This is a genomic window from Xenorhabdus anantnagensis (assembly GCF_028598555.1).
Lineage (GTDB): Bacteria > Pseudomonadota > Gammaproteobacteria > Enterobacterales > Enterobacteriaceae > Xenorhabdus > Xenorhabdus anantnagensis.
Genome location: NZ_JAQRFN010000024.1, coordinates 1 through 53,093, shown reverse-complemented (window position 1 = coordinate 53,093; position 53,093 = coordinate 1). Strand labels below are relative to the sequence as shown.

At 43.3% G+C, this 53,093-nt stretch carries 40 protein-coding genes and 11 pseudogenes; 23 read left to right on the top strand and 28 right to left on the bottom strand.

Features of this window, described 5'->3' with window-relative positions:
* Nucleotides 1–30 precede the first annotated feature (30 nt).
* The gene (locus PSI14_RS15670; RefSeq protein ID WP_273576753.1) at nt 31–1,419 is read right to left on the bottom strand and encodes an amidohydrolase family protein; all 1,389 of its coding nucleotides are present in this window, start codon (nt 1,417–1,419) and stop codon (nt 31–33) included.
* 328 nt (nt 1,420–1,747) lie between these two features.
* Between PSI14_RS15670 and PSI14_RS15665 the strand changes: the two genes are divergently transcribed.
* From PSI14_RS15665 to PSI14_RS15655, 3 genes are all read left to right on the top strand, one after another.
* A complete protein-coding gene (locus PSI14_RS15665; RefSeq protein WP_273576752.1) occupies nt 1,748–2,686 on the top strand; it encodes an AraC family transcriptional regulator in 939 nt (312 codons plus the stop codon).
* Nucleotides 2,687–2,817: 131 nt separating this feature from the next.
* On the top strand, nt 2,818–3,396 hold the full coding sequence (locus PSI14_RS15660; RefSeq protein ID WP_273576751.1) for an NAD(P)H-dependent oxidoreductase: 579 nt from the start codon (nt 2,818–2,820) through the stop codon (nt 3,394–3,396).
* A gap of 556 nt (nt 3,397–3,952) precedes the next feature.
* Nucleotides 3,953–4,132, top strand: coding sequence for a hypothetical protein (locus PSI14_RS15655; protein ID WP_273576750.1), 180 nt, complete (start codon nt 3,953–3,955; stop codon nt 4,130–4,132).
* A 237-nt stretch (nt 4,133–4,369) separates the two neighbouring features.
* On the opposite strand, the gene PSI14_RS15650 is transcribed toward PSI14_RS15655, so the two are convergent.
* The 7 genes and pseudogenes from PSI14_RS15650 to PSI14_RS15620 all read right to left on the bottom strand — a co-directional run.
* On the bottom strand, nt 4,370–5,200 hold the full coding sequence (locus PSI14_RS15650) for an alpha/beta fold hydrolase (protein WP_273576749.1): 831 nt from the start codon (nt 5,198–5,200) through the stop codon (nt 4,370–4,372).
* Nucleotides 5,201–5,463: 263 nt separating this feature from the next.
* A complete protein-coding gene (locus PSI14_RS15645) occupies nt 5,464–6,834 on the bottom strand; it encodes a hypothetical protein (RefSeq protein WP_273576748.1) in 1,371 nt (456 codons plus the stop codon).
* A gap of 8 nt (nt 6,835–6,842) precedes the next feature.
* Entirely contained in the window at nt 6,843–13,142 is a 6,300-nt protein-coding gene (locus PSI14_RS15640) for an AAA domain-containing protein (RefSeq protein WP_273576747.1), read from the bottom strand.
* 24 nt (nt 13,143–13,166) lie between these two features.
* Entirely contained in the window at nt 13,167–13,796 is a 630-nt protein-coding gene (locus tag PSI14_RS15635; RefSeq protein WP_273576746.1) for a 4Fe-4S single cluster domain-containing protein, read from the bottom strand.
* Nucleotides 13,796–15,649 (bottom strand): AAA family ATPase, encoded by a 1,854-nt coding sequence (locus tag PSI14_RS15630; protein ID WP_273576745.1) that lies wholly within the window; start codon nt 15,647–15,649, stop codon nt 13,796–13,798. Before PSI14_RS15630 ends, PSI14_RS15635 begins: the two co-directional genes overlap by 1 nt.
* Before the next feature lie 639 nt (nt 15,650–16,288).
* Nucleotides 16,289–16,735 (bottom strand): hypothetical protein, encoded by a 447-nt coding sequence (locus tag PSI14_RS15625; protein ID WP_273576744.1) that lies wholly within the window; start codon nt 16,733–16,735, stop codon nt 16,289–16,291.
* A 239-nt stretch (nt 16,736–16,974) separates the two neighbouring features.
* A pseudogene (locus PSI14_RS15620) lies at nt 16,975–17,423 on the bottom strand (IS1 family transposase); the annotation flags it as partial.
* 620 nt (nt 17,424–18,043) lie between these two features.
* Between PSI14_RS15620 and PSI14_RS15615 the strand changes: the two are divergent.
* Nucleotides 18,044–19,042, top strand: a complete 999-nt coding sequence (locus PSI14_RS15615; RefSeq protein WP_273576743.1) for an MBL fold metallo-hydrolase — start codon at nt 18,044–18,046, stop codon at nt 19,040–19,042.
* A 131-nt stretch (nt 19,043–19,173) separates the two neighbouring features.
* Here the strand turns inward: PSI14_RS15615 and PSI14_RS15610 are convergent, their stop codons facing one another.
* Nucleotides 19,174–19,746, bottom strand: coding sequence for a TetR/AcrR family transcriptional regulator (locus tag PSI14_RS15610; RefSeq protein WP_273576742.1), 573 nt, complete (start codon nt 19,744–19,746; stop codon nt 19,174–19,176).
* Between PSI14_RS15610 and PSI14_RS15605 the strand changes: the two genes are divergently transcribed.
* The gene (locus PSI14_RS15605) at nt 19,659–20,378 is read left to right on the top strand and encodes a DsbA family oxidoreductase (RefSeq protein WP_306309316.1); all 720 of its coding nucleotides are present in this window, start codon (nt 19,659–19,661) and stop codon (nt 20,376–20,378) included. The two genes, PSI14_RS15610 and PSI14_RS15605, sit on opposite strands and share 88 nt — an antisense overlap.
* Before the next feature lie 60 nt (nt 20,379–20,438).
* Here the strand turns inward: PSI14_RS15605 and PSI14_RS15600 are convergent, their stop codons facing one another.
* Nucleotides 20,439–20,810, bottom strand: coding sequence for an ArsR/SmtB family transcription factor (locus PSI14_RS15600; protein WP_306309315.1), 372 nt, complete (start codon nt 20,808–20,810; stop codon nt 20,439–20,441).
* Between the two features lie 448 nt (nt 20,811–21,258).
* On the opposite strand from PSI14_RS15600, the gene rluF reads away from it, so the two are divergent.
* The 5 genes and pseudogenes from rluF (at nt 21,259) to PSI14_RS15565 (ending at nt 26,372) form a co-directional block, all read left to right on the top strand.
* On the top strand, nt 21,259–22,131 hold the full coding sequence (gene rluF / locus PSI14_RS15595) for a 23S rRNA pseudouridine(2604) synthase RluF (protein ID WP_273576741.1): 873 nt from the start codon (nt 21,259–21,261) through the stop codon (nt 22,129–22,131).
* 87 nt (nt 22,132–22,218) lie between these two features.
* A pseudogene (locus tag PSI14_RS20380) lies at nt 22,219–22,950 on the top strand (IS701 family transposase); the annotation flags it as partial.
* 984 nt (nt 22,951–23,934) lie between these two features.
* The gene (locus PSI14_RS15575) at nt 23,935–24,366 is read left to right on the top strand and encodes a GNAT family N-acetyltransferase (protein WP_273576737.1); all 432 of its coding nucleotides are present in this window, start codon (nt 23,935–23,937) and stop codon (nt 24,364–24,366) included.
* Between the two features lies 1 nt (nt 24,367).
* Entirely contained in the window at nt 24,368–25,057 is a 690-nt protein-coding gene (locus tag PSI14_RS15570) for a helix-turn-helix transcriptional regulator (protein ID WP_273576736.1), read from the top strand.
* Between the two features lie 34 nt (nt 25,058–25,091).
* A complete protein-coding gene (locus PSI14_RS15565; protein WP_273576735.1) occupies nt 25,092–26,372 on the top strand; it encodes a cytosine permease in 1,281 nt (426 codons plus the stop codon).
* 929 nt (nt 26,373–27,301) lie between these two features.
* On the opposite strand, the gene PSI14_RS15560 is transcribed toward PSI14_RS15565, so the two are convergent.
* From PSI14_RS15560 to PSI14_RS15535, 6 genes and pseudogenes are all read right to left on the bottom strand, one after another.
* Nucleotides 27,302–27,835 carry a contact-dependent growth inhibition system immunity protein gene (locus tag PSI14_RS15560; RefSeq protein ID WP_273576734.1) on the bottom strand — a complete coding sequence of 178 codons (534 nt, stop codon included), beginning with the start codon at nt 27,833–27,835 and terminating at the stop codon, nt 27,302–27,304.
* 1 nt (nt 27,836) lies between these two features.
* Nucleotides 27,837–33,533, bottom strand: a complete 5,697-nt coding sequence (locus PSI14_RS15555; protein WP_273576733.1) for a DUF637 domain-containing protein — start codon at nt 33,531–33,533, stop codon at nt 27,837–27,839.
* Nucleotides 33,534–33,559: 26 nt separating this feature from the next.
* Entirely contained in the window at nt 33,560–35,230 is a 1,671-nt protein-coding gene (locus tag PSI14_RS15550) for a ShlB/FhaC/HecB family hemolysin secretion/activation protein (protein WP_273576732.1), read from the bottom strand.
* 909 nt (nt 35,231–36,139) lie between these two features.
* Nucleotides 36,140–36,265 (bottom strand): helix-turn-helix domain-containing protein, encoded by a 126-nt coding sequence (locus PSI14_RS15545; protein WP_306309314.1) that lies wholly within the window; start codon nt 36,263–36,265, stop codon nt 36,140–36,142.
* Nucleotides 36,244–36,504 (bottom strand): hypothetical protein, encoded by a 261-nt coding sequence (locus tag PSI14_RS15540; RefSeq protein WP_273576731.1) that lies wholly within the window; start codon nt 36,502–36,504, stop codon nt 36,244–36,246. Before PSI14_RS15540 ends, PSI14_RS15545 begins: the two co-directional genes overlap by 22 nt.
* Before the next feature lie 469 nt (nt 36,505–36,973).
* Nucleotides 36,974–37,309: pseudogene (locus PSI14_RS15535) on the bottom strand (IS1 family transposase); the annotation flags it as partial.
* On the opposite strand from PSI14_RS15535, the pseudogene PSI14_RS15530 reads away from it, so the two are divergent.
* Nucleotides 37,310–37,483: pseudogene (locus PSI14_RS15530) on the top strand (IS110 family transposase); the annotation flags it as partial.
* Nucleotides 37,484–37,620: 137 nt separating this feature from the next.
* On the opposite strand, the pseudogene PSI14_RS15525 reads toward PSI14_RS15530, so the two are convergent.
* Nucleotides 37,621–37,828: pseudogene (locus tag PSI14_RS15525) on the bottom strand (type VI secretion system tip protein VgrG); the annotation flags it as partial.
* Between the two features lie 210 nt (nt 37,829–38,038).
* On the opposite strand from PSI14_RS15525, the pseudogene PSI14_RS15520 reads away from it, so the two are divergent.
* Together PSI14_RS15520 and PSI14_RS15515 are read left to right on the top strand one after the other, a co-directional pair.
* A pseudogene (locus PSI14_RS15520) lies at nt 38,039–38,218 on the top strand (aldehyde dehydrogenase family protein); the annotation flags it as partial.
* Between the two features lie 58 nt (nt 38,219–38,276).
* Complete coding sequence (locus PSI14_RS15515) at nt 38,277–39,521, top strand: aromatic amino acid transport family protein (RefSeq protein WP_273576730.1); 1,245 nt, start codon at nt 38,277–38,279, stop codon at nt 39,519–39,521.
* A 190-nt stretch (nt 39,522–39,711) separates the two neighbouring features.
* Here PSI14_RS15515 and PSI14_RS15510 read toward each other — a convergent pair whose 3' ends face one another.
* Entirely contained in the window at nt 39,712–40,032 is a 321-nt protein-coding gene (locus tag PSI14_RS15510) for a hypothetical protein (protein WP_273576729.1), read from the bottom strand.
* Between PSI14_RS15510 and PSI14_RS20270 the strand changes: the two genes are divergently transcribed.
* The 4 genes and pseudogenes from PSI14_RS20270 to PSI14_RS15490 form a co-directional block, all read left to right on the top strand.
* Nucleotides 40,019–40,333, top strand: coding sequence for a recombinase family protein (locus tag PSI14_RS20270; RefSeq protein WP_273576728.1), 315 nt, complete (start codon nt 40,019–40,021; stop codon nt 40,331–40,333). The two genes, PSI14_RS15510 and PSI14_RS20270, sit on opposite strands and share 14 nt — an antisense overlap.
* Entirely contained in the window at nt 40,330–40,428 is a 99-nt protein-coding gene (locus PSI14_RS15500) for a recombinase family protein (protein ID WP_273576727.1), read from the top strand. Before PSI14_RS20270 ends, PSI14_RS15500 begins: the two co-directional genes overlap by 4 nt.
* A gap of 87 nt (nt 40,429–40,515) precedes the next feature.
* Nucleotides 40,516–40,882: pseudogene (locus tag PSI14_RS15495) on the top strand (ISKra4 family transposase); the annotation flags it as partial.
* A gap of 304 nt (nt 40,883–41,186) precedes the next feature.
* Nucleotides 41,187–41,537: pseudogene (locus PSI14_RS15490) on the top strand (DDE-type integrase/transposase/recombinase); the annotation flags it as partial.
* 110 nt (nt 41,538–41,647) lie between these two features.
* Here the strand turns inward: PSI14_RS15490 and PSI14_RS15485 are convergent.
* From PSI14_RS15485 to PSI14_RS15465, 5 genes and pseudogenes are all read right to left on the bottom strand, one after another.
* The gene (locus PSI14_RS15485) at nt 41,648–42,592 is read right to left on the bottom strand and encodes a hypothetical protein (protein ID WP_273576726.1); all 945 of its coding nucleotides are present in this window, start codon (nt 42,590–42,592) and stop codon (nt 41,648–41,650) included.
* A 90-nt stretch (nt 42,593–42,682) separates the two neighbouring features.
* Nucleotides 42,683–42,985 (bottom strand): annotated as a pseudogene (locus tag PSI14_RS15480) (DDE-type integrase/transposase/recombinase); the annotation flags it as partial.
* A 103-nt stretch (nt 42,986–43,088) separates the two neighbouring features.
* Nucleotides 43,089–44,129, bottom strand: coding sequence for a hypothetical protein (locus tag PSI14_RS15475; protein WP_273576725.1), 1,041 nt, complete (start codon nt 44,127–44,129; stop codon nt 43,089–43,091).
* A gap of 246 nt (nt 44,130–44,375) precedes the next feature.
* Nucleotides 44,376–44,759 carry a hypothetical protein gene (locus PSI14_RS15470; protein ID WP_273576724.1) on the bottom strand — a complete coding sequence of 128 codons (384 nt, stop codon included), beginning with the start codon at nt 44,757–44,759 and terminating at the stop codon, nt 44,376–44,378.
* 235 nt (nt 44,760–44,994) lie between these two features.
* On the bottom strand, nt 44,995–45,183 hold the full coding sequence (locus PSI14_RS15465) for a hypothetical protein (protein WP_370688868.1): 189 nt from the start codon (nt 45,181–45,183) through the stop codon (nt 44,995–44,997).
* Between the two features lie 265 nt (nt 45,184–45,448).
* Here PSI14_RS15465 and PSI14_RS15460 point away from each other — a divergent pair, with 265 nt between their 5' ends.
* Nucleotides 45,449–46,453 carry an IS110 family RNA-guided transposase gene (locus PSI14_RS15460; RefSeq protein ID WP_273576723.1) on the top strand — a complete coding sequence of 335 codons (1,005 nt, stop codon included), beginning with the start codon at nt 45,449–45,451 and terminating at the stop codon, nt 46,451–46,453.
* Nucleotides 46,454–46,750: 297 nt separating this feature from the next.
* Here PSI14_RS15460 and PSI14_RS15455 read toward each other — a convergent pair whose 3' ends face one another.
* Nucleotides 46,751–47,089 carry a type VI secretion system baseplate subunit TssF gene (locus PSI14_RS15455; RefSeq protein WP_273576722.1) on the bottom strand — a complete coding sequence of 113 codons (339 nt, stop codon included), beginning with the start codon at nt 47,087–47,089 and terminating at the stop codon, nt 46,751–46,753.
* 240 nt (nt 47,090–47,329) lie between these two features.
* Between PSI14_RS15455 and PSI14_RS15450 the strand changes: the two genes are divergently transcribed.
* Nucleotides 47,330–47,539, top strand: coding sequence for a hypothetical protein (locus PSI14_RS15450; RefSeq protein ID WP_273576721.1), 210 nt, complete (start codon nt 47,330–47,332; stop codon nt 47,537–47,539).
* Nucleotides 47,540–47,653: 114 nt separating this feature from the next.
* Here the strand turns inward: PSI14_RS15450 and PSI14_RS15445 are convergent, their stop codons facing one another.
* The 3 genes from PSI14_RS15445 to PSI14_RS15435 all read right to left on the bottom strand — a co-directional run bounded on the left by PSI14_RS15445 (nt 47,654) and on the right by PSI14_RS15435 (nt 49,783).
* Nucleotides 47,654–48,217 carry a hypothetical protein gene (locus tag PSI14_RS15445; RefSeq protein WP_273576720.1) on the bottom strand — a complete coding sequence of 188 codons (564 nt, stop codon included), beginning with the start codon at nt 48,215–48,217 and terminating at the stop codon, nt 47,654–47,656.
* Between the two features lie 255 nt (nt 48,218–48,472).
* On the bottom strand, nt 48,473–49,027 hold the full coding sequence (locus PSI14_RS15440) for a hypothetical protein (RefSeq protein WP_273576719.1): 555 nt from the start codon (nt 49,025–49,027) through the stop codon (nt 48,473–48,475).
* Between the two features lie 91 nt (nt 49,028–49,118).
* Nucleotides 49,119–49,783, bottom strand: a protein-coding gene (locus tag PSI14_RS15435; protein ID WP_273576754.1) for an IS6 family transposase whose coding sequence is annotated in 2 segments (ribosomal slippage) — nt 49,119–49,438 and nt 49,438–49,783 — 666 coding nt in all. Because the reading frame shifts where the segments join, the coding sequence is not laid out codon by codon here.
* Nucleotides 49,784–49,852: 69 nt separating this feature from the next.
* On the opposite strand from PSI14_RS15435, the pseudogene PSI14_RS15430 reads away from it, so the two are divergent.
* The 3 genes and pseudogenes from PSI14_RS15430 to PSI14_RS15420 all read left to right on the top strand — a co-directional run.
* Nucleotides 49,853–50,053, top strand: a pseudogene (locus PSI14_RS15430) (transposase); the annotation flags it as partial.
* A 173-nt stretch (nt 50,054–50,226) separates the two neighbouring features.
* A complete protein-coding gene (locus tag PSI14_RS15425) occupies nt 50,227–50,865 on the top strand; it encodes an alpha/beta fold hydrolase (RefSeq protein WP_273576718.1) in 639 nt (212 codons plus the stop codon).
* A gap of 138 nt (nt 50,866–51,003) precedes the next feature.
* Nucleotides 51,004–51,309: a hypothetical protein gene (locus tag PSI14_RS15420; protein ID WP_273576717.1), complete on the top strand. Its 306-nt coding sequence runs from the start codon at nt 51,004–51,006 to the stop codon at nt 51,307–51,309.
* A gap of 211 nt (nt 51,310–51,520) precedes the next feature.
* On the opposite strand, the pseudogene PSI14_RS15415 reads toward PSI14_RS15420, so the two are convergent.
* Nucleotides 51,521–52,329, bottom strand: a pseudogene (locus tag PSI14_RS15415) (integrase domain-containing protein).
* Between the two features lie 268 nt (nt 52,330–52,597).
* Here PSI14_RS15415 and PSI14_RS15410 point away from each other — a divergent pair.
* Nucleotides 52,598–52,774 carry a hypothetical protein gene (locus tag PSI14_RS15410; RefSeq protein WP_273576716.1) on the top strand — a complete coding sequence of 59 codons (177 nt, stop codon included), beginning with the start codon at nt 52,598–52,600 and terminating at the stop codon, nt 52,772–52,774.
* Nucleotides 52,775–53,093: the final 319 nt, after the last annotated feature.

Genomic DNA, 53,093 nt, shown 5'->3' with positions numbered 1-53,093 from the left:
ATCCACGCAACTGCGCGTGGATTTTCTGACTTATGCCGTTTTCTCCAAACTCCCCCACACCATTTCCCCTTTATGGAACGTCGCAGTCCGTGGCGAAATACGCGCTACTGCTTCGGCGGAACAGGAAGCATCCACTAGCACAAAGCTGGCATCATCCTGCACTTTAGGCCATACACGTTCGCCTTTATCATTAAGTGGCAACACATCACCGGTGGCAATTGCCAGCGCGCGCGATAACATTTGTTCGTTCGGATGAACATATAGCTGTGCGTACAGGTTAGCTTTCTCCAACATGTCACCCAAACCATACGGCGACCAGTGATCAATCACACTATCAGTGCCTGTCATCACAAATACACCTTTATCACGTAACTGTTTGAGCGGCATATGCAACGTACCAATAGGCACAGTCGAAGCAATAGTCACCTGCTGTGCAGCCATGCGGGCAGCTATCTCATCCACCTGCTGTTCGTCAAGTGTCGCCAGCGCAAAGGCGTGGCTGATGGTCAGCTTGCCTTTCAACTGAGGTGTTTTTTCCACAGTTTCTACCATGTAATTAATCGCCGCTACGCCTGCCGGACTGGTTTCATGCAAATGAATATCCACCTTTTTGCCATAATCCAGTGCAATCTGGAACATTGTATTGAGGGATTTTTCCATCGAACCGTCAACATTAGTTGGATCGAGACCACCCACATAATGTGCCCCCATTTGCATTGCTTCACGCATCAACGGCTCCGATTTAGAAAGTAATAAACCGTGTTGCGGAAAAGCCACAATTTCGCAACTGAAACCAGATTGGCGTCGCGCCAGCACCGCTTGCAAGTTTTCGAGATTTTTCAGGCCAGAGACTGGTTCAATATTGCAGTGGCTGCGGGCAATGGTAGAGCCTTTCGACTGGAGAAGATTGATCAACTTTTCCGCGCGCTCTTGAGTGTACGGTTGCAGTTCCGGCAGGAGTGTCTGCTCTAATTTGATCATGTCCTGAATCGTGGTGCCTGCTGGTCGGTTAAGGGCACGCCATGGGCCACCATAAAATGTTTTATCCAGATGAATGTGCATATCCCGCATCGCCGGAAGCATCAGCTTACCACTCGCATTGTAACGAGGCAGTGTGCTGTCTGAATACTGTTTGTTCTCATACAGAGCAACAATTTTTCCATTGTTGATTTCCAGCGTTTTCAGCTCAGTAAGCGTACTGACAGCTGTCTGCCCCTCAAATACAAACCCTGACTCCAGCAAAACGTTATCCAGATAGTAATGTTTATCGGTTATCTTCGTTGGATCTCTCACCTCCTCGTTTGCTGTAGCTGACTGAGCAGCATATACAGCAGGGTTGACTGCACCAAACAGCGCACAAGCAGTAACCATTTTACCAGTCCGACTTAAGAACTCACGACGGTTTTTATTTTCGTTCATTACATTTCCTTTTCAGATGATAACAATTGTGGTGGTTCAGAAATCGATTTACTACGATTCGTACTTTTCTTTATATTATAAATAATGATCAAAGCCTGATATTCTTTGAAGCAAGCTTGGTTGTCATTGTGAACTATTCAGGAAAGCCAACGAATAGAACCATCAATAATGCATTACAGATTACAACAGGCTCTTTCATATAATCATTCCAAAATTCTTGCCTAATCCTCCAGTCAACCGCTGTTATTGATACAAATTTCCACCGTCTAGCGATATGCTGCATAACGCACCAATAAACATGATTTTTATATAAATGAGGAAATAGAAAATGAGTGCATTGCATCACCAATCCGATAGAGCAGAAATCGAAATCCAGTTACAACAATTAGCAGGAAAAATGGTTAAGTTAACATGTCCCAATACTCACGCACTGAAAACAGCGATTCCTCAATTGACGCTCTGCCATTTGGAGCAGCCAACAGATCCAGTAGGCCAGCTGTACGAATCCAGTATTATGGTTATTGTCCAAGGGGCAAAACGGGTGACAATTGGTGATCGTTCTTATTGTTGCGATTCTCAGCAATTTCTAGTGACTTCGACAAATATCCCTACCATTACCCAAGTTTGCACCGCATCTAAGGAAAAGCCCTTTTTAGCCATGATGTTGCAACTCGATATACAAGAAGTTTCAAGATTAATGGTTGAAAATAAAGTCATGATAAAACATCAAGCACAGGATACGTGCGCATTAGCTGTAACTTCTGTCACAGCTGACTTATTGAGCTGCTTTAATCGGTTATTGGATATATTAAACACACCGGAAGATATTCCCGTCCTCTCTCCCTTGATACATAAAGAAATAATCTATCGACTACTGAAAAGTGAGTTAGGGGGGCGCTTACAACAAATGGCTTCTCAAGAAAGCCCAAGCCACCAAATCAGTCATTCGATTAAATGGCTAAAAGAACACTTTGCCGAACCGGTCAAAGTCGAGCAACTTGCTCAAATCGCCAAAATGAGCCCCTCTTCTTTTCATCACCACTTTAAAGCTGTTACCTCTATGAGCCCATTACAGTACCAGAAATGGCTGCGTTTACACGAAGCAAGGCGAATATTGCTGACACAGCACTACAATGTATCAACCACGGCATTTCAGGTTGGTTATGAAAGTACTTCCCAATTCAACCGTGAATACAATCGCCTTTTTGGAGAACCTCCCTGCAGAGATATCAAACGATTGCGGACTATCCAAAAACAACAAATTTAAAACCAATAAATACAAAAAACAGATATCACTGGAGAATTAGGCAATGATTAGCAATAAATAGGCACCCATTCAATCAAAATCAGTTCTAAGATAATCCGTGATTTATCAGCGGAATAAAACAGAGGATGATTATGGGCAGCATTTTAGTTATCAATTCAGCAAAAGATTTTGGCGAATCGAAAGGAAAACTCAATAATACTTTAACCGAAGCTATCAAGGATCACCTGACAGAGATAGGCCACGATATTCAGGTAACGCATGTAGATAAAGGTTATGACATTACTGCCGAAGTTGATAAATTTCATTGGGCTAATAGTGTGATTTACCAAATGCCGGGTTGGTGGATGGAAGCTCCGTGGATTTTAAAAAAATATGTTGATGAGGTCTTTAGTGCTGGTCACAGTACTTTATTTAAGAATGATGGGCGAACTCGCAATAATCCTGACAAAAAATATGGCTCAGGTGGTTTAGTACAAGACAAGACTTATATGTTTTCAGTCACTTGGAATGCGCCATTGGAATCATTTGAAGATCCCAATCAATTTTTTGAAGGAAAAGGCATTGACAGTGTTTACTATCCTTTTCATAAAGCAAACCAATTTTTAGGTATGTCGCCATTACCAACGTTTGCTTGCCACGATGTAATAAAAAATCCACAAATTTCGCAGGACATTAAACGATTAAAAAAACATTTATCAGAATTTTTCTAAAAGTTGATTTATTTTCTATATCCAGTCACTTCTGAGTAATAGCTTGGAAGATAAAAATCATACATATCCACTTGTATATCAAGTGGATTCTTGTTTCCTATAGCATTAACCCGCGAATTTACATAATAAGTACAATATCATTCATTCCTCCAAGAAAAGTAACACAATAAATTATCACACAAGAAATAAAATGTTTTATTAACCATCTCCAATAGATTAAATATATCTAAAAAATTATTTACATCTCTTCCATCATCATTTTTTTCGATAAAAAAATGAGAAAATACTATGACTATTTCGTCAACATATTATCAATGCGATGAAAAAACCAGTAGTCAAAAACACAGAACCTTTGCAAAAATGATTATGTTAACGTTAACGCTATCTACATAGTTAATTTTTTGGTTGAAAGTAATAGATACAGAAAACAGAGTGCTTTTTTAACAGCAGATAATGTTAAAAAAGAATAATTTTCTATCCGATATCAGAAGTGGAATTCATATTGAAATGAATCCCTTCAGATAACCAGATGCACATCTATATAAGGTATGAAATTATGAACAAAAAACTAGTTGCTTGTATACTTTCATTAATCATAGGAACAACCATTACAGCAAATGCAGCTGCGATGGCTTGCAATATGTTAGCTACCCCACTACAGCCTGCATGTAAAGCTGCATGTGAAAAAATACCTGGTGATGGCGCTTTCGGCTTACTTAAAGCTGCTTGTATCTAATCTAGTATTATTAGAAAGATAAAAGGCATATATCCAGTTTACTTCATGCTGCACTGGTTGGTACATTATCCCTTGCCAAACCTGCATTTGAAAAACAATAGATATATGTAAATAAAAATAAGGATATTCTCTATAAAAGAATATCCTTACCACTAAATAGAATTCAACAGATAAAATTAAACCATCAAACAGATAAACCACAACTATAATTTCCTCAAGCTATTTAATAAAACTATTTCATTGAAAACCCTTAAGAAAATCAGTCAAAATTGAATTAAATAATTCGGGTGACTCCCAGAAAGGTGCATGACCAACTCCAGCCAAATTAAATACCTTCCCTTTCCAAAGATTTTGATAATTCAGTTTATTAATATAGTCAAAATTAATATATGGATCATCTGCCCCATTAACGATTGCTAACGGTATATTGCTGGTTTCAGCCAATAATTTTTGATCCGTTGCCTGAGGAGAAAGAAAGGCTTCAAACATATACTGCCGTGCCAATCCATCTGTTCTTATCACCGCTTCAACAATAAAAGGATCGTGGGGAGCATTGACCCCATAGGTATCAGATACAAAATTCTTGATGTCTTCCTCCGTAAACTCCGCTTTGCCGGCAAGCCCCACACCAGGACGAAAACCAAGAGCCACGTTATCTGCACCAACGGATACTGGTGGAGTACCGCAAATCATTAAGCCAATCATCTTAGGAAATAAAGCCAACATTTCCAACCCAATATGACCACCTAATGACCAACCAAAAACCACTATTTTGTTAATACCTATTCGTTCCAATACTTCAATGATCGCATGTGCATAACCAGGCATTGAATATGCTTGACGTGGCTCGCTGGCATTTGATGACGAACCATGTCCCGGCAAATCTAATGCCAAAACCCGATATTTTCCTTTTAATTGGTTAATTTGATGCTGGAATACTTCTTTACAACTTGAATTGCCATGAATTAAAAGAACAGGCAACCCATTACCTCCTGTATCTATTACCGAAACAGATGCATAACGGGTTTTAATATCATAATGATTAATATCACTGTGTGTAATAGCCATTATTCTATCTCCTCAAGATGAATATGAATTTTATTCATAAAGCCTGAATTTTTTACTCTCTGCAAGAACATGCCGCGTCCTTACCTCACTTAAAATCCATCAGTTACTTCATATTTTTCGTTTATTTTTTAATACATATAAACCCACTTTCCGAATCGGTAGCACTGACCTTCGTTTTTTTGCTGTTCTTTAAAGGCTGGTTTCAGACTTTTTTCGGCTGCTTCCCGGCCTTTATAGACAGCTTTTCCTATTCTTCAGATCGCTCAAGGATGTTCTGATGTACTGTGGCTTACCACACGTTGCTGCCGGACAGCATCAACCTGCTCTTTGACCTTCATCTTGCCGCTGCCGGGGGGTAATGCCCGATCAATCGTCAGTTCTGCACCGGATTTTGCCAAGTTTTCCTGTAACTGATGGTGTTGATGGCACCAGATAGCATCAATATCTCTATCACGCGTGGTATCTCTTTCTTCTGAGAATGCCACGGTTTTGGCCTGAAAACGGGCGCTCTCCTCACCACCAGCACCAAGCTCTAAACCATAACCCGGCATTGACAGATGAGAAATGACCACCTGCCCGTCAGTCAACCACGCACTAACCGCATTTTCATTCACCTGATAACCTAACTCACGCAGTCCTTCCAGCACAACAGTGCGGCGTTCTGCTGCGATAATACGTCGTTCTATTCGGATAATCGCATCGTTAACAAGCTCCAGACAAGCGGTTACCTCTGAAAGCGAGCCTTGTTGTGCCATACTGTCAGCTTCACAGGCGATGGTTATTGCCTCTTTATCGTCCAGACATTCCAATTCAGCGATTGCCACAGCTAGTTGAGTACGAAGATTCTGCAAATGTTGTTCCTGACGAATTTGTGCTACTAGTTCAAAAACCAGTGAATCTGCTCTTAGCTGTCTTTGTACTTCATCTTTTAGTGATAAAACTGTTTGATACTGTGTCTGATATGACGAGAGATCACGCTGGTTATCAAGAATACCCAGTTTGATTATCATGGATTCGATTTGCCCGAACTGAACAGCCATTTTTAAATCCGGTATCGTTGGTGCTTGCCAGTCATGCTGGAGATCTGCACCTTGCTCAGCGAGTAGTGAAGATAATAATGTCGATTGTTCTTCTGTCAGATGCGGTTGTTCTTTGGCCGCCAATTCTAGCGCCTGATAAAGTAAAGCGCTTTGCGGATCTTTGTCATTCTGTAATGACTGAATTAATACCGTATTCAACGGATGATTGACCGGTAGCTTATCTTTGAATAGTTCGACTAAGAACGTCAGGTTTTTGCTGCGATGATGGTGTTTTCTTGCTTTTTCAGCCTGTTTTTCCAGTAATTCAGCCTGAAGCAATAGTATCTCATTCTGAATATCTTGCGTAAATTTCTCAATGCGGCGTTGCAAGGTATCCATTTCATTCGGTGATAGAGAGATGCCATCCTGTTTTATACTCGTATTTAATGTCTGAAACCGCTGTGAAAACAGCTGGTTTCGTGTTTCATCTACATAGGAAAGCGCTTGGTTGATATGCTGCCAACGTTGGTAAAGCGGCTTTAATCTGGCATGTGCTCGTTGACATGCGATAAAATGTTGTTTTCTGATCCTGACCGTATGTAGGGATGAACTCATAACAATACCTATAAATTATGCGTTAAAAAGGCTTGTGTAATCGCTGCAACCAGTTTCTGCTGTGCGATATCTGGCTGATGGAACCATTCCGCAACAGAAATCCGGTAACGAGTGGGAACCACATGTTTTAATACGGACGCCCGCCATATTTCCCGCGCCCTTGCCTGTTGTAATAACGGGTGGTACGGCATATCGCATTCCAACCCGATGATATATCGCCCACTGTGTTTATCTTCAATAATGCAATCAAAATAAAAAACCCCGGCCTGCTGCACTTTGGCTATCTGCCATCCTTGTTGTTGTACGAATGATTGTTGTATGAATGGTTGTTGTACAAATTGTTGCACGAAATTCACCACGGATTGCACAAAGCCATCATTAGTTCGGTTGTTATCGCTCAGACCGGTATCTGTGCGGCACATTCTGTTGAGTAACGCCTGATTATGTTCGTTTTGTCCGGTTGTCAGATTACGGGCAAACGTCAGATACCCTTGTAAGAAATCACGAGGAATTTCAGGCTTGCGGTAGGTTGAAAGCAAGTCAGATATTTCATCCAACGGCATGGATGAGAAGATAATCACCTGTTTTCTGGCGCGGGTAATTGCCACATTGAGCCGCCGCTCTCCGCCTGTCTGTCCTAACACCCCGAAATTGCGCCGGAATGTTCCCTGTTTGTTACGTCCGAACGTCGTGGAAAATAAAATCACATCTCGTTCATCACCCTGCACATTCTCAACGTTTTTTACAAACAACGACATATCCTCACCCTGCTCTTGCCGCTGTATCTCCTGATCATAAGCCTGACAGAAATCCGTATCTGTTTCAGTGCGCTCAATCAGGAGGTGCTGGATCAGCTGTACCTGTTTCTGATTAAAGGTGACAATACCGACAGACGGGCGGTTTTCAAACGGTGCCTGCCATATTTCAGCCAAACGCGTTATGATGGCTTCCGCCTCGTCGGGGTTGGTCTGATTGCTGTACGTTCCGTTGATCATCTCCAGTGACAACGGTTTGATCTTACTGAGTACTTTTTTTGAGTGTTGTGCCGGAATATTCAGATGTTTTTCGTAAAACGCATGGTTTGAAAAGTCAATCAGATCACGGTAAGCAGAACGATAGTGAATATCGAGCGTATAAACTGATAATACCGTCCGTGCCAGATGCAATAAATCAGGACACTCACCGATTTGGCGATAATCCCACTCACTTTGCGGTTTTTCCTGTTGCTGTTCCGGGGAGCCGTTTTCTTCGTCGTCACTCTCATTGTTGGACAAACCCGCAAAGAAACTGGAAGGCGGCATCTGTTTCTCATCACCGCTGACAATCATTCGCTTACCGCGATACAACGTTGGTAACGCATATTCTATCGGCATCTGAGAGGCTTCATCATAAATGACCGTATCAAAAAAACCGGCTTTGAGCGGTAAAACCTGACTGGCAACATCCGGTGTCATCAGCCATACTGGACGCAGATGCATCAGGCCGAACGCTTCCCCTTCTTCGATAAATTCCCGCAACCTTCTGGCTCGTTTTCCTGTTAAACGGGTAATCTCTTCCCACATCCTGCGCGGGCTGATTTGCTGATATTCTAATCCCTTATTGAAGGCTTCACGGTTCAGTGTCTGCAACTCTGCCAGTGTGTTTTCCAGTTGTTGAACATGGTCGTCCAGTGCGTCCTGCTCCGCGGATAACGCGGGGGTGTGGTGTTCAAACAATGCTTTCAAAGCTAAGTAATAATAGTGTCTTAGTGTTTTCTTAATGGTTTGACTCAATGCGGTGTCGCTCAACCGGGAAAGTTCGTCGGCATAAGGGCGCAATAATGCCAGAATCTCCCGATGAGTCTCACTGAAATCTTCAGAAAACGCACTGAACTGCAAATAAGGTTTTAACGTCGGCAGTGCCGCCTCTATAGCAGCAAGATCGAGGTTAAGAGACGTCTGATGTTTAATCGCTTCGGTAAATCGCTGCTGTGTCTGAGTAGTCAGGTATGGGGTCAGCGTACGGAGTGCAGCGCGGCTCTTTTCTTGTGCCAGCGCGCGCATAATCGCCGCTTCGATTTCAAGACACCTCTGTGAAAAACTAGCGTACTGACCGTCACGTATGGCGCTGAATAAATGAGCTGGCTGAGGATAATCAACCACAAGCTGTGTCAGATCGGCAATCCGGCGAAGGTTATCTGTCGTCTTTTCCAACGCCTGACGTAATAAAAAGGCTTCTGATTCAGAAAATGCATCTAATTCAAGCTGATGGTGTAATTGGTTCAGTTCATTACGGATAAGGCGCCATGTCTGCTCGGCACGGATTGAATGAGAAAATGCGGAGTATTGTGTCGAATTACCGCTGATACCATGCATAGCAGAAAAAACGTTAAGTTTGCGTTGACGGGCATAATAAAACGGGTTCAGATAAAACCAGAATGATATATGTTGTTTTTCTTTTAATGCCTGTGACAGTTGCGCCAGCATCGGGTTTTCGCAATCTGCCAGAAGATGAAATAAGCGCGGATCACACAACGAAGTATCTACCTGCTGTAATCGCGTAATCAGTGCTTCCAGTTGGCTGATAATCTGTGGACCACGCAGTTGTCGTCCTTTTTCATTGTAAAACAGTGGCAACCAACGGGCGAATTGCTGCCATGTCAGCGAAGATAATGGGGTAAATGCCGCTTTACAGGCTGCCAGAGCAGCCTGATGGTGAGTCAGTGTTTCAATGGTGATTTCTGTATAAGGCAGTGTCAGAGTCTGTTCCCGCGCTGCTTCATTCTGCATAAATCCGGCAAAATTCCGGTTGAATTGCTGACAACTGTCGTCATCCGCAGAGAAAGAATGCAATTGTGAAAGTGGGCTATCCTCATAATCGGCAGCCAACCATAGAGGTGCAACCTGAACGATATCATCAATAATTCTGCCTGTTTCAATCGCGTCCGGTGAACGGAACAACGACTGCAATTGCGGTAAATCTAAACCGGTATCTGCCTCATCACGCCATGCAATCAGGGAGGCCATCAGTTGACGATAAGAGACTCCTGCCGCTTCATGATACTGGTATAACCCATTGTAATAATCATCCAGCTGAGATTCATATTTGTCCATGCGCCGGGCAACAATATCACGCTCACGTACCCAATTTGTCGTCTGATTATGGGTTTTCCCGCGCATAAACAGATCATCAATCTGTGAACGTACCGACTGAATAATATTACGCCCTTTCTGCGCCTGATGTACAAGCACAATACGGTTCATCAGGCCACAAGCTATCAGGCGTTTATACACTACTTCCAGTGCCGCCGGTTTCTGACAAATCACCAGTGCTGTTTTCTGCTGTCCGATAGTATCCGCAATCAGATTAACAATAGTCTGGCTTTTACCGGTTCCCGGCGGGCCTTCAATCAACAATCCACGGTTCTGCCGTGCCGCCGCTACTACCGTTTCCTGAGAAGGATCCGTCGCACTGACAAAATAATGTTCTTCTGCTTTTAACGGACAAGGCTCTGACGCTTCGGGTTCCGCCAGTCCCAATGCTTTTTCCAGTGCGGTGTTTTCAATCGGCAAACCAGCAATTTGTTGTAGATCTTTGCCGATAGCCTGTCCGATGAAAGACGAGTGAAAAAGTACGGCTGAGCAACACAACGATGCGCTGTTTTCTCCAATTTCCGGATCGGATGGTAATGCAGATAAATTCCTGACCGTCACCGGCATGACGACAGAGAGCTTCTCCATCACACTATCGACTGTCAGTCCGGCATGCCCGAGAAGCTGTTCCAAAATCGCCTGCCACTCGTTTACCGGGGAAATACCATCCAAACTGACTAGCGCCGGATTGAGTCTCACTGCTCCGCGTTCATTATCAAACTGCAAACGGGCAACACCCCGCAGTCCGGCATTCATCACCAGATTGACCGGCCAGAGAAACAGCGGAGCAATACGGGGTTTCATCTGTGAAGGCCGGGTATGAATAAGCAGGAACGGAAATCCCAGATACATGCCATTTATGCCAGTATCACGCTGATATAGCTCGGTTTTTGACTGCAATACCCTCAGCCTGTCGTTGACTTTGGGCATTTGCAATAAGGTCTGGCTATCGATTGCAATAGCATTTTTCGGCCGGTTAATTAAATGCTGTAACAGATCCTGCGCACTCTTCTGAACACCATTCAGCTCAGTCAGATCAACCCGGCCTGCCGATGGGGTCAGACGCATACGAACTAAAGAGCCTCGTTGCGTATTTGCGGTAATTTTCCGGGTAAAAAATTGCATGACCTGCTGAACATAGCGCTGTTTTTCCGGTACGACCCAGTGTTCCGCAGCAATCGCCAGCATCACAATGATCTGTTCAAGCGGCAGACGCCGTGTCAGTAAAAACTGTTCTGTCCATTCATCAATATCTGCGATTCCACACCGACAAAAATCCCCGATCCGCTCTCTTAACTGCTGATACAGTGTCAGACGGGGTAACTGTAATAACGCTTCTGCCTGCGTGCGCTCAAATGTGCTAATACGATAGCGTTTCGCCAGTTTAACCGCCTGATCCAGTAAGGTCTGGCGTGCAATAAACTGTCCGATATCGGCACTCAACAATAGGATAAGCTCTTCGTCCTGTAGATTCTGTCTGTCAATCAGTGTCCGTAAGCCACTGTGATGTGTATCGGGAAACAACTGATAATGCACCTGCCAGCGGGCAATAAGCTGACTATGGGAGGTGATCAACAGATAAATTCTCAGTATATTTTCATTCAGGGTGATTTCCAGTGCCTCTGCCTGGCTGCAAATCTGCTGCTGACGATAGTAAAGCTGCACCAGCCAGTGCTCAGGAGCGATTTGTCGTAACAATTGTGCCAACGGATCATTAATCAAACTGTAACTGATATCCGTATGTCCTAATAACCAGGAAGGCGTGATGATCTCACCGCGGTAAATAAACGGCATATCCGGATTCAGCACCTTTAAAGTCAGCATCAGGCGCAAATTGTCATCAATCTTCTGGGTATCGGTAAAAAGACACAATTGTTGGTGAATTGATTCATAGTGACTCATTCCGGCAAGCCATGAGAGAAGCTCCCCACACAGTAACAAGGACAAGGCTTCATCCCATTGAGTCGTTTCTGCGGCTTTCAGAGCAAACTGAGCCGGTTGGCTATATGTCTGCCCGGCAAGAATTATCTGCCGCCCATGCTGTAGTTGCTGTTGACTCGCCTCAACCGGCGCAGCCATCGGTCGCCCGTCCAGCCATGCTGAGACCTCCGGTCCCTGCCAACGCTGTGTACGATCGCGGGTTAATAATCCACGCAGCAAAATACGGATATTTTCATCCAAATCATCAGGGATGATGACACCGTGAGTCATCACCTGAATCAAAAACGCATTGGTGTGAACCTGCTCAAAACAGCGTCCCCGGGTGAGCTGTTCGAGCAGAATAATACCCAGACTCCACCAGTCAGAAGCAGCGGACACTCCTCCGGCTAAGGTTTCCGGTGCACTGTAGCAACTGATATCCAGCGGTGAGACGATATCAAGGTCGAACTCCGACAGACAGGCAGAACCAAATTCGATGATCACAATATCCAGTGGCGAACGCTGACGGATCATCAGATGGGAAGGTCTCAGATCGCGGTGGCGTAAACCATGCTCTGCAAAGGAGGTCAGTGCCTGACCAATTTCCCGGATAAGCTGTGGGATCTCTTCCGGTTGCCAATAGTCGCCCCGGACAATAAATGCCTCTAGCGATCCTCCAGAAATATGTTCTGTCACATGCCACGGTCTGCCGTGTTGACGGCCTGTATCCAGCAACTCCGGTACATGGCTTCTCGGCAAAAGCCGGAATACATCATAGACAGACTGATCGGGTTCTTCACCCAACTGATAAAGCGTTAAAACCCCCTGTCGACCCGTTTTACGATGAGTCACATTGTAGCGCTCACGCGGACTATCACTGCGATTGATCCGTTCACCCGGCAACCAGTCTCCGATAGATGCCGGTTCTGTTGGGGCTGGTTTTTCTGATGACAGTATTGTGTCCCGCTCAACTGGGTTTTCCGCAGAGAATCTGGCGCTATCTTCACCACATAGCAGACAAATAAGATCACTTTCTTCCATCGGGTGACCGTTCACACAGACATCAGTATGCTCCTGATGATTTGCATCTGCCGGTCCTGCCGTTGGTGTACTGTCCGGCAGTTGCGGACGCCAGCCTGATTCATGGATAGGTTCGGCAGATAAATCCCATCCGCACGGTTGTGTGCTGATATGACCTTCACAGAAAATTTCGGTCAGTGGCCGCTCTGTCTGACAATGGGGACAAAAACGCATCATAATTATCACGTACCTGTTGTTATTCTATTTTTTAATTTGCGTTATCTGATGATCTTCTTGCATAAGCAGATCTCTGAACCGCGCCATGTCGCCCTTACCCGGAATACCGGCAATAAACACCCTGCCTTGTGCATCCAAGGCGAGATCCAAAACCTTGTCCGTATCATCCAGCGGCAGATGATAAGTGTGATAACGCTGCTTGCCCAACGGAGTCAAAAGATGAAGTTCCTGATTGTCGCTGCCACGCAAACGCAAATTCTGTGTTGCTTCCTGTTGATACGGACCGGATACCAACGCATCAATCAAACCTTCCATTGTCTGTAGCCTTGTTTTTAACGTGCTGTATTCGTATCCGCTGAAAACCAGAATGTCGCCGGAAAAATGATCGCGTAACTCTTTTAGTAATGTACAAAGTGCGTCTGGCTGTTCAAAAGGTTCACCACCGGAAATAGTGATACCTTCTGCCTCTGTCAGCCATGGTATGAGCTGTGTTATCAGGGCGCTGACGGCAATGCGTTGTTGTGTCGGCCGCCATGAGTCAGGTGACATACACCCCTTACAACGAATACTGCATCCTTGTGTCCAAATCCCGATACGTTTTCCCGGCCCCAGAGAGGTCACGGGAAAATGCAGACGTGACAGACTGATCTCCATCAGATTGACTCCGTGACTGGCGTCAGTTGTACCGTTGTCATTTCGCCTGTTTCGCCTAATGCGATATGGGTGATACAAAAAGTGTCGTTTGATCGGGCATTCTGATCAAAGACAGCCCGTGATAACGGATTGATAAGATGAATTTCGAGCTGATTACGAATACCTCGTCCGCCGTTGGATAAATCCGCAAGGCAGCGGGATTTGAGGACTTCCATTGCCTTATCGGCTATCGTGATGGTTAACGCCTGTTTTTCCAGCTCGCGCAGAATATTATCCACCATCTGATTGAAAATCTGCTTTGCTACATCCCGCCTGATAAAATCAAATACAATGATATTTTCGCCGATACGGTTGAGTAATTCCGGGCGGTTCAGTACCAGTTTGAAGTGGCGCTCAATTTCCCGTTTTACATTCTGTTGTACCGTTTCGAACGGTTCATCCGGTGTTACGTTAGCAACCCGCTCTCCTTCATTATTCAGTCGATAAATGCCAAGGTTCGAGGTGAAAATAATCAACGATTCTGAAAAATAGACACGATCACCACGACCAGATGTCAACACGCCATCATCAATAATCTGCAAAAATTTATCCATCAGTTGCGGATGGGCTTTTTCAATTTCATCAAACAACACAACACTGAACGGTTTTTCGCGGATGGCGTTAGTCAGTTCGCCGCCGGTGTTATAGCCCACATAGCCGGGAGGCGCGCCGATAAGGCGCTGATCGGCATGTTCGGCACTGAATTCCGACATATCAAAGCGGATATAAGCACTTTCATCACCAAACAACAATTGAGTAACGGTTTTTGCCAGCTCCGTTTTGCCGACACCGGTAGGACCGGCGAGAAACAATACACCACGCGGACGCCCGCTTTTATTGCTACCGACACCGGTTACCGCCCGTTTAATAATATCCAGCAAATGTGAGACAGCGTGGTATTGCCCTTTTACACGCTGTTGTATGATGTTATAGGCATTGCGGATTTTATTCTTATCAATCTTTTGCCACGGATCTTCTGTAATACCGACTTTATAACGTCTGACCGCATCACTGATACGCGTGACCGGAACACTTTCAAGACGGGCAAGCTGTACGATAGCGGTTAAATCGAGCAGTAACAGACCTTCGGTTTCATCAATAAAATCATTCAGTAAAGCGATACGTTCATCATCTGCCACCTGTTCAAAGTCCGGCAGCGAACGCAATAAGGTCGGTGCCAGTGCCCGGCGCATCTGTCCGTCAGGTTTGGCAACCAGGATGTGGCGGACCCGGGGATTATTAATCAGAAACCAGTCCGGTAAATCGGTCTCTTTTTCGACTATCCAGAAAATAGTATTAAAAAAGGGCTGGCGTTGAGCCCCTGCCGGACGGGCCTTTGCCTGATGAGAAAGAATTAAGGCGCGGGTAAACAGATGGTGCTCAATCGCAGAGAGATTTTCACGCTGGGAGATCAGGCTGGAAGCAAAATCCACACATAATGCTATCGGCTCATCCGGGTATTCTACCCATTTCTCCAATACGCTATTTAGCAGATCGATACCACCGGGAATACGATTGGTATTCATCGGCAGCCCCAGCCGTTGTAACACTGCCTGCCCTTGTACTTCTGACTGAGACGGATGATTGATTAAGGTAAATCCGGAAAGTGGATTAAACGTCATGATATGCACATACCCCATACCAAATAACATATTTTGCAAAACCTGATGCAATGTCAGTGGTGTGATAATCTCCGGCGCGATTTCATACGCCTGCAGATCCCTGACGTTACCGGACAGAACGAACTGACTTTTCAGAGGTAAAAAACGTTGTAAATCCCGTAACCAGCGCGCTTTCTGGAAGGTGTTTTCCATGAAGATCACTCTTTTTTCTTATCATATAAAAATAAAGAATCAGTTTACCGTATTCAGATAAAAACAAAGCAGGTAAATCGGCAGAATTTCAATTGGTTATTTCAGAAAATGAGGCAATTGAAGCCACACAGAACGAAAAAGCCACTGTTTTGCAGTATCGAATTTTACAGCGGCTAACGGGCCATTATCCGTGTGTTTGATGATGAAACTGGCAAGACCGAGATTCGGCGTGCTGATTTGCCTGATCAGGTGATTGGGGAGTGGTTATATGAAAATAGCGAAAGTTAGAATGGTCAGTAGAAGCCGAAAATGAATAACATCACCTTAAGTTTAAGTCCCGAAGTCGTTAATCACATCAAATTTTTATGGCGGATAAGGATTTATTGCCGAACTTTGTTCACTATATTGCCCAGTATTTCCCACAGCAGAAAGCACGTTTAATCAAATATGTGACCCCATTAAGCTGATAGGTCTGCCTGGGGATATCACAGCATTCAAAATGGCGAAGAACGGCTTCGTAAGGAGTGGCCACAAAAGGCATTTGAAGAACTATTTTTGTGTCGTTTGCTGCATGAACGATGGTAATCAAGAAAAACAGATTGTAAAAAGGAGTAGGAGAACCTACTCCAATAACTTATTTTACTCCACAGATGTATCATTATCCCTGATCAGTACCTCTCCCCCATTAACTCCCATAAATGTAGTTTTGATCCTGAATACATTTATTGTGTTAGGTTTGACATTGACTACGAGTGTTTTTAGAAAAGGAAAACAAGCACCACCTGATAGAAACTCACCCAAGATATATTCACCGTTAGACACGTGAAGAGTCACCTTTTCACCAGGCCACAATTCTGCTATTCGAGTTCCTTGGAAAAACAAATTAGAAACACATGCGGAATACACAAGTCCCGCGTCTCTTTTTACTATTATTTGACTATCACCACGATTTTTATCCCGACCCGATTCCCAATACATCCTCTCAATCGGAACTTCATTTGCTTGAATAGCATCCATTCTTGTCGATTGGCAGCCAGTTAATACGGAAGATACTCCCAATACGGCGAAAATCAGTGCTTTTTTCATGATAATAGTTCCCTTATTTATAAAAATATCAAATTTTATATTTATGTAAAAATACATCAATATTTTTATGAAAAAATCGAGAAATCTTAACGAATCCTGAATTATCGATTGTGTATTCATCATTTGACTTCTTATTTTGGCAGAACCAATATGACTTCAACATTTGAAGTCATATTGGTATATGAACAAATAAGTTTCAGCGCTCCGAACGCGGTCATGACACCAATAGTTAGATCACCCTATAAAGAAGAGTATTCACGTTCGATGAAACTCCCTATCACCTTGTCATGTATCTCTTCTGATTTGGAATAGCCCATCGTCTTTCGATTCAGTCTTTTTAAACGTGTACGGAATATCAAATGGGTTCTTTCTATGCGTTGGGTATAATGTTTTCCAACAATATGTTTTTCTTCAGGAAGGAGATTGTAAGGTGAAGAATCATCCGTACAGTAAAACCTGACATTAAATGGTGATAATAACCCAAGGAGTTTGCGTAAAGTCGCCGTACTGCGATCCCCAAAAACAGGCGCCACAATTCGTTTCAGGCGAGGCTCCCAAGCATACCAAAGCCAGCGTTGATTTTTCTTACTACTCACAAATGACCCTTGTTCATCAACTTCACAAATCAGCTGGATTTCATTCCCCTCAAGGGGAGGCTGGTCACATTTTTCGGGGTGAGTTTTTTTAGAAGCATATCACAACAACTAACCATTCAATACATGACCCTATTTTTGGCTATTTAAAATGACTTCTTAACAGTGTTTACTGTTCCGTTGCTCGTAATTGAGGAACTAACAGCATTTTTCCACTATTTGGAAAATGGTAACTCTTTCTCAAAATTGATTACGGCCATTCCTATTTCTAGAACAAAAAAGTCACAGCAATATTAAGTGTATCCATGCAATGATACGATTTGTAAATTATCTAATTATGACTTTACGGGAGAACAGAGCGGTAACCACCGCCAGATCCCCCCAGATTTAAGGCACTCCCCAACTGATTAAAGCATTCCCTCATGATGAATATCTTTTTTAGATCATATTTGTTGTCAATGATATAATTATACTAGCATTATCGTATCTGTTGAAGGGGAAAGTATCACTAGACTAATCTTGAGAAACGATATTGGTTTTAATTTCTAGCCTAAGTAAGCCGTTTCTTTATATTATTTTTATAGTTATGAATCCCAACGTTAGGTTTTTACTAACTATTATTAATTAACTGCCCCCTGAAATAACATAATTCATATTAACTGAAAAGTTTCATTTTTATCAGAGATATAATATCTCCACAAAGAGAAAGTAATTAATGAAAGTTAAAAATCTAGCTCGCCATTCGCTCTATGCCATTATGGCAGGAGCCATGTTTAGTATTTTGACACCTGCGGCAATGGCCACTGAAAAAACAGACATAATCAAAGCAGCTAACAGTCAAGTTCCTGGTTATTTCCGGATGGCCTTAGGTGATGATATTACCGTTACTGCGTTCTATGATGGTCCTGTTTATCTTAAGCCGTCAATACTAAAAGGTACGAATGGTCGCTATATTGATAGTATGCTGAAAGTCATGTCTGTACCGATTAATAAGGATGGAGTTCAAACATCCGTTAATGCTTATTTAATCCAGCAAAATGACCGCCTGACTTTAATTGACTCAGGAGCTGCTAAATGTTTCGGTGATACTTTAGGCAATCTCGTCAGTAACATTAAATTATCAGGTATTAACCCCGATGACGTTGATAGCATTATTGTTACTCATATGCATCCAGATCATGCTTGTGGTGCAACTAATCCTGACGGTACAGCGGCATTTCCAAACGCAGAATTTGTTGCACCGAAAAAAGATGCAGATTATTGGTTAAGCGAATCCATTGCTAAGACTGTACCAGACAGCGAACGCAGCTTTTTTGACGCTGCACGTCGTACTGTAGCACCTTACAAAGCATCGGGGCGTTTTCGTACATTTGAAAGTGGTGAGTCTCCTGTTCCTGGTATTGAAAGTATTGATGAAGCCGGGCACTCACCTGGTATGAGCGGCTATCTCATTGGAAATAAAGATCATAAGTTGTTAGTCTGGGGTGATATAATTCATAGCCATGCAGTTCAGTTCAAACATCCTGAAGTCGCTGTTATTTTCGATTATGACCCTAAAGCAGCCGTTGCCACGCGTCATCGGATATTAAATGATGCGGTACATGGAAACTTGTGGATTGCTGCGGCACACTTACCATTTCCGGGGATAGGCCATGTCGTGACTGACGGTGAAGGTTATCGTTGGGTTCCTGTGGAATATGGGCCAGTTCGATAAATTAATATAAAAAGGTCGCCTGAAGACAGTTTAAGCGACCTTTTTGTCTATAACACCATAAAATGAAGTATCGCCCTCTCCCGATATATTCTCATTTCCGACATTGCGATTAAGTTCCTTAATAGGGGCTTTTAAAAGAGTAAACTCATAAATATTTTAGCCGTAGAAAGTAACTTCACTTTATCCTGATAAACACGTTCTATAACGACAAGTCCTCTAGTGAAGGTTAAAAGTAACACGGCAGCTTCTTCCGGCGTGACTTTTAATTCAGCGTGATTCTCAGATTTTGAGAGTCGCGCTTTGAAGATCTGCTCAATTTCATCGAGCATACCTTGTAAAGCCTCACGGATCTGAGTATCCAAAACACTACTACTAAGTGCCACTTTGGTTGATAGGCAACCTCGAGCCGGTTCGCCAACCGTCATTGAATCGATGATGACATTAAAATAATTATCTATGGACTCGTGTAATCCAGGCTTATCCAACGAATGTTTTATCTGATCCAGAAGCAAATCTTTGTGCATCTCGAACACTCGTAGAAAAAAAGCCTCTTTAGATTGGTATGCGTTATAAAGAGATCCTCGTAAGATGCCAGTAGCAGAAGCTAATTCCTGCAATGATGTTTCAGCAAATCCCTTCTCCCAAAAAAGCGACATCGCTTTTTCAAAAGCAATATGTTCATCGAACTGCCGTACACCTGCCACTTAACCACCTCCTAATAGATGCTGAATTTTCAATAGTTGTATTCAAAACCTTTGAATTAGACCCCAACGCGGCTAAGGAAGTCACCACGACCACACAGGGTCGTATTGAGCGTAAATACGGTAAAAGCCCGGCACAAGCAAAACAGATAATTGATCATATTGTTTCAATGGGGGCAAAAGTTGGTTTAGACATGCGTTATGACCGCGTTTTATATACCAACACTTTTGATGCTCATCGGCTGGCTAAGTTTGCTGAAACTAGGGGCAAAGGTGCCGAAATGAGCGAGAGATTATTCCGCGCTTACTTTACTGAGAATCTGCCGCTGGCCGACCATGAGGAATTGGTGAAAATTACAGCAGAGCTGGGATTGGATCGTGATGAAACTCAGGCCATGTTGAGATCTGACGCTTTTGTGACGGCATCCCGGAAAGATGAAATTCTTGCCGGTAGCGCAGGTATTAATTCTGTTCCCTGTTTTGTGATTGACGGTAAGGAAATGCTTTTAGGCGCACAACCTAAAGAGTACCTGCTGAAAACTATCGAAATAATGTGGGCTGACCGGGACATTTCTGTCACAGAGACTGAGGGGAATATTCCGGCCTGCGGAAAAGATGGGTGTTCAATATCGTAACCAGATTAAGGAAAAGACTGGATCATCGTGATAGCTGGCATAAAGCCAGCTATCACAAGGTCATTTTTGATATTGCATGATAGTACCTACCGTCAGCGTATCACTGGTCAACAGAGTTAAAACTGCCTCCAATAGACCGGGAAAACGCTCTTCCAGATCCTCACGTCGAAGTGACAGTCGATATTCTCGCCCAACCCTTTGTTGCCAGACCAAGCCACTGTCACGCAATATCCGAAAGTGATGAGTCATTGTCGATTTGGGAATCTCAGACAATATATCACAGCATAAAAACTCACCTCCCTGAGCAATTATGTTCAATGCCGCAAGTCTGATAGGATTACCTAAAGCAACGAAGATATTCTCAAGGCGTATTGCATCGCGGGCTGGATGGTTAGGTAACATCTGTATTGGAACCACATTATTATTAGTCATAGTATGACAGTACGCGTACCCAAAATCATGTCAAGCTAACACAGCATCAAACTAAAAGATTATTTGAAGAGGTGGCGCTAAAACTAGTGCATTAAAGTTTGCAGCTATTTTTTCAATATTGTCAGCCATGGTTTTAGATCTTATTTATGCGCACTACCCTAAACCCGGTCATATTCTTGCTTTTTGTATTGGCCTTCTATTGAGTTTGTTTTTCTATAGGAAAAATAAGTCTCATTTTGAGAATGTTGATACTTGAAAATAGAATACTGTTTGGTATGGCTCATGAACGGTTCTATCGCATTAAGCGGTCATCAGATAAGCTCCCCTGTTTTTGAGCGAGTCCGGATTACCACGCTTTCTCTCTGTTAAACAGCCCTGCACAATTCGCCCCGATCAGGCTTCGCAACGTAACTCGAGTAAGGTATAGTCCGCTTTTTACGGAGAAACCATGCTGACCAACCCATCCATTCGTCTTAACAAGTATATTAGCGAGAGCGGCATCTGTTCTCGTCGCGATGCCGATCGTTACATCAAACAGGGGAATGTTTTTATTAATCATAAGCGAGCCGCCGTTGGCGATCAGGTATTTGCCGGAGATATAGTGAAAGTTAACGGTCAACTTATCGAGCCGCGTGATGAAGAAGACCTAGTGCTTATCGCGCTGAATAAACCCGTTGGCATCATCACTACAATGGAAGATAGTGAGCGGGATAACATCAGTGATTTCGTTAACCACAGCAAACGCATCTTCCCGATCGGGCGCTTGGATAAGGATTCCCAAGGACTGATTTTTCTGACTAATCACGGCGATCTGGTCAATAAGATTCTCCGTGCCGGAAATAATCACGAAAAAGAGTACGTGGTAACAGTTAACAAATCGGTGACCGATGAGTTTATTCAGGGCATGAGCGCAGGTGTGCCGATGCTGGGAACGGTGACCAAAAAATGTAAAGTGCAGAAAGAAGCTCCCTTTGTGTTTCGTATCACGCTGGTGCAGGGGCTTAACCGCCAGATTCGCCGCATGTGTAAACACTTTGGCTATGAAGTTACTAGGCTTGAGCGCACGCGCATCATGAACGTCAACTTGAAAGGACTGCCACAGGGCGAGTGGCGAGATTTGACCGACGATGAACTGATCGAGTTATTTAAGCTGATTGAAAACTCATCGTCCGAAGAAAAACCGGCGAAAAAAGCGCAAACTAAGCTCGTTGCAGCTAAAAAGCCGGGCTTTAATGGACCGAAAAACGCCGAAAAATCCGACGGCAACTCTGCTTCCCGTAAGTGCTTTACCCAACCTGGGCGTAAGAAGAAGAGGCGCTAAGCCGGGATAACTCTTGCCAGCTGCCGGATCTAGCTAAATCCTTTAAGCGCCTCTCGTTGCGGGCTGACAATAAAGATTTAAACATAAATCGCCACAAGTTTGCCTGATGGCATTCAGTATTTCCTAGAGCGCGCCGATTGGGATGCGGAGGCTGCCCGCGATACGCTTCGTGATTATGTCACTGAATATCTGGGGAATGAACAGGGCATACTCATCATTGATAAGACCAGTTTTATCAAAAAAGGGCATCATTCTGCCGGTGTACAGCGCCAATAAAGGCACAGCCGGTCATGCCTTTATTGACCGGGCCTTATACCTGCCCCGCCAGTGGACTGATGACCGCCCCCTCTGTGAAGCCGCCGATGAAGTGTATGGCCGTGACCGTCACCTGTGCTGCTGGCTGGAGTCCCGGTATCAACCGTTTGTACTGGCGATCCCCAAAGATGAAAAACTCTGGTGGCGGGGCTGGGAACAAAAGGAAAACGCGGGTATGACTGGGTACGGGTTCCGCTCTGGCGTTTGCAGCTAAGTGGAGAGGAACGGCGTTATGATCATTATCTGCTGGTTCGGCGTAGCCGGGATGACAAACAAGAACGGGCTTACTATGTGGTATATGCGTACCAAGCTCAGGCTGACCTCAAGACGCGGGTTCAGGTGGCCGGACACCGCTGGGAAATCGAAAGCGGTTTTGAGGAGACAAAGGGGGAATGTGGGCTGGATCATGACGAAGTGCGACGGTGGAAAAGTGGATACCGGCATATAACCTTGTCGTTACTGGCCCATGCAGTTCTGGCTGTCCTGCGAATACAGGAGAAAAAAACGCTGGAGGGACTGATCGCCCTCAGCGTCTCGGAACTGCGTAAGCTGCTGTCAAAACTGATGGAAAAGACAGGAGAGACAGTCGAACAGATTTTTAGGGGCATCAGGTGCGGAACTCATTGGGGTGCGGGCACCCTTGCCTATAGTAAAGTGACGTCGATAGATTTAAGCAAGCCAACCACACATCAAAATGAGTGTTGCAAAAACGGGGTGACCATAAATTTTATCCTCTCCAATAAACCTGGATGAAACCCGACTATGCAATGCAAGCATTGGAATCGGATTTTGAGTTACTGAGCAAAAAGTAAACGCTCATGTTCTTATCCTGAGTAAATTATGACCACATAAGCGGCTCTTTAAACTTTTATAACAAGCAATAAAATTAAAGAGCAGTATTTACATTATGAGAATAAATATTAATTAAATTATTCTCTCTGTCTGGCGGCTACCTTGATTGTTTAATATGGATACGCAGATGTTAGATATAAAACTTTTGTAATTATTTTTATATTAAAATAAAAATTCCCTGGTGATACTTAAACCTGACGTTATATATTTTGTAATAAATAAGAGTGGGATATAGTTACTACGTAACGATTAATTTCGTATTTTTCTATCTCCACCAGCCTAATTAAAGATAACTATTTTTATCAAAAATTAAATGAGTGAAAAGCACTCTTGACCTTAAATTATAAATATGATAAAGACTAGTTTGAATGTATTTAGGGTGTGGGCATACTATTTTAGTTAGCTTTCAAAGACATTTATTTCGTAAAAATCAAATTTAATAGCATTTAAAGTGTTTAAAATATCATCAGGAAGATAGTTCTTTAAATTCTTATGAAAAATTATACCATCAAAAAACAATATTTACATTTTGCGGTTAAATGTTGAGCAAGAAATACCCACACCCTGGGATGTATTTAATTAAGTTTATAAAAAATAATGTCAAGAAATTATTTTAATAAGAGAGTAACCTTCAAAATGAAAATACATATTACTGACACGCCAAATTCACTAGATGAAGAATACGTAATTCAAAATCTCTGGGCACACAACCAACAATATAGTGATGTTGATATCCGACCTATATTTCTCACTATCACTGATGATAAAAACCAAATTATTGCCGGTCTTATTGCTAAAACTTGGTGGGGAGGGCTTGAAATTCAATATCTCTGGGTAAATGAAAAACACCGTACAAAAGGCTTCGGAAGGCAGCTTATGTTACAAGCTGAAGAAGAAGCATTAAAAAGACACTGTCATATGGCTTATGTTGATACTTTTAACTTTCAAGCTAGAGGCTTTTATGAAAAATTAGGATATAAAGTCTATGGAAAGCTTGTAGGATACGCTCACAAGTATACTCGATTTTATCTGGCGAAAAAATTCATAGTATCTAGCAATAGGAAATAAAATGGAGTTACCCTACAACGAAAACGACTCCTATCTAAAGGGATTAATCGCCATGATGGAACATCTGAGCGAGCCTTGGGGAATTAAAGATTTGAAATCTCGTCATATCTACATGAACAAGGCTGCATACCTCTACACTAATACCCCCATAAATTTTGATATAGAAGGAAAGTTTGATAATGAGTTTCCGGTTGATTGGGCTGAATTAGCCGAAGACCTCATAGAGCATGATAAAAGAACTGAAGAATTTCAAGATAAAATTTCTGTCATAGAAACACATTATTGGTATGGTAAAGATCATTTAACACCATTCATTAGTGAAAAATTTCCAGTATACAACAACGAAAAAAAATGTATTTTTATCGTATGGAATGCTAAGTCTTTAGATACATTGTCCCCTTTACAATATATCAATCAACATAAACCCAGCGTTTTGACGACAAAAATTGATACCAAGCTGTTCACTAAAGCCGAAATGGATATCATTTTTTTTATGCTCAACAGATTTTCAAATAAAGAAATGGCGAGAATATATAATGTGAGCAGCAAAACCATAGAAAATAGAATATATAACATTTATCAAAAATCCGATGTCCATTCTCCTCAGCAGCTTGCAGAATTCTGTAGGCACTTACATTTGGACAACTATATACCTGAACGCCTAGTCGAAAAAGGCATTCGCTTTATATAAACCTATTTGAACCCCAGAAGAATCACGAAATATTATGATTAGAATTGAAAACTATTCACTGAGCCGAGTACCACAAACACAACGTGTATCATTGTTAAGTGTGGCTATCGTTCATATGGGTATGCTAACTGCATTGGATCAATTTATGCTTGGGGCTGTGCTCGGTGGCTCTATGGCTTTGATCGACGCCTTTATTGCTATTTTCATTGGCAGCCTGATCTTCGGCATTGTCACGTTTGGGCTTGGTTTTGCGGGAATGCGCGAAGGCCTATCCGGCAGCCTATTGGCTCGGTGGTGTGGTTTTGGCCGCATAGGATCAGTGTTAATTGGCCTGGTTGTTACAATCAGTTTATTAGGCTGGTTTGGTATCCAAAACGCCATTTTTGCCCATTCACTTAACTTTGCCTCTGGCGACAAACTTGGATTTGTCTGGGCAGCGGCATTATCCGGCACAGTATTAACCACATTGGTTGCTTTTGGCTTTAAAGCACTGCGGTTTACTGCCCGAATTGCAGTTCCCCTGTTTATTTTGGGGGTTGCTTATATCTCCGCTACCGTGCTGTCCGGTAATACTGGTCAACAACTACATGAAATTATCAAATTACCTCACTCTGGTGATACCTTAACCATCAGTGCGGGTATCACGATTGTCGTGGGTGGTGCGATTGTTGCAAGCTTAATGACGCCTGATCTGACTCGCTACACCAAATCAGGCAAGCATGTCTTTGGGATCACCTTGCTGACCATCATTGCGGGAGAATTTGTGATTAATGGTCTGGCGATCCTTATCGCAAAGGCTCTGAATACGTCGGACGTTGTCACTATTATGTCGCAAGCCGCAGGAGGAGCGGGTCTTTTGATTGTCGTTTTCTCCACATTGAGGGTCAACGACTTGAACCTGTATTCTTCATCATTAGGCATTATCAACGCCGTAGAAGGCATTACTGGCAAAAAACTCCGTTATCCCCTAACGACCATCGTTATTGGAATACTTGGAACGCTACTTTCTATTCTGGGTATCTTGGAAAGGTTTGTGGATTTTCTGACTGTGTTGGGCGTTATTTTCCCGCCCATTATTGGGATTATGTTGGTTGATTACTATATTCTGCGTTCCCATCGCAAGGTGTTGGATGAAAGCCGAGAACAAGGCGTACTTCCACATGAAACGCCCCCCATCGGCTGGGCTGCCATTATCGCCAGTATTATCGGTAGCGTGATTGGTCTGGGGACAAGCTGGGGTGTTCCAGCAATTAATTCATTATTGCTGGCGAGCTTAGCCTATGGGCTATTTAAATCAGTTTGTAAACGCATTTAGCTTCATGTAGCTATGATATTGCTCCTCAAATGAGGAGCAATATTTAACGGCTAGCATATTTCTTCGCCATTAATCCATTAATGATCTTAGGATCATATTTTCAGTCTGCCCACTAGCAAACTCTGGGATTATATAAATAAACTCACTGCTAACATTCGTTTTCGTCACTCCGATATACCAATAATAGCTGTTGTCACTGATTTTTCTCCTACCAGATAACGGTCACGTATTCAATTTGTTGTTCCTCGTGTATCCCCCCTTTTTGCAGGAAATGCATGACAAAGTCATCAGGACTTTTATCAAAAGAGAATATTATGTTTAAGACCAATCAACATTTTGAATACGCGACCCAGTATATCTTTTTATTTTTACTATATTTATCCGTTATTTTTTCTGACAAAAATAAATCTACTTTAAATTTACATACATTTTCATCACATCTTATTCCAATAAAATATATATCAAGTCATTCAGTCCATCACTCTATATAATAGATAATTACCCACCTTATTAATTAGAATGAAAATCAACCAAGAAAATTAATTGGAGTAGATAATTGTGATATAAATCTCATAATGATATGTTATAAATAGTCATATAAAATCTATTAGGTTAATAATAATTGGTCCTTTTAAGACCACTTTGAAATACTTTTAAATGGTAACCGCTAATATCAGAAAACAGCCCTCTTACCCCATTTTATTATGGGGTTTCTCTAAAAAACCACAGTGAATAACTACAACATAAATTTTAATCATAATTATATTCCATTAAGTCCTGAGAGTTAAATGTGGAAAATTACAGCCCCGTAAATTAAGCGATAAAAACACCAATATATTCATCCCATGAAATGAAATATTCATACCAATACTTCATCACCATCATGCTTATAGATAAAAAAATCCCAGCTTTTGGCTGGGATTTCTGGTTTAGCCTTTACACCGGCTCAGCGCCAGCCTTATCCCTGCGCCAATCTCAGCATCAGGGCTGTCAGCAGCAAGTATCACGTGGTCTGATTCAGATAAATGATCTCCCGTCCAGGACTCCAGTGTTTTATGATAGCTTGGACGGATAGTCATTTTTCCTTCCTGACATGTTATTGAACATTTTTTCATCTTCTTAAACAGGGCGCGTTTCGTTTTGTACTGATACTGTGCCATCAGATTTTTTACCCAGTCGGCATAGCGCTGAAGTGTACTGTCATAATCATACAGCCCCCTATCAAAAGTCACGTCAGGATGTTGCCACACATCATCACGGGGAGCAGCGGTTACAAAACGACTCTGTGCCAACGCATCTTTGAGTAACCGCCCCAGCGCCTGATCATCAGTGCTGTGGGGCACCAAATGCTGGGCACCCAAAGGGTCACGTTGGCAACTGATATATCCTGAATAAGTTGTTATGCAGATAAAATCTTCATTGGCAAACACAGAAGCCCAGGCCGTTTTTACAATCTCTTTCATCTTATTTTACCTGTGTCACTACCACATCCACGCCATGAGTTTTCCCGTACTCAATAGCCCGATTGACCTCACTCCACTGTACTGCGGTTGTATTAATCGGAACCGCCAAGCGAATTTCCTTACGGCTAATCATTGCTGACGTCAATTCTTTATCAGCAAGTGAAGCTCCGCTAAATTGAGCCGCTTTATCAATATTGCCTTTAATAGAATAATATATCTGGCTCGGTTTGTTCAGTTTTGACAATGTCTGGGTATCCAGTGACTTCACGCTCACCGCCAACCCCGTATCTATATCATGATAGTCAAAAACCTTAAAGCCTAGCGGCAACCGTGAACCGGCAGGCAGCTGCGTTCCGACATAATCTTCCCACGGCATCCCCTGTTTCATATTTCCCTGTCCCCACAGAATCCCCGATTCTGCCGCAGAGACGGTTGAGGTCGCCGAATTACGCTCCAGATACGAGATATCGTCTTTTAATCCACGTACCAGCACATTGGTATCCGGCTTCTGCTTTTTAAACAACGACGCTGAGGTATGACTCAATTGCTCGGCCAAATGCTTTGTCGTCTCTGTCGAACTGCCCAGGACTTTCACCCCCGTTGCAGCACCGGTGCCTAAAGCCGCTTCTGACCCAACGACATCGGCAGCAAAAATCCCGGCCTTATTCAAACACAGAAAAAACCCCGCCTTACAGCCCTCAAGGGCTGCCAGCCCCGCTTGTACCATGCGGGCAGAACTCCCCACCAACAAAGTGCCCGCATAAACCCCCGCATATCCCCCACCGGCAACCGCAAGGGCCACAATCGCCCCGTCCCGCCGGGCGGCCACACGTTCTGCCGCTGCGTGATCGCCCTGGGATGCCGCCAACATATCCCTGCCATTTTCATCCGCCATCCGACCCCACTGATGATCTTCATAGTTATTGCGATAGACCAGTTCGGCACTGTTGGCCGCGCTATAAGCCCCTTCCGGGGTACGGCTAATCAACGCCCCGGACAATGCCCCGATAACTTTCGCTGTCTGGGCCTTGGTTTCATTCCCCAGCAGGGCTTGCTGAATTTTATGCATTTGCCGTTCAGTTTCGTTCTTATATGCCGGTTCAAAGAGCCGGCTTTCCATCGAGATGGCCGCCAATTCAGCCGCCAGCGCACCGGCCACCGCCGCTTTGGCATCTCCCCCTGCAATTTCCGCACTCAGGCCGGCAACCACACCATGACTCAGCATTTTTCCCGGCGCGCCCAGAATTTCCCCGTTATCCCCAATCAGTTTAGCGCCTTCCGCATGGATCTGATTGCCGACATTGTTCAGTAATGCCGTTTGCAGATTGTCCTTAAAACTGCCGCCATTAATCGCCGTGCCGAGGGTTGAACTGACGACAGACTGTGCCGCGACACGCTTGAAAACCTGCCCCCAGTCATGATCGTTCAATAGGGGAAGCTGGACGTCTGTGGGCATGGGAGTCACCCTCCCCGTATCGCTCACGATTTTCTGCCAGCCCATCCGGTGATCCAACCCGGCTAATGCGCCCCCCACAACCATCTGCGTGATCAGGGATTTAATTGAATCACGTTTCGCCAGAGATTCCAGAGCCTTGGTGAGATTGCCCTGATTTTCAACCAGGGCAACCGCCGCCTGCGAGGTCAGGGCAATCATACCGCTATACGCAGCCCCATAAATTGCGCTCCCCATCGCCCCCGTTGCGCCTGTTGTCGCCACCGCCCCCTGTCCTGCCATGCCGGCTAACCCCGAACCGGCGGTGACCGCCGCAACGGCAATGGCAATGATCGCCCCCGCAACCGGACTTAAGCCCTGGTTTTTTTTGTTCCAGCTGGTGTAGACGTCTTTGACGGTATGCCACTGAACATCATCACGCTTTCGAAGATCTTTCATCCATTCTGTGCCGGGGGTATTGCCGAGATGGGTTAACGCCTCATCAAATAACTGTCCCTCCTTCATTTTCACATCGGCATCAATGCCTTTCGCCGCATCGACCGTTAATGTCCCCCCCACCCTTACTGACGGGATGACCCAGGTTTTCTCATGACTGCCTTGATCATGATGGGTAATGAAAAACCCTTTTGAATGTTTGATAGTCTGCTCAAACGCGATATTGGGCACCGCCTTAAAGTTGACTTTTCCGGTCTGGCTGGTAATTTTCGCATTGTTATGAGTTTCGATCCGGCTCGCTTCCAGCGTGACATCATCTTTTGCCATCAAATTAATATCACCACCGGCAACAAACTCAGTCACTTTATTGGTTGAACGCTCTTTTTTTCGTGTTTCGGTCTTCGAACCTGCCAGCCGGCAAGATTTTACACCCAGGATGCGCCTACATTCTTTCTTGGTTTCTTCCCATTTATAGATCTCTTCCATGGCCTGTGCGTACAGAAAACCGCCTTTGGCCGCAATATCCATTATCCCTTTGGCTGCCAATGAGGTTGCCTGAAACAAAATACTGCCCTGAGCGCTGACGGTGAGTGCTCCCCCACTATTCAACTGGCTGGGGCGGTGAAGAAAATATTCAGTATTGCCTTCCTCGCGCTGTTCTTGTACCGATTCAAAACGGATATTTCCCCCCGCAGATATCGTCATATCACGGCCAGAAGTCAGGTTTGCGGCATTGGCTGACAGATCCCCTGCCGCAGAGAGTATCAGGTTTTTGCCGGCATTGAGGGCATTTATCCCCGCGACAATGTTTGCACCAGAAACATATTTATGACTGAGGAAAGCCAGATCCTGGCCGGCATTAACGGAAACATCACCGCCCGTCGAGGTGAGTTGGGTAAACCGCCCGGTAATATCCCGGCCTGCGCGGAGTTGCAGATGATCACCGGCAACAATCTTAGCCCCGCCGGCACCATCAATTCGTGCGACCTCGCTGTCAACAGTCTGAAGCCAGTCTGTTGCATCGGGTCTGTGCATAACAATATCCCGGCCCGCGCCCACCCTGATTTGTTGCCCGGCCTCCATTCCCGCCCCGACCAAGTTAACATCATTGCCCGCAAACAACTGCAGATCGCCCGTCACCTTTAATAACTGGGTTGAGGTAACAGTAAGATCCTGACCGGCACTTAACGAAAGATTGTGCGCCTGCATCCAGGTGTTATCGGGCGTCGGAGACCAGCCCAGCACCAGATTTTTATCTGCCGAAATCCGCAAATTTTCTGAGGCCCTAAGAGATAAAGGTTTGTGGCTCCCGCCAATCTCACCAAACAACAGAAGCCCCTCTTCGCCGCGCGCGATAAGATCAACATTTTTCCCACTCAAGATGGTATTCTGAAAGGAAATTATCTTACCAACCAGCGTTAAATCTTCCTTTGCATTCACCTCTAGATCAGTAAGCCCCAGATAATTTGTATTTAACGTAATGTTTTTGGCTAAGTTAAACGGCTTTTTGGGGACAAAAAAAAGTGAATTGCCTGCAAACAGGCGTATGGTATCGCTGACGCTGATCAGATTCTCAATGCCCTGTAGTACGGAAGTCCGTACGGAAATGTTACGTTGGCGCGAAAGAAACTCAACATTTTTCGCGTGTACAGGGATGTCAGTCATGTCGATATCGCTGTCAGCGACTAACCGCACATCTTCTCTGGCAGTAACGCCTGCGTTCGGAGAGGACGATGCCAGGTTTATCGCGCCTTTATCCGACATCAGCTCAATGTGTTCCCCATGCAGGCTCACGTTATTAGTCTGGATACCGTGATCGGCCCACAACCGCAAAATGCCATTGGCATCCACCGTCGATTGCCGTGTCGGCACCTTATTATACCTGTCTGCAATCAGTGAAATGTCCTTACCTGCAATCAATTCGATGTCCTTCTTCGCGCTCAGGCTCACATTGTCACTCAAGCGGATAGACTGCCCTGCCTGCATTCGCAACGTATCAGAAGTTTTCAGCCAGCCAGAACGTTCAGATGCCATTCCAGGGCCGTAAAGATGAATATTCCCCTTACGTGCAAGAAAATCAAGATGATGACTGGACCAGTCCAATACCTTGGCTGCGCCGTTGATATAGAGGTCATTTCCCGCAATTAACGTCAGTCTATTGGGAGTCTGCAAAAAATCTGTGCCTCCAATAGAAAGGTCACGATCCGCTATAAGTGAGACATTATATTCCGCGTGTCTTGTTTGGTCAGGTAACATAAATTTGTCATAAGAAGAGCTTATGTTACCCGCATTCATCAAAACATGTTGGCCAGCAATTTCCATTTGGTCCACGGTGAGTTTATCTTTGAAATCAGCAACCAGGCTATTTCCAGCTGCAAGCCTGCCATATCGTGCATCAAATGTATTGCCGGTTAAGATGAGATTTTTCGCGGCACTTATCCGGTTTTTGTCATTCTCAGTCGGGTTAACACTCTCTCCTCTCATCTCAAGCGAAGTCGCATTAATGTAAGCATTCGCCCCCGAAGTCAGTCCGGCTCTCTGGCTGTGGGTCAATTCTTTAGTCCGGACAACGAGATCGCCCTGCGCCGCGTTCAGTCTTGCGTACAGACCGTTATTGTCAACCCGGGTCGATAAATTACCCGTTGCATCTTTTTGCAACCACAAGTTCTGGTTTGCCTGAAGCAACGAATAATTCTCATTATTTAAATGGTCAACAAACAGGCGCATATCATTCCCTGCCGTCACCTCCCCCTGATTCGTCAACCTATTCGCGGCAAACGTAATATCTTTCCCTGCCTGTATCACGTTTTTCTTGAACACAGCGGCCTTGTCAATGTCAATGGCATCACTGCGGACATTAATATCCGTTTTAGCCTGTACCTTACTCAGGGTCACTTTACCGTCAACCACTAACCCGATATCATCCTGGCTTGTCCTCAGATTGGTGAGATTAACACCCACTCCCTTTTCTGTGCCCACCAGGCGGATTTTATCCGCGTACATGCCCCCCATCGCCCGCGTATCAACCGCCAATTGGGGTTTTACCCCTTGCCCTTCAATGGGAATAACCTGTCCAGAATGAAAATCAACCCGATTGGCACCTTGTGTCAGCGACAGATTTTTAGCCCTGATTTCACCATTAATCACGGTGGCACGGCTGATGATATCCAGGTAATCTGCGTTCGTCGCATCAATTCCCTGTTCTCCGACGGTGACAGTGCCCTGGTTGACATCAATAGCCGCCAGCCTCCCGGTATCGGGATAAAATAGTGGATCTCCTGTCGTTAAGGTGACATTGGACGTATTAATAAAATGGCAGGGGTCACAGTGAATACCGTTCGGGTTAGCGATAACCATTGCCGCTTTTTGCCCCGCCACTTCAATCACCCCTTCCAGTTGTGAAGGCGATTGCCCCAGTACTTCATTAACAATCAGGTTAGCCGCTTTCCCGTCAAAATTCGGGTTGGCCCAGACTTTACCCCCGGGCACTACATTGGAAAGCTCTGTCTCACTGAGCGCATTATTAAACACGATGTCATTTCCCCTTGAGACATTCAGTTCCCCCCAGGGAATACGGGTCACTCCCGCTGCATTAGGCCGGGCAATATTCACAACCGGCACAAATCGTTGGAGGGTATAATCTTCGTCTTCTATAATGTAGTGCTCGGTCACCACCGTGGTCTCATCGTACGAAGGCGTTTCGGCCTGTTGACTGGCCGCCCCCATGGCGGGATGCAGTGGATATACCGCCATGATATAAATAAGCAGATAGCTCAGGGGCTTCATTTTCGGAACGTGTTTCCTGGACATAATCAGTACCTTTTATCAGGGGAAACTTAAAATTCGAGTGAGGCCGCCGCATAAAGCGACCAGGCATCCGGTTTAAGTGTGTGTGGGAAGTGCAAAGGTTTACCCAGCATCAGGCGGGCACTCAACGCACGCTTTTTCAATGTGACGCCAAAAGCCGCGCCCAATAACCGGGCTTCTTCTACCCCGTAACGGGGCTGTCCAAATAAATAGCCATAATCCAATGCCCCGGTGAGTGTCAGCGCATCAACCTGAACAGGATTAAGCGCGTGAATAATTTCCTGCCGCAAAAAAAATCCCTGGTTGCCACTCAGGGATTGCGTTTTAAATCCACGCACTGAATACAATCCCCCCAATGACAGTTGTTCAGAAAACAACAGATTGTCAGGACTCAGTTGCCCGTAAAATGACGTTAAATAAGCGGTATTGGCGGTAATCGGATAGTAATAGCTGCTGCTCAAATTGAATTTACGGAACGTGTTTCGGGCAGCCAAGGGGGGTGATATCACCACGTTCCCGTATTCAAAGGTGGGGCTGAATGTCAAATAGCCCCCGCCCAGCCGGGTACTGTACTGGGGATGAATATTGGCCGTTCTGATCACCGGGCTGCTTGTGGTGAGGGTGTAACCCCCCAACGCCTTTTTCACGGTTTTATGCCGTACGCTAAACTGTAAACCCAGCTTTTGTCTGCCATCACGGTACAGAGTCCGGCCGATATCCATTTGATGGATCAGGTTCTCACTGGCATAGGGATAATTTTTAGCCATTATTTGCAGCGATTGCAGGGCGGTATTGCGAAAATAGTGATAACGTGCCGTCCAGTACCCATAAGGGATGCTCACGGACAGGGCCAGATTACGGTTGTGGTGTTCTGGCCTGAAATCCGTATCCTGCGTCCAGGAAAATAACCACTGCTCCCCAAAACCCAACGGGGTATCTAATGTCAATTCGGCACTGGCCTGATACTCCCCGATCCCCTTTTGTCCGCTGTTGGCCAGATTTAACCGCACCTTGCCCGGAAAAAAGCCGGCCTGTTGCCGGATATGCACAATGGAATAGCCCGGTTGGGTGCCGGGCTGGATATCAATGGTAAAGCGTGAAGAACTCAGGCGGTTAAGTTGTTCTAATCCCTGCTCAATATCCCGCAGGTTTAAGATGTGTCCCACCCTGTCAGGAAACAGCATCTTTGCCGTACGGGGTGGTTTACCCTCAATTTCAATGGCTTCAACCCCGCTTTCTATCACCGCAATGCGAAGTTGCCCCTCCGTCAAATCCTGTTCCGGCAGGTATGCTTGCGAGGTGATATAACCCTCGGCGATATAAGCATTGCTCACCGTCCGCACCAGTTGCTTAAGCCCCGCGAGCGTAACGCAATGATGTAAATAGGGTTGTGCCAGATTGCGCTGTGCGGATTCAGATAAAGCACCTGCCCCCTGAAACGTAATGTTGTTAATCGTGACGCACTGGGTGTCATCTGCCGGGACACGCTCAGCTGGCGGTATGGGCAATGACTGGAATTTTTGTAAATCCTCGCGTTGTTGATGCGCCGCCTCAAGCAAGGCTTTTTGCTGTTGCCGCTGACTGTCCAGTACCGCAGAAGGAGCCTCCAGAGGCGGTTCCTGTCTCTGTTGCTGTATTTGGGGCACAACAGGGGCAGTATCTGCTTGTACAGGCAAAATAACGAATACAGTCCATCCCAAGAGTCCGGCTCTTATTTTGTTTGAGATTATGTTTGCCATAGTTAAATAAATTAATTCGTTAATTATTAATAGGTGTTTATAAAAAAGGGACAGGCTATCTTTGATGTTTATTATCCAATTTGCAATATATCCTGCATCACAAATCAATATCTTTGGTTTATTAAACCAGTCAATCAAAAAAACAAATCTATTTATTTTCATTTAAACCCATTAAGCATTTAAACAAAGAGCATTAATCTGCCTTTTCTGCTAGCGTTATTAAAAAGGACTGAATGATGTTTTATAAGATTTTTCTTAAATGTTAACTTATAAGATAAGAGTCACACCTGTGAATAAAAACGAACGATGAATAAAAAAATATTCAGTGTTAAATCATAATTGAAAACCGATAACAAAATATTATCAGTTTTTCGTTTGAAATTATAATTTAACCAGTACAGTCCAGATGCTCTCTGAATTAATGCACTCTAAATTTAAATTATATTCATTTAGACAGGGTGATTATTATAAGAAAAGACAAAACGCATAAAATCCTCCCTGAAGACAGGGGGTAAATTCACATGAAATTATAGGCATAGAGTTATTATAGTAGCCATTTATTCTTATTATTCAAGGTGACTGACTGGTGTTGTTACAAATGTGGTTATTTTAGTTTAAATGAAGAATAACCTCTTCATGCAAAAAACAAAACTAAGCCACCTGAAAATAAGAAAGAAGGGGAAATAATTATATTGATATACATACCATGCCCTTGTTTTTTACATTACCTCCCCTTTTTTTCCAAGGCTACTTTTGACATTGACTAAAATAAACACCCTCAAATATTTCTCTCTCTATTTTAATTTTATTTTCTATGACATTTTTCATAAACATTGCGTCAGGTTTATATTATTCCCATTAAAAAAGGGTTCATTCTATATAAAATGAACCCTTTGTCCCATATAATCTCTTAAATTTAAGATAGTAACGAGAGTCATCATCGCAATAACGACTGGGCCAAATGTCAAGGGGTTCTAAACCCAAATAACTGACCATGATCCACTCCCCTTTAGGCCAGGGTTCTGAAAATATAAACGTCCTTTTTGCCCGTTAAACCACCATTGAAATAATTCTTGGATTGTAGTGCCTTGCCTTATAAGTATATGCCTAACCTGCTCTAGTGACAAATCGAGTTCTTTTTCAGCCAAAAGTTTTCTATTTTCGGCAAGAAATCTGAGATCGGGAAATAGGGTTTTGGAATCTGCATTATTACTGAAGTTATTTTTATTTTTCATTTTTATATGAAATTCCTGATGTTGACATGCCACCATACATTGAAAAACAGCCTGGTTATGCTTTGTATTAAACACTCATTTATAAATTTGGAGACTTATTCATGGTAATAGCGCCGGATTGAATAATATTTTTAGTAACCCTCCCAAGTTCATCCAGAAAATGAGTCATCAAGGTACCGACAAAATAAAGGGTGGCAACTATACAAGTTCCGACTATACCCCAGACCAAATTAAACAGGATATTACTCGTAAAAGCAGCCCCCAATGCTTAACCACTGAGTCCTAGTAAAACCCTGAGAAATCATATATATCGACAAATAAACAGGAAAAGTATACTGAGAAAGTGAATTGATGATCCGGAGGAGGCAAGAGATAAATAATTTTGGATGTTCTTTAAGAATAGTTATCCCTTTTACAAGAGCATAAAAATTTGTGGGATATTGATGTTTATTATTGTTTTTCATTAACAAAACACAATATTAAATAGTGATAATAACTCAAGGAGTTTGCGTAAAGTCGCCGTACTGCGATCCCCAAAAACAGGCGCCACAATTCGTTTCAGGCAAGGCTCCCAAGCATACCAAATCCAGCGTTGATTTTTCTTACTACTCACAAATAACCCTTGTTCATCAACTTCACAAATCAGCTGGATTTTATTCCCTTCAAGGGGAAGGCTGGTCACATTTTTCGGGGTGAGTTTTTAACGTGCGAATGACTGTGTTAACCCCTATCTTCAATACACGGGGGTATCACGGACACCAGCGTTATTCATTGCCATATCAACAACCTGCTCTTTCATATCGGGGCAACTCTGGAGCATGCACTCATTGGGATTGAAGCCCGCCATAGTGCACATTATTGGGCACGAGAACTGACAAAACTGGGGCATTCGGTTCATTTGTTGCCAACCCAAGACGTTAAGCCTTTTGTTGTCGGCGGAAAAAATGATGCTGCTGCGATCTGTATGGAGGTGAGCCGAATGTACGAACGCAGTTATGATCGCCACCCAACGAACTTATCTTGCACATAAGCGGGAGTCCATGTACGAATATAGAGCTGCAATCTACCTTCAATGTCACAATAACTTCTGTCTTGCAAACGGGATGCGTTCATATAGATGGTCATAAAGCCGAAGCCATTGCCATTCCATCTCTGTGGCACGCGAATCCAACAGAAAGAGCCGTCACTCGGTTTATCATAGTGGTTCCAGTGGAAATGGACTTTAATCGCGCCAAATTCATTGGTGAAAATTTCTTCCCCTCCCTAGCCCAACGACCAAGGGTTTGTAACGATACGGAGGCCGCCAATCATCGAATCCGGGAATAGCCATATGACAAAATCCTTGATCTGGAATTTTTTCTCTTGTTTTACGCTAGACTCTAATACGGATAATAATTTAAAAAAACAAAGAGTACTAAGTAGAAACGGATTGAAAGAACTAAATCGCATTTGTTCCAGTTTCGTGAATATGATCCGTTATGACCTGCTGGCGCAACCGTAATCCATGATGGAAAGGGAGGCGGAAGAGAATAAACCTGAAGCGCTGGAATACGGCATGGTTGGCATCAACACTGGGCTGATTTCCAACGAAGTCACACCGTTCGGCGGTGTGAAACAGTCAAGATTCGGGCGTGAAGGATCGCGCTACGGGTTTGAAAAATGGTTTGAAAAATATCTGGAGCTGAAATACCTGTGTATCAATGTAAGCTGTTAACCGCCGTGAAACTAACCTATCCCGGTGGCCGGCACCGTCGGGCGATAAAGGAGAATGCATGTCTTCTGATAATACCCGTATTTCTTCGGCGCTTGCCACTGGGAGGCAGGCAACTGCACCCGGCAAGTCACTGAGTTTCCTCGAAGGGGTGGCAATGATAGTCGGCACCAACATCGGCGCCGGCGTGCTGTCCATCGCCTATGCCTCAAGAAAAGCCGGCTTTTTGCCGCTGCTGTTCTGGCTGGTGCTGGTGGGCGTGCTGACCACCATCACTATGCTGTACGTCGCCGAATCCACTCTGCGCACTCGCGCCCATCTGCAACTCAGCGGGTTAGCGAAACGTTACGTTGGTGGCATGGGCGCTTGGCTGATGTTCGTTTCGGTGTGCATCAACAGCGTCGGCGCGCTGACCGCCTACATGACCGGCAGCGGCAAGCTGTTACAGTCACTGTTGGGCATCTCACCGACACTTGGCAGCCTGCTGTTTTTCGTGCCGGCGGCGGGGGTGCTGTATCTCGGGCTGAAGGCAATTGGCCGTGGCGAAAAGTTTATCAGTATTGGCATGGTAGTGATGTTGTTGGCGTTAGTGGCAGCGACGCTGCTGAAAGACAGCACCCAGATGCGCCACTTGCTGGACGGTGACTGGCGCTTTATGGTGCCAGTGTTCAACGTGGTGGTGTTTTGTTTCTCGGCGCAGTACATCGTACCGGAAATGGCGCGCGGCTTTGCCTATAAGCCGGAACAGTTGCCAAAGGCGATTATTGTTGGCATGGTAGTGACCTTTATTCTACTGGCGGCGGTGCCGATGTCAGTGATCGCGCTCAGCGGACCGGACGATATCTCCGACGTAGCGACCATTTCCTGGGGCCAAGCGCTAGGGCAGTGGGCGTTCTTTTCCACCAACCTGTTTGCACTGTGCGCAATGTTAACTTCTTACTGGGGGTTGGGCGGCAGCTTCCTGACCAATATCTTCGACAAGTTCCGATTGGGCAACGACGAACAGCCGTTGCGCCGTTTCGGCGTACTGTTGCTGGTGGCGGTGCCACCGTTCGTGCTGGCTTACAGCGGCTTGGTGTCGTTTGTTAATGCGCTGTATTTCGCGGGAGTATTCAGCGGAGTGATTCTGTCGATCATGCCGATACTGATCTTACGCGGCGCGCGTAAATACAGCGATCAGACTCCGCGCTGGCAGTGCAGCCGGATCACTCATCCACTGCTGCAAATAAGCATCGTGTTGCTGTATCTGGCTAGCGCGGTGTATGCCATTGCTTCATTGCTAGGCTATCTGCCCTCTGGGTGGTGATCACAAATCAGTCATTTACGGAGGTATTCCATTCAATTACGAGTTATATGGTTGATTTTCAGTTAGCTGCTAATATTTCATGCTTTCTCGCTCTTCTGGGTAGGACAAAGAGAGATAGCTTACTAGTAGCTAACTCAAGAGCATAAAAATGTGTGGGGCACTCCTGTTCAGTCGGCGATAGAATGAGCAACTAAACATACCTATCCGGCATCTCATCATGAAAACCTACGTCGTGAAAGTGGCTCTTCGGGGTATCAGTCCTATGGTCTGGCGGCGATTCTCCTTTTTGTTTGGCCGGGAATAGAATACCCAGAGCTACGTTAGCTGATGAAACGGCAACAGTCAGAGAGATTCGTCCATTGATTGATGATCTTGATGCCGCCAGATTCAACCATCCAAAGGTTAACCGCCAATGGCATAAACTCAACCTTAATTCGCCTGAACTGGAGCCGATTGTGATATGGCTGTAGCGGATAGGGTGATCGGTATCCACAAAGGTGTACTTTTTCATCCATGCTGAAAACAGGACAATAACCCTCTATAAACATCGAAAAAGTGGATTTTATGTTGAACAAGCCAGTGCGAAAAACATCAACCGGCCACAACTTCAGGCTATGCTTCAACAAGTCAGAACCGGCGACACGATTATCGTTCACTCCATTGATCGGTTATGCCGCAATATGATGAATATATGTACCCTGACCCTGCGTTTGCGTCAGCAAGGCGTTACATTGATATTCCTGAAGGAACAACTCACTTTTAGTTTAGTGCTAACGAAAGCACTCCCGTACAAGAGCTGCAACTGCATATGATGTCTGCATTCAGTCAGTTTGAACATGCCTTAATTCGGGAGAGACAAACCGAAGGGATCGCCGCGAAAAAACAGCGTGGAGAACGCATTGGCTGACCGCCTGCGGATATCAGTAAATTACCCCAAATAGACGCGTTAAGAGCAAAAGGTATCAAGTTAAAGCTAGCCTGCGATAACGTGGGAGAAACCCGATGGACTTCACTGATGTCTTATGGATTGACCGCCAGTCTGCTCAAAGCTATTCTGCCGGTGGGTGAACGCTTTAATGCCGCCACAGTCAGAAACCACCTCTGCCAGACCGCCAAAAGACAAGAAGCCGAATTAGACGGGCTGCCTGATTTTCTCCCCCCGGCGATCCCAGAGAATGGGAAAAATTACCCAAACCGGGAAAACCGATGACGGTGGGTGTCGATGGGGGTACGTCAGAAACTGGGACGATAGAAAACACCATTTCGAAATCATCGCCGGAAAATCGTTCTTTGCAACTGTCCCGGCCAAACGCTTTGGTTTTGTGCAGTGTCTGGAAAATCACCTCAGAAGAAAACTGTTGTGCTTTAATAAATTCGGACACTTTGGTAAAGGAATAGAATGACTTTAATTAAGGTGTCTTTATAAAACGAAAATCACCCCAAAAATTTACCGATAACTTTAAAAGAGAAGCGGTCAATCTGATTGTTGAACAGGTCTATACCGTCCCACAGGTGGCTGAAACTGTAGGTATCCCAACAAAACTTCCTGTATATATGGCGGAAACACGCTGTTGAGCAATCTAAACCCGGTGCTTTAATCTCCGATGAGCAACAGGAATTGTTGCAGCTTCGTAAAGAAAACAAACAGCTGAAAAGGGATAAGAGGCCGCCTTGCGTTTCTTTAAAAAGGCGATGGGGCAGTACGGACAACCTGACGCAGTCACCATTGATAAGAGTGGTGCCAACAAAGCCGTGCTAAACGAGTTAAATCAGAGAAAACCGAAGAATAAGCAGATCAATATCCGGCAAAATAAGTACCTTAACAACTTGATTGAACAGGATCATCGCAACGTCAAACGGCGAACACGTCCTATGCTGGAGTTCAAAAACCTCAGACGGGCTCAGACCGTGTTGGCTGGGATTGAATGGGTCTGTATGTTGCGCAAAGGATAATACCCGCAAAAACCAGAATATCCCATTTCACCAGCGGCCTATTTCTATCAGCTAGCTGCATAAAAATAAATCAAGATACTTTCGCTCGAGATCTCTCTGTTAATGCAACAAAGCTTTCTGTCTTTCTTCCATTGGTTAATGGCTTAATGTTCGTCATGACTATCATCTGGCGCTTACAGTAAGATCTGGTAAACAGGTAACATTGCTTTTGCCAGAGGATAAAAGACTCTGGGTTTTTCCTTGCATTTCTCTGTTTTAAAGGTGTTTCTTTTAATTCTAGGCGGAATTGAACCGCCACATGCGTTTTCTTCCGCAATGCCGGTCAATTCCAAAGATGATGGCCTAATATCTTGTATCGTTATAGGTCTACCAAGATTTCTACGCAATGTTCCCAAATAAGTTCCATTGGAAAGCATTAGGGGTACTGTACTGTTTTCAATGGAACTGGCACTTTCAACAAGCCCTTCTGTGATTGTATTTGCGTTGTCGAATGAACGCGACCCTTCAAAATCAGGGTGCGCCAATCCAAAGGCATGCCCAAATTCATGAACTACTGCATAGTAAATCATATTATCTGCAATAGCTTGACGGTTGTCATGTCCAAATATTTTTTTTAGTTTTTTATATAGTTTAGTGCTAATCATAAATTTTGATGTTATTACAATTCCAGGTAAGCGAAAATTTTGATATCGAAAATCATTAAGCATTTCTTCCGGTAATATAGGGGTAGTAAAACCGTATAACCCACCCCAAGAATTCAGGTCTTCTTGTTGGTCTCCATTTGCTATGGTAATTGAAAAGTTCACTCGACTGGGACGAACGGCCTCTCTAACCCGTATGGGAAGACCTGCCGATGCAAATCGATCATCCCACATCTGTGCAGCTCTTTCTACAAGGGGTTGAATATCAACCAAAACGGGATCGTATCCTTCAAAATTCACATGAACATGCCCGATTTCCACTCTATACTCTAATAAATTGCCAAATTGAGCAGCAGGGCTATAAACCTGACCGTTAAAAGCAAAAGAAAATACATGCCTATAAATATTAGGGTAATCATCGGTAAATGATGGTAATGGATATAATATTATAGAAAGTAACAGCAAAATTTTTTTCATGGCTACCCTATATTAGGAATATTGTTTTATTAAACATGGTCCTGTCGCATTAACAGAGAAAGTCAGAGTAAATGTGGGGTTGATTACTATTTATGCAGTAAATCGATAAAACCTCCCTCCCGGTGACAATATCTTCTCTTCTGGTTGTAAGTATTGCCCTTTACGCAGCATTGAAACGAACTCTATCCCCGCTAAAATCGTTTAGGCCCGGCGAAACGATTTGAAGCCTAACATCGGCCGTATCCGACGTTTAATGTTTCGATGATCTTGCTCAATGAGATTATTGAGGTATTTGCTCTGCCTAATGGTGATGGTTTCTTCTTCGGGTTTATCGGCGTTAAGCGTAGCCTGTGCGGCAGTGTTCGCCCCATTTTTATCAATCTGTAAAAAATCGCATATTACTTGTTCTTCCCTTAATGCAACAGAACCTATAAAAATAAAACGCATAGTAACGTAAGGAATTTTAAAATTCTCATTAAGGATTCCTACGGTCATATTAAAATAATAGTATTTGATAAATGGGTATCAGTGACTGTGTTATAGGATAAAAGATACGAGGTTTTTCTTTGCAACTCGTCGAAAATACAACATTTCTTTTAGGTTGAGATGAAGTTAAACCACCACACGCATTCTCCATATCTATCGCGTTTAATTCTAATTCTGATGGCCCAATATCATCATAGTTTAATCGCCTGTCCAATTGGTGACGTAGATGGAAAAAATAGGTATCATTATTTGTCATTAATGGCACTCTGGCATCTGATTGTCCCTGTTCAAGTTCTGCTGTAATTGCAAGAGCAAGAAAATTTCCAGGATTTGATCTATCTATTACTATTTGTTCTTCTTTTTCACTTACCTGCCGCTTTTCCAGATTAAGTAATCCAGGATGAGTTAGACCTAAAGCATGTCCAAACTCATGAGCTATGGTTTGATAAACTACTATTTTTGCAGCGTGATGTTCTGTATAATGCTCATTTAGAGTTCTTCTAATGGTATTGAAAAAGTCTCTTGAATAAGAGAATGTATTCGTTAGAAACATTCCCGGTCTGTTAAACTCTGGCTCTACATAATGCTCCAGGATATCAGTCGGCAAAACTGACGTTGTCTCAGCTAAATCCCCACCCAAACTAGCCTGTTGTGCATCATTTGCCCTAGAGATTTGAAAATTAGCCTCACTGGGTGATCCCTGAGGGACTTCGGTAAGGCGAATGGGACTCCCCCTCGCTATAAGGCGTTGATTCCACATGGCTGCCGCATTTCTCACTAATGGTGCAACATCAATAACAATATTTCTTGTTGTTCCATCACCATTATCAATGGAAACTGTCACTGACCCTATATTTTCATCTATTCTATATCTTAAATTATTATTAAAAAAATCAGCGGGATTATAGATTTGATTGCTAATAGCCATAGAGCAAACGTGCCTATTTGGATTTAAGTAAGCCTCTGGATCATAGCCAAAAGAATTAAATGTTGCTAATGATAAGATCATGCAAATAAATTTCATTTTAGACTCCATTACATCATATTTCATTATTTCTACCGATATGTTTTTGCTTTTTTGATTATTAACCCTCAGAGTATTTAGATAGGAGTTTATGTGGCTGCAAACGGCATGGCAGGGATGGCTAAACCAATATTAGCCCCGTCCCGCCGCCATAATATATCATTAATTTTTAAAAAATAATCAACTGAATTAATTCGTATTAAATGGCCCAAAAAGGAGTGAATAATAAAAACTTTCTTATAAATCCATTCTTGTTAAATCGACAAACCCGATTTATAACGGAGGTCGTCCCATTCCAAGCGCCATAACACCGTCACTATAACACCGCATAATTTTTATCAGTGACCCAGAGGAATAGGCTGTTAATAAAAGCACATAGGCAGCCCGTGCATTTTGGGCGGCCACCGTACTATCTGGAAATATTGTATTGTTTTTACTGCTAATGTAATTATAAAAAGAGATTGTTATTGCTTCTTTTGAACCTTTGGGTAAAAAATTGAAAGTAACGCTGCCTTCATTATCATTATCTGCCCCAATATATATGGATTGAACATATCCCGTTTTTTTATTGTTTGCATTACAATTTCCTGCAAAGGCATAAGCATGACGCTGCATAATCATAATAATAAAGATGCTAATTAAAAACTTAATTTTCATATTATATTCCTTTAGATTTGAATAAATTATCTATAGATTTTAATGAATTATCTATCAAAATGGTGTCGCTATGCTAAATAGTATATTTTACGCCTAAACAGTTGCCGGACAAACTGATATGTGTAATTAAAAGGCTACAAAAAATAAGGTTAAACTTAATATGATTGAATCCCATATTCAAATGCTATTTAGGGATTTTTACACAAAGTGATATTTAAAAACAAATTAATTTAATTTAACTGAATTTGTTTTTACATAATACATTACCCTCTGATTTTGCCAAATTTTGACTGACGACCACTGGGTCGGCACTGCTGCACTGACCGAGAAATTGCTTGCGCAGATTGAACGTTTTCCCCGGATTAAAACGATGATGTTTCTTAAAGGCATTAATGCGAAAAAAGCTTTTTCTGCACTTCGGCATTCGCTTCCGCCGCTATTGCCGGTCACTTTTCCAGATTCTGTCGGGCACTGAACAGAGTGTCCCACGCTTTTTTATGCTCTCCGGTTAGTACTTAACAGGACGCCAATCTTGATATTCAGCTAATAAAAAAACATAAGCTGAATCTAGTTCTTTCCCAACAGTATTGCAAGTATTTTTGCGCCTTCGCGCCACGGTTAATGGGATGGTCACCCTCACCCTGTAGGCGTATGTTGACAAGGTGATTTTTTTACATGAGGCCATCTCCATGAATAACATGACACTTATCGGTATCGATCTTGGCAAGCATACCTTTCATATCCACTGTCAGGATAAATCAGGTAAAGCTCTTCTCCGTAAAAAATTTACCCGAGCCAAGTTAATGGCGTTTTTAGCCGGATGCCCTTCTGCAACCGTTGTGATGGAGGCTTGTGCTGGTGCTCATTTTATGGCAAGACGAATAAATGATTTAGGCCACGAAGCTAAATTAATTTCACCGCAGTTTGTCCGGCCTTTTGTTAAAAGTAATAAAAATGATTTTATTGATGCGGAAGCCATCTGCGAAGCTGCCTCACGTCCTTCAATGCGTTTTGTTCAACCTAGAACTGAAGCTCAGCAGGCTATGCGTGTATTACATCGGGTTAAGGAGTCACTGGTCAGAGATAAGGTTAAAACGACCAACCAAATACAGGCTTTTTTACTGGAATTTGGTATCAGTATGCCGACAGGGGTAGCGGTGATAAACCGAATTTCCCTCGTGCTCGCCGAGCATGAACTTCCGCCTTATTTAACTCAGTTACTTATGCGCTTGCATGCCCATTACCTCTATCTGGTTGAGCAGATTACTGAGCTTGAGAGTGAATTGAAACAAGAATTGAGCAGGGATGATACAGGAAAATGTCTGTTGACGATCCCGGGTATCGGACCTATAACTGCCAGTGTGTTGTCATCGCAGTTAGGCGATGGGAAGCAGTATGCCTGTAGTCGGGATTTTGCCGCATCAACAGGGTTAGTCCCTCGCCAATACAGTACGGGAGGCAAAAACACCTTATTAGGTATAAGTAAACGAGGCGACAAAAATTTACGACGTTTGTTAGTTCAATGTGCCCGAATTTTTATACAGCGAATCGACTATCAGTCAGGACGATTAGCTGACTGGGTCAGAAATCAGCTGACGAGAAAGCATTCCTGCGTTGTCGCATGTGCATTGGCAAACAAGTTAGCTCGGATAGCCTGGGCCATAACAACCCATCAAACCGTGTTTGAAAGATAACGATCAAGTTACCCTAAGCAGCAACTTTATCGTTGATTTAACGAGTTACCATTTGGTTGGTTGCGAAGACTGATAATTAATGACATGAACGGCCTGACGACCTGATGAAAAACCTAAGCATAAAAATGGCTCTCATTGAAGCCGAACGGTTTTTTAGGAACATCAGGTGCGGAACTCATTGAGGCGCGGGCAACCTTGCCCATAGTGACGCCGGATAGATTTAAGCAAGCCGAAAATTTATCAAAATTAGTGTTGCAAAAAAGAGGGTAGTCATAGATTTTTATGCTTTCCTACAAGTCAGTTTTTTGTTGCTACTCGTGTTAGTCCAGAATGCCCCAGCTCTCTTTGCTGGATTATCTGTCCTCCTGAACACGTTGATATTGTTAATCGAATATACCCCGGAAGAACCCAGATACGTCCCAGCATTTCATGGGTAATTTCTGGATAGCTGTCCTCAATGGTACTGCGCAGATTTGAAGACAGTAAGGCAAAGCCTTCCAGAAGCCGTTCAACATCAGGATCATGAGGTGTATTCAGAAAACCTGCCAGATGGGGAAATTCTTCTGCCATCAACTTTGCCCGCTCACGCATATAGGCCAGTTCTTCCAGATACAGAGATTCTTTGGTGTTCTTCATCTGTCTCTCGCTTCAATGTATCGATTAACAATTAATCGGCATTTCATCGATAATGTTTATGAATGATTACGGAGTGATAGGATCGCACCCGATACTTTACGGATTTAACCGTTAATTTCCTTAATCGGATACGCAGTTTTTGTCATTTCAGACGAATACGAATGAGAAAGAGAAAATCACACTGGCAGAGCAGATGGCAGCGGATGACATGACTGTTTGTTCTACCCCTCATTGGAGGGTATGCTGACGGCCTGTGGCGCAAAACTGATTGCCAGCCACGGGTTCCGCCGAAGAATAAACCCGGTCGTAATTATGGGACTAGTAGGACTCGCGGGAGCATGGTTGGTGTTTATTTTTCTGTACGTCATTGCCAGTACGGGTGCGTTGGTGACCCGCCTGTCCAGTGCTTTGTCCTGCACTGATTTAGAAACGTTGAGCGATCGTCGTTAACAGTTTTACTCGTTTAACAATGTGTTCACGATCTCTGGGCCAGATCATATCAACAGCGCCAAAAATTTTTGGCGCTGTTGATATTGGTTAAGGATATTGTGTGTCATGTAAATATCAGAAGAGAACTTTCTTTAACACCGTTCCGAGTCCTTCTTTGGTTGATTGATACCATTCCTTCGCAATAGTCTGAAAAATCTCAAAAACAACAGCACCTGTAGTATTGATATTATCTACACTAAATAAAATTTCACCATCATTAATAACAATTGATAATTTAATATCATAGCCTATATCGTTAGGAACCTTAATTCTAGCAATTTTATCCCCTGTGGTTTTATTTTTAAATACAATAAAATTGCTATTGTCTCCCTGATCACCATAAGACGTGTAAAACATTATTGCAGCATTATTAAATTCCAATGTCTTATAATGTTTCTCATCATAATACCATGGAATACCCGCATAATCTAAAGTATACCGACTTTTAGCTCTGATGGTTACTGGATTACCCCACCCCATATCTCCACCAGGATTTGGGTTAAGAATATTACCGTCGTTGCTGGGCTCACCGAGAGGGTAAATAGGATTTAGAACCCCATCATGTGATGTATCAAAAGAATGCATATTAAAATTTTTAGTAGTATTATTATAAATACTAGTGATCCAACAAACAGCCATAACTACCCCCTAATTTATTTTATTGATTAAACTTATTGAATTCGCATTAATTATACTTTAGCCGGTCATTGTACTGGTGCGTCCATTTTCTAAAAACCTACAAGAGAGTTTTAAGCCGTCATCCCAGATCCAGCCATATCGACTAATAACTTTGTCAACTTAACGGGTTGAAAGAAAAAAATAAATAATAAAGCCAATTAGATGTGATTCATTAATTGTATTGCTGATGTTCGTAAATGATGTAGGAATATGAATCTAAAATCCAACAGTACAAAAATGTACAACAATATCAACAGAATGAATAGCTCTACACTGACCAATTAAACTTTCATTAACCACACCTTTAAATAATTTACCATCAAGAATAGGTGACCAACCTCTTACTTCAATTCCTTTAATACCATTTGACGCAAAGGCAACGACCACGTTTTTATCAGCGACATTCAGTTTATATAACATACTGTCAAAACTCCTCTTATCTGGAAAACGACTGTCAAACAGTAATTCTAAGTTATGACCATAAAAATCAATTTTCTTAATACCTTTAGGGAGCGTGTAAAGTTTCACAATATCTATTTGTGATAATTTACCTTTGGTCTCAAGGTCTTTCTGATTATACCCAACCATTAATTTATTACCAATATACTGAAAACTCACCAATGTCTTCTTATCAGCAATTACGAGTTTTGCTTGAGGGCCTGTGTGCACATCAGGTAAAACGGCCATATGGTTTAAATAGGATTTGTTACCTGCAAAACTTAATGTACACATACTGATGAATACAAGAAACAACACGATTAACTTTTTCATAAATACACCTCAATATTAAATATGACTACTTCAATAATATAAATGATAAAAAAATAAGACAGTTAAATCACCAACCACAGATGATTATTGATCATTCAGCACATCGAATAGGATATCCGGGTTCTTGCGGGTATTGTCCTTTACGTAACATGCTGACTAATTCAATCCCGGCTAACACGGTCTGTGTCTGCCTAAAATGTTTGAACCCCAACATGAGACTTATTCGCCGTTTGACGTTGCGATGATCCTGTTCAATCAAGTTATTGAGATACTTATTCTGCCGGATAACAATGAGTTCTTCTTTTGGCTTTCCCTTGTTTAACTCGTCCACAGCGGCTTTATTGGCACTACTTTTATCAATAGTCGTCACGTCAGGTTGCCCATGCTGACGCATCGCTTTCTTAAAAAACGCAATGCCGCTTTTTTATCCCGATGAGCGGTCAGCAAAAATTCAACCGTATTACCGTCTGAGTCTACAGCACGGTAGAGGTAACGCCATTGCCCTTTGATTTTGATATCAGTTTCATCCATTCGCCACCGACGCCCAACTTTGGGCTTGCTCCGCCGATAACGTTTAACGATCAACGAAACCCGACGATGAACCCAACGAGAGAGCGTGGAATGATCAACGGCCATCTCCTGCTCAGCCATAATTTCTTCCAAATTACGCAGGCTCAGCGCGCAGGCCAGATACCATCGAACACCCTGAGCGATGATATCAACTGGATAGTGCAGGCGTTTGAACACATTTCGGATAAAGGACTTAGTTCTGGACTCACTAAAAAACCGGGGAGTTTACCTGCTGTTCCGTTAATGCAACAGAACCCGCAAATTCCCAGCCGCAAAAATCGTAAAATGAAACGAGAATATGATCGGGAACTCTATCGGTTCAGACATTTAGTTGAAAATGTTTTTCTCCACCTTAAACGTTGGCGTGGTATAGCGACCCGTTATGCCAAAACTACTGCCTCATTTCTTGCTGCCGTTCAGATCCGCTGTCTCGTTCTTTGGTTAAGCATTTTATGACGATATCATCTAGGGCGTGTTCACACTAAATTCAGTTTCATTGGTTTATCACTGGAAAGATGAAAGTTAACGATAGACAATATAAGCTGTTGTTTCCATATTTAGTTCAAAATATTTTCTGACACTTAAATCATGAAAGGCGGGGTATTTCAGTGAAGTCTTGCTATGGCGATATGATTGATGAAGGTACTGGGAAAATTATTGTAATGGCGCATGGCACCATGATGGATAAAACCATGTTCCTGCCGCAAATAGAAGCTTTAAAGGCAAGCTATCGTGTGATCGCCTATGACCAGAGAGCGCACACATCCGCTTATGATACACCTTATAATCTGAAAAATCTGGCCGATGATTGCCTCACCTTGCTTGATAATTTGAAAATAGAAAAATGTGTGCTATTGGGCATGTCCATGGGAGCTTATATGGCTACTGAATTCATTCACCATTTTCCAGATCGGGTAGAGGCTCTTGTTATGGTAGGTTCCCAAATAGGCGCTTACTCCCAGCATGAACAGCAAATTTTCATGCAAGAGTTTATCAAATTCAACCATGAAGGTTTGGTATTGCGGGAAGCGCAAAGCTGGCTTGGTAAACAGGATTATACGAAAACTGCTCGTAATTTTGATAAGCCTGTTTTGGTTATTCATGGTGAAGATGATAAGGCACTTCCTGCAATAGTGAAGACAAATGCTATGAAAAATGCGTTTCCAGATGTTGAGATCATTTGCATTCCTAACGCTAGACATGTTGTTAATCTTGAAGCAGCGGAAGAAACAAATAAAGCACTGCGTCATTTTTTGGAGCGCTTGTAATTTAAATTACAAAATGTCGCAATACAAAATATGAATGCAACAAAATACAATTGTAATTTTTATTACATATAGATTTTATTTAACGGAGGATTAGGCACTGGATATATTGAAAGTGTTAAAATAAAAATTAATAACGAAATGATAATTGATGATTCTGATAAATACGGAATATTTCATACTTTAGCTAATCGTTTAGGAGTTAATAATACTAATGATTGTTTTAAATATGGTATGCCAAGGAAAGATGATCCGGTTATTCTTAATGATATGTCGCCCTTATGGGTAGCATCAGGTGAAAACCGTGGTTGCGTCATTGAGCATTTGCAATTATATAATGCGTTGCTGAATAAAAATTTAAATTTCGATATTATACTGATGTATAAATCAAACTATGGTGTTATGTATCAATATTCTTTTAAATCGAATTTAAAAACGAGATTATAAAAAGATAATGTTCTTGTAAGAGCCATTTTCTTCTAGTGCGCTGAACATGACGTTTAGCGCCTTGGACAGCGCTGTCTGTTAACTGTGGTAACTCATAGACAACTTAGAAGTAAAATCCCTCTATTTAACCGGAAAGGGTGTCCATAGATTACCAATGGTGGGAATACTTTAACTGATTGTTTTATCGGACTCAATAACTGAACGACTAAGTTTAACAGCTATAAACTCGCTCAACATAACGCCCGCGATCATCACCATGCCCTAAATCCATTGAAACTAATGTTCTTGCTTCCTGGCGGCTAAAACCATTCTGTTGGTAAAAATTCAATGATCCTGTGCCCACGCATAGCGCAAACTATAAGGGGAATGACAACCTGTTAAACCAATCTTTGTGGTATCTGTCCGCCAGTAGTTTATGGCCTGCTCGACAGCCTCTTTTACAGCAGTAATATTCAATACGCGAGTTTGCCTTGGCCTACTGCCTTTTGTACCAAAAACAACATGCAGTTTCGGCTCTGGTTGTTCTAATTGCTTGCGCCAGCTTTTCAATGAAGCACTGCATTGCACCGCTTCCTGAGAACGTAACCCCAGCAATCGGGCAAGTTTTAAGGTGACGGCAAATCCAGCATCACGTTCAAGTGCTTTCTGATAAACAACCTGAAATGTAGTATCAGGGATCGCCTGTTTCGTTCCGGCACGGCTGGTGCCGCTTAATCCCAATGCCTGATTGCTCAAACGCGGTGAGGTTTCCAGTTTTTCTCTGCCTACCATGCGGAAGATATTACGCAGCGCGGACATTTCATTCTGCACTGTTCGTTTGGCAATCCCCTGAGATAAACGGGTATCAACGTACTGCTCTACATGTTTGGTTTTCAAATTCTTGAGACTTTTCACCTGAATATTCAGGCTTAACAACAATGCGCCCAAACGTCCTGCAATCCGAATACGGTCATGGCAGGTCTTATGACTGCCGCCACCTTGTCGGGCAAAAAACTTTAATTCTTTAATCAATCGACTCATCTCATTTTCCCTATTGATACCTAACGATATGCGATCTCTGGCGCGCGTCAGTGCGGCAAAACAGAAGATACCTGCCTTGCCCTTGATCAATATCTGTGCGCCAGAGTGAACGCAGGTTGAGGTATTGCGGGGTATCGGTTGAGTACACGGTACTGCCGCCTGTATGAACAGGTCATCCCCTCCGGCAAAAAGCCAGCCTCGATATCGTCAAGTTCTCCTTTTTCAATCTAAAAATGCAGTGTCAGATTCACTGTTTGGTTAAGCTGGCGTGAGACTGTCAGAGTTGTATTGTGCTTTGGCTGCGGTGTCACTTTCAGCGGTAAACCGACAAGAAAGTGACGCCTTAAATCCGCAAACGGTCAGCAAAAGTCGTGCAAGCGTTGAAATGCCAACAGGCATAGCAAAACGCCGCAAGGTTCGGTGTCAAACGGGAGCAATGAGTTAATTGTTTAGGTGTAAAAAGTTGTCTGCTGAATATTTCAAATAAGAGCAGTTAATACGTTGAATAAATAGTGAAAACTATCCTGCATGTAGGGTGTGAAATGCGTTCAGGACGTCACCCGATCTCACTATGCAAAAGTTAAGTGAAGATGAGGTCTGATGTTGATATGAAAGAAGTGCATGGTTCAACGTTCAATGCACTTGGGAGACAATATACAAACACCTTTTTGAGGTCTTTTTCAGTTTAAGAGACTTTCACCGCCAGACGATGGGTTAGGTGTCTGACAATATCTGCTTCCAAAGGTGTGCAGATGTACCACAAT

What these genes read in the sequence shown, in the direction of transcription:
- PSI14_RS15670 (WP_273576753.1), bottom strand. Translation starts at nt 1,419, where the DNA reads ATGAACGAAAATAAAAACCGTCGTGAGTTCTTAAGTCGGACTGGTAAA.
- PSI14_RS15665 (WP_273576752.1), top strand. Translation starts at nt 1,748, where the DNA reads ATGAGTGCATTGCATCACCAATCCGATAGAGCAGAAATCGAAATCCAG.
- PSI14_RS15660 (WP_273576751.1), top strand. Translation starts at nt 2,818, where the DNA reads ATGGGCAGCATTTTAGTTATCAATTCAGCAAAAGATTTTGGCGAATCG.
- PSI14_RS15655 (WP_273576750.1), top strand. Translation starts at nt 3,953, where the DNA reads ATGAACAAAAAACTAGTTGCTTGTATACTTTCATTAATCATAGGAACA.
- PSI14_RS15650 (WP_273576749.1), bottom strand. Translation starts at nt 5,200, where the DNA reads ATGGCTATTACACACAGTGATATTAATCATTATGATATTAAAACCCGT.
- PSI14_RS15645 (WP_273576748.1), bottom strand. Translation starts at nt 6,834, where the DNA reads ATGAGTTCATCCCTACATACGGTCAGGATCAGAAAACAACATTTTATC.
- PSI14_RS15640 (WP_273576747.1), bottom strand. Translation starts at nt 13,142, where the DNA reads ATGATGCGTTTTTGTCCCCATTGTCAGACAGAGCGGCCACTGACCGAA.
- PSI14_RS15635 (WP_273576746.1), bottom strand. Translation starts at nt 13,796, where the DNA reads ATGGAGATCAGTCTGTCACGTCTGCATTTTCCCGTGACCTCTCTGGGG.
- PSI14_RS15630 (WP_273576745.1), bottom strand. Translation starts at nt 15,649, where the DNA reads ATGGAAAACACCTTCCAGAAAGCGCGCTGGTTACGGGATTTACAACGT.
- PSI14_RS15625 (WP_273576744.1), bottom strand. Translation starts at nt 16,735, where the DNA reads ATGAAAAAAGCACTGATTTTCGCCGTATTGGGAGTATCTTCCGTATTA.
- PSI14_RS15615 (WP_273576743.1), top strand. Translation starts at nt 18,044, where the DNA reads ATGAAAGTTAAAAATCTAGCTCGCCATTCGCTCTATGCCATTATGGCA.
- PSI14_RS15605 (WP_306309316.1), top strand. Translation starts at nt 19,659, where the DNA reads ATGATGTTTCAGCAAATCCCTTCTCCCAAAAAAGCGACATCGCTTTTT.
- PSI14_RS15600 (WP_306309315.1), bottom strand. Translation starts at nt 20,810, where the DNA reads ATGACTAATAATAATGTGGTTCCAATACAGATGTTACCTAACCATCCA.
- rluF (WP_273576741.1), top strand. Translation starts at nt 21,259, where the DNA reads ATGCTGACCAACCCATCCATTCGTCTTAACAAGTATATTAGCGAGAGC.
- PSI14_RS15575 (WP_273576737.1), top strand. Translation starts at nt 23,935, where the DNA reads ATGAAAATACATATTACTGACACGCCAAATTCACTAGATGAAGAATAC.
- PSI14_RS15570 (WP_273576736.1), top strand. Translation starts at nt 24,368, where the DNA reads ATGGAGTTACCCTACAACGAAAACGACTCCTATCTAAAGGGATTAATC.
- PSI14_RS15565 (WP_273576735.1), top strand. Translation starts at nt 25,092, where the DNA reads ATGATTAGAATTGAAAACTATTCACTGAGCCGAGTACCACAAACACAA.
- PSI14_RS15560 (WP_273576734.1), bottom strand. Translation starts at nt 27,835, where the DNA reads ATGAAAGAGATTGTAAAAACGGCCTGGGCTTCTGTGTTTGCCAATGAA.
- PSI14_RS15555 (WP_273576733.1), bottom strand. Translation starts at nt 33,533, where the DNA reads ATGTCCAGGAAACACGTTCCGAAAATGAAGCCCCTGAGCTATCTGCTT.
- PSI14_RS15545 (WP_306309314.1), bottom strand. Translation starts at nt 36,265, where the DNA reads ATGGTCAGTTATTTGGGTTTAGAACCCCTTGACATTTGGCCCAGTCGT.
- PSI14_RS15540 (WP_273576731.1), bottom strand. Translation starts at nt 36,504, where the DNA reads ATGAAAAATAAAAATAACTTCAGTAATAATGCAGATTCCAAAACCCTA.
- PSI14_RS15515 (WP_273576730.1), top strand. Translation starts at nt 38,277, where the DNA reads ATGTCTTCTGATAATACCCGTATTTCTTCGGCGCTTGCCACTGGGAGG.
- PSI14_RS15510 (WP_273576729.1), bottom strand. Translation starts at nt 40,032, where the DNA reads ATGAAAAAGTACACCTTTGTGGATACCGATCACCCTATCCGCTACAGC.
- PSI14_RS15500 (WP_273576727.1), top strand. Translation starts at nt 40,330, where the DNA reads ATGATGTCTGCATTCAGTCAGTTTGAACATGCCTTAATTCGGGAGAGA.
- PSI14_RS15485 (WP_273576726.1), bottom strand. Translation starts at nt 42,592, where the DNA reads ATGAAAAAAATTTTGCTGTTACTTTCTATAATATTATATCCATTACCA.
- PSI14_RS15475 (WP_273576725.1), bottom strand. Translation starts at nt 44,129, where the DNA reads ATGAAATATGATGTAATGGAGTCTAAAATGAAATTTATTTGCATGATC.
- PSI14_RS15470 (WP_273576724.1), bottom strand. Translation starts at nt 44,759, where the DNA reads ATGAAAATTAAGTTTTTAATTAGCATCTTTATTATTATGATTATGCAG.
- PSI14_RS15465 (WP_370688868.1), bottom strand. Translation starts at nt 45,183, where the DNA reads ATGCCGAAGTGCAGAAAAAGCTTTTTTCGCATTAATGCCTTTAAGAAA.
- PSI14_RS15460 (WP_273576723.1), top strand. Translation starts at nt 45,449, where the DNA reads ATGAATAACATGACACTTATCGGTATCGATCTTGGCAAGCATACCTTT.
- PSI14_RS15455 (WP_273576722.1), bottom strand. Translation starts at nt 47,089, where the DNA reads ATGAAGAACACCAAAGAATCTCTGTATCTGGAAGAACTGGCCTATATG.
- PSI14_RS15450 (WP_273576721.1), top strand. Translation starts at nt 47,330, where the DNA reads ATGCTGACGGCCTGTGGCGCAAAACTGATTGCCAGCCACGGGTTCCGC.
- PSI14_RS15445 (WP_273576720.1), bottom strand. Translation starts at nt 48,217, where the DNA reads ATGGCTGTTTGTTGGATCACTAGTATTTATAATAATACTACTAAAAAT.
- PSI14_RS15440 (WP_273576719.1), bottom strand. Translation starts at nt 49,027, where the DNA reads ATGAAAAAGTTAATCGTGTTGTTTCTTGTATTCATCAGTATGTGTACA.
- PSI14_RS15425 (WP_273576718.1), top strand. Translation starts at nt 50,227, where the DNA reads ATGATTGATGAAGGTACTGGGAAAATTATTGTAATGGCGCATGGCACC.
- PSI14_RS15420 (WP_273576717.1), top strand. Translation starts at nt 51,004, where the DNA reads ATGATAATTGATGATTCTGATAAATACGGAATATTTCATACTTTAGCT.